This is a genomic window from Humidesulfovibrio sp., from assembly GCF_030689645.1.
Classification (GTDB): domain Bacteria; phylum Desulfobacterota; class Desulfovibrionia; order Desulfovibrionales; family Desulfovibrionaceae; genus Humidesulfovibrio.
In genome coordinates, this window is record NZ_JAUYFU010000063.1 from 1 (window position 1) to 55669 (window position 55669).

At 64.7% G+C, this 55669-nt stretch carries 51 protein-coding genes and 2 tRNA genes; 23 read left to right on the plus strand and 30 right to left on the minus strand.

Annotated features, from left to right (window positions below; translation table 11 throughout):
* Positions 1 to 533 precede the first annotated feature (533 nt).
* The 3 genes from Q8O35_RS09360 to Q8O35_RS09370 are packed head-to-tail and all read right to left on the minus strand — an operon-like array spanning position 534 to position 3351.
* Positions 534 to 1205, minus strand: coding sequence for a lactate utilization protein (locus tag Q8O35_RS09360; protein ID WP_305572559.1), 672 nt, complete (start codon positions 1203 to 1205; stop codon positions 534 to 536).
* Positions 1202 to 2602, minus strand: coding sequence for a lactate utilization protein B (locus Q8O35_RS09365; protein ID WP_305572561.1), 1401 nt, complete (start codon positions 2600 to 2602; stop codon positions 1202 to 1204). The genes Q8O35_RS09360 and Q8O35_RS09365 overlap by 4 nt, the downstream gene beginning before the upstream one ends.
* Positions 2599 to 3351 carry a (Fe-S)-binding protein gene (locus tag Q8O35_RS09370; protein WP_305572563.1) on the minus strand — a complete coding sequence of 251 codons (753 nt, stop codon included), beginning with the start codon at positions 3349 to 3351 and terminating at the stop codon, positions 2599 to 2601. Before Q8O35_RS09370 ends, Q8O35_RS09365 begins: the two co-directional genes overlap by 4 nt.
* Before the next feature lie 180 nt (positions 3352 to 3531).
* Here Q8O35_RS09370 and Q8O35_RS09375 point away from each other — a divergent pair, with 180 nt between their 5' ends.
* The 11 genes from Q8O35_RS09375 to Q8O35_RS09425 all read left to right on the plus strand — a co-directional run bounded on the left by Q8O35_RS09375 (position 3532) and on the right by Q8O35_RS09425 (position 17665).
* Positions 3532 to 4935, plus strand: a complete 1404-nt coding sequence (locus tag Q8O35_RS09375; RefSeq protein WP_305572565.1) for a lipid II flippase MurJ — start codon at positions 3532 to 3534, stop codon at positions 4933 to 4935.
* Complete coding sequence (locus Q8O35_RS09380; protein WP_305572567.1) at positions 4932 to 5768, plus strand: bifunctional 2-polyprenyl-6-hydroxyphenol methylase/3-demethylubiquinol 3-O-methyltransferase UbiG; 837 nt, start codon at positions 4932 to 4934, stop codon at positions 5766 to 5768. The genes Q8O35_RS09375 and Q8O35_RS09380 overlap by 4 nt, the downstream gene beginning before the upstream one ends.
* Before the next feature lie 21 nt (positions 5769 to 5789).
* Positions 5790 to 7721: an asparagine synthase (glutamine-hydrolyzing) gene (gene asnB, locus Q8O35_RS09385; RefSeq protein WP_305572569.1), complete on the plus strand. Its 1932-nt coding sequence runs from the start codon at positions 5790 to 5792 to the stop codon at positions 7719 to 7721.
* Positions 7709 to 8830, plus strand: a complete 1122-nt coding sequence (locus Q8O35_RS09390; RefSeq protein WP_305572571.1) for a glycosyltransferase — start codon at positions 7709 to 7711, stop codon at positions 8828 to 8830. Before asnB ends, Q8O35_RS09390 begins: the two co-directional genes overlap by 13 nt.
* Before the next feature lie 271 nt (positions 8831 to 9101).
* The gene (locus Q8O35_RS09395) at positions 9102 to 10532 is read left to right on the plus strand and encodes a sigma-54 dependent transcriptional regulator (RefSeq protein ID WP_305572573.1); all 1431 of its coding nucleotides are present in this window, start codon (positions 9102 to 9104) and stop codon (positions 10530 to 10532) included.
* Between the two features lie 162 nt (positions 10533 to 10694).
* Positions 10695 to 11060, plus strand: a complete 366-nt coding sequence (locus tag Q8O35_RS09400) for a response regulator (RefSeq protein WP_305572575.1) — start codon at positions 10695 to 10697, stop codon at positions 11058 to 11060.
* 23 nt (positions 11061 to 11083) lie between these two features.
* A complete protein-coding gene (locus Q8O35_RS09405) occupies positions 11084 to 14497 on the plus strand; it encodes a PAS domain S-box protein (protein WP_305572577.1) in 3414 nt (1137 codons plus the stop codon).
* Entirely contained in the window at positions 14494 to 14895 is a 402-nt protein-coding gene (locus Q8O35_RS09410) for a response regulator (protein ID WP_305572579.1), read from the plus strand. The genes Q8O35_RS09405 and Q8O35_RS09410 overlap by 4 nt, the downstream gene beginning before the upstream one ends.
* 6 nt (positions 14896 to 14901) lie before the next feature.
* The gene (locus Q8O35_RS09415) at positions 14902 to 15381 is read left to right on the plus strand and encodes a rubredoxin-like domain-containing protein (RefSeq protein WP_305572581.1); all 480 of its coding nucleotides are present in this window, start codon (positions 14902 to 14904) and stop codon (positions 15379 to 15381) included.
* A 33-nt stretch (positions 15382 to 15414) separates the two neighbouring features.
* Positions 15415 to 16230 (plus strand): hypothetical protein, encoded by an 816-nt coding sequence (locus tag Q8O35_RS09420; protein ID WP_305572583.1) that lies wholly within the window; start codon positions 15415 to 15417, stop codon positions 16228 to 16230.
* A gap of 1 nt (position 16231) precedes the next feature.
* Positions 16232 to 17665 (plus strand): sensor histidine kinase KdpD, encoded by a 1434-nt coding sequence (locus Q8O35_RS09425; protein ID WP_305572585.1) that lies wholly within the window; start codon positions 16232 to 16234, stop codon positions 17663 to 17665.
* A gap of 181 nt (positions 17666 to 17846) precedes the next feature.
* On the opposite strand, the gene Q8O35_RS09430 is transcribed toward Q8O35_RS09425, so the two are convergent.
* From Q8O35_RS09430 to Q8O35_RS09445, 4 genes are all read right to left on the minus strand, one after another.
* The gene (locus tag Q8O35_RS09430) at positions 17847 to 18371 is read right to left on the minus strand and encodes a C40 family peptidase (RefSeq protein WP_305572587.1); all 525 of its coding nucleotides are present in this window, start codon (positions 18369 to 18371) and stop codon (positions 17847 to 17849) included.
* A 5-nt stretch (positions 18372 to 18376) separates the two neighbouring features.
* Positions 18377 to 18928: a BON domain-containing protein gene (locus tag Q8O35_RS09435; protein WP_305572589.1), complete on the minus strand. Its 552-nt coding sequence runs from the start codon at positions 18926 to 18928 to the stop codon at positions 18377 to 18379.
* A gap of 83 nt (positions 18929 to 19011) precedes the next feature.
* On the minus strand, positions 19012 to 20109 hold the full coding sequence (locus Q8O35_RS09440; protein ID WP_305572591.1) for an RluA family pseudouridine synthase: 1098 nt from the start codon (positions 20107 to 20109) through the stop codon (positions 19012 to 19014).
* Between the two features lie 72 nt (positions 20110 to 20181).
* Positions 20182 to 21864: a hypothetical protein gene (locus tag Q8O35_RS09445; RefSeq protein ID WP_305572593.1), complete on the minus strand. Its 1683-nt coding sequence runs from the start codon at positions 21862 to 21864 to the stop codon at positions 20182 to 20184.
* A 202-nt stretch (positions 21865 to 22066) separates the two neighbouring features.
* On the opposite strand from Q8O35_RS09445, the gene Q8O35_RS09450 reads away from it, so the two are divergent.
* The 3 genes from Q8O35_RS09450 (at position 22067) to Q8O35_RS09460 (ending at position 23756) form a co-directional block, all read left to right on the plus strand.
* A complete protein-coding gene (locus Q8O35_RS09450; protein WP_305572595.1) occupies positions 22067 to 23431 on the plus strand; it encodes an RsmB/NOP family class I SAM-dependent RNA methyltransferase in 1365 nt (454 codons plus the stop codon).
* Between the two features lie 158 nt (positions 23432 to 23589).
* Positions 23590 to 23665, plus strand: a tRNA-Val gene (locus tag Q8O35_RS09455).
* A 14-nt stretch (positions 23666 to 23679) separates the two neighbouring features.
* Positions 23680 to 23756, plus strand: a tRNA-Asp gene (locus Q8O35_RS09460).
* 135 nt (positions 23757 to 23891) lie between these two features.
* Here the strand turns inward: Q8O35_RS09460 and Q8O35_RS09465 are convergent.
* The 6 genes from Q8O35_RS09465 to hisS all read right to left on the minus strand — a co-directional run bounded on the left by Q8O35_RS09465 (position 23892) and on the right by hisS (position 31182).
* Positions 23892 to 25628, minus strand: coding sequence for a rhomboid family intramembrane serine protease (locus Q8O35_RS09465; RefSeq protein ID WP_305572597.1), 1737 nt, complete (start codon positions 25626 to 25628; stop codon positions 23892 to 23894).
* A 62-nt stretch (positions 25629 to 25690) separates the two neighbouring features.
* Positions 25691 to 26455, minus strand: a complete 765-nt coding sequence (locus Q8O35_RS09470; RefSeq protein ID WP_305572599.1) for a DUF116 domain-containing protein — start codon at positions 26453 to 26455, stop codon at positions 25691 to 25693.
* A 32-nt stretch (positions 26456 to 26487) separates the two neighbouring features.
* On the minus strand, positions 26488 to 27513 hold the full coding sequence (gene fmt / locus Q8O35_RS09475) for a methionyl-tRNA formyltransferase (RefSeq protein WP_305572602.1): 1026 nt from the start codon (positions 27511 to 27513) through the stop codon (positions 26488 to 26490).
* Positions 27498 to 28001 carry a peptide deformylase gene (gene def / locus Q8O35_RS09480; RefSeq protein WP_305572604.1) on the minus strand — a complete coding sequence of 168 codons (504 nt, stop codon included), beginning with the start codon at positions 27999 to 28001 and terminating at the stop codon, positions 27498 to 27500. Before def ends, fmt begins: the two co-directional genes overlap by 16 nt.
* On the minus strand, positions 28002 to 29876 hold the full coding sequence (gene aspS / locus Q8O35_RS09485; protein WP_305572606.1) for an aspartate--tRNA ligase: 1875 nt from the start codon (positions 29874 to 29876) through the stop codon (positions 28002 to 28004).
* Between the two features lie 76 nt (positions 29877 to 29952).
* Positions 29953 to 31182, minus strand: a complete 1230-nt coding sequence (hisS, locus tag Q8O35_RS09490) for a histidine--tRNA ligase (RefSeq protein ID WP_305572609.1) — start codon at positions 31180 to 31182, stop codon at positions 29953 to 29955.
* 100 nt (positions 31183 to 31282) lie between these two features.
* Here hisS and Q8O35_RS09495 point away from each other — a divergent pair, with 100 nt between their 5' ends.
* Complete coding sequence (locus Q8O35_RS09495) at positions 31283 to 31486, plus strand: 4-oxalocrotonate tautomerase family protein (protein ID WP_305572611.1); 204 nt, start codon at positions 31283 to 31285, stop codon at positions 31484 to 31486.
* 18 nt (positions 31487 to 31504) lie between these two features.
* On the opposite strand, the gene Q8O35_RS09500 is transcribed toward Q8O35_RS09495, so the two are convergent.
* The 10 genes from Q8O35_RS09500 to Q8O35_RS09545 all read right to left on the minus strand — a co-directional run bounded on the left by Q8O35_RS09500 (position 31505) and on the right by Q8O35_RS09545 (position 40165).
* Positions 31505 to 32386 carry an NAD(P)H-hydrate dehydratase gene (locus tag Q8O35_RS09500; protein ID WP_305572614.1) on the minus strand — a complete coding sequence of 294 codons (882 nt, stop codon included), beginning with the start codon at positions 32384 to 32386 and terminating at the stop codon, positions 31505 to 31507.
* Positions 32383 to 32961, minus strand: coding sequence for a DUF3343 domain-containing protein (locus Q8O35_RS09505; RefSeq protein ID WP_305572616.1), 579 nt, complete (start codon positions 32959 to 32961; stop codon positions 32383 to 32385). The genes Q8O35_RS09500 and Q8O35_RS09505 overlap by 4 nt, the downstream gene beginning before the upstream one ends.
* On the minus strand, positions 32961 to 33182 hold the full coding sequence (locus tag Q8O35_RS09510; RefSeq protein ID WP_305572618.1) for a sulfurtransferase TusA family protein: 222 nt from the start codon (positions 33180 to 33182) through the stop codon (positions 32961 to 32963). Before Q8O35_RS09510 ends, Q8O35_RS09505 begins: the two co-directional genes overlap by 1 nt.
* Positions 33183 to 33193: 11 nt before the next feature.
* Positions 33194 to 34276, minus strand: a complete 1083-nt coding sequence (gene yedE / locus Q8O35_RS09515; RefSeq protein WP_305572620.1) for a YedE family putative selenium transporter — start codon at positions 34274 to 34276, stop codon at positions 33194 to 33196.
* A 219-nt stretch (positions 34277 to 34495) separates the two neighbouring features.
* Entirely contained in the window at positions 34496 to 35680 is a 1185-nt protein-coding gene (gene dsrP / locus Q8O35_RS09520; RefSeq protein ID WP_305572622.1) for a sulfate reduction electron transfer complex DsrMKJOP subunit DsrP, read from the minus strand.
* 9 nt (positions 35681 to 35689) lie between these two features.
* On the minus strand, positions 35690 to 36463 hold the full coding sequence (gene dsrO / locus Q8O35_RS09525; protein ID WP_305572624.1) for a sulfate reduction electron transfer complex DsrMKJOP subunit DsrO: 774 nt from the start codon (positions 36461 to 36463) through the stop codon (positions 35690 to 35692).
* Positions 36460 to 36843 (minus strand): sulfate reduction electron transfer complex DsrMKJOP subunit DsrJ, encoded by a 384-nt coding sequence (dsrJ, locus tag Q8O35_RS09530; protein ID WP_305572662.1) that lies wholly within the window; start codon positions 36841 to 36843, stop codon positions 36460 to 36462. Before dsrJ ends, dsrO begins: the two co-directional genes overlap by 4 nt.
* 7 nt (positions 36844 to 36850) lie before the next feature.
* Positions 36851 to 38485 (minus strand): sulfate reduction electron transfer complex DsrMKJOP subunit DsrK, encoded by a 1635-nt coding sequence (dsrK, locus tag Q8O35_RS09535; RefSeq protein WP_305572626.1) that lies wholly within the window; start codon positions 38483 to 38485, stop codon positions 36851 to 36853.
* Positions 38486 to 38545: 60 nt separating this feature from the next.
* Positions 38546 to 39568, minus strand: a complete 1023-nt coding sequence (dsrM, locus tag Q8O35_RS09540) for a sulfate reduction electron transfer complex DsrMKJOP subunit DsrM (RefSeq protein ID WP_305572628.1) — start codon at positions 39566 to 39568, stop codon at positions 38546 to 38548.
* 69 nt (positions 39569 to 39637) lie between these two features.
* Positions 39638 to 40165 carry an RsbRD N-terminal domain-containing protein gene (locus Q8O35_RS09545; protein WP_305572630.1) on the minus strand — a complete coding sequence of 176 codons (528 nt, stop codon included), beginning with the start codon at positions 40163 to 40165 and terminating at the stop codon, positions 39638 to 39640.
* Positions 40166 to 40605: 440 nt separating this feature from the next.
* Here Q8O35_RS09545 and Q8O35_RS09550 point away from each other — a divergent pair, with 440 nt between their 5' ends.
* From Q8O35_RS09550 to Q8O35_RS09565, 4 genes are all read left to right on the plus strand, one after another.
* Positions 40606 to 41124: a DUF2318 domain-containing protein gene (locus Q8O35_RS09550; RefSeq protein ID WP_305572632.1), complete on the plus strand. Its 519-nt coding sequence runs from the start codon at positions 40606 to 40608 to the stop codon at positions 41122 to 41124.
* A gap of 239 nt (positions 41125 to 41363) precedes the next feature.
* Positions 41364 to 42662, plus strand: coding sequence for an ABC transporter permease (locus Q8O35_RS09555; RefSeq protein ID WP_305572634.1), 1299 nt, complete (start codon positions 41364 to 41366; stop codon positions 42660 to 42662).
* 9 nt (positions 42663 to 42671) lie between these two features.
* The gene (locus Q8O35_RS09560; RefSeq protein ID WP_305572636.1) at positions 42672 to 43364 is read left to right on the plus strand and encodes an ABC transporter ATP-binding protein; all 693 of its coding nucleotides are present in this window, start codon (positions 42672 to 42674) and stop codon (positions 43362 to 43364) included.
* Positions 43365 to 43443: 79 nt separating this feature from the next.
* Complete coding sequence (locus Q8O35_RS09565; protein WP_305572638.1) at positions 43444 to 44016, plus strand: flavin reductase family protein; 573 nt, start codon at positions 43444 to 43446, stop codon at positions 44014 to 44016.
* 167 nt (positions 44017 to 44183) lie between these two features.
* On the opposite strand, the gene yedF is transcribed toward Q8O35_RS09565, so the two are convergent.
* From yedF to Q8O35_RS09590, 5 genes are all read right to left on the minus strand, one after another.
* Positions 44184 to 44780 (minus strand): sulfurtransferase-like selenium metabolism protein YedF, encoded by a 597-nt coding sequence (gene yedF / locus Q8O35_RS09570; protein ID WP_305572640.1) that lies wholly within the window; start codon positions 44778 to 44780, stop codon positions 44184 to 44186.
* A 188-nt stretch (positions 44781 to 44968) separates the two neighbouring features.
* Positions 44969 to 45964 (minus strand): electron transfer flavoprotein subunit alpha/FixB family protein, encoded by a 996-nt coding sequence (locus Q8O35_RS09575; RefSeq protein WP_305572642.1) that lies wholly within the window; start codon positions 45962 to 45964, stop codon positions 44969 to 44971.
* A 25-nt stretch (positions 45965 to 45989) separates the two neighbouring features.
* Complete coding sequence (locus tag Q8O35_RS09580; protein WP_305572644.1) at positions 45990 to 46793, minus strand: electron transfer flavoprotein subunit beta; 804 nt, start codon at positions 46791 to 46793, stop codon at positions 45990 to 45992.
* A gap of 58 nt (positions 46794 to 46851) precedes the next feature.
* Complete coding sequence (locus tag Q8O35_RS09585; protein WP_305572646.1) at positions 46852 to 47172, minus strand: DsrE family protein; 321 nt, start codon at positions 47170 to 47172, stop codon at positions 46852 to 46854.
* A gap of 4 nt (positions 47173 to 47176) precedes the next feature.
* The gene (locus Q8O35_RS09590) at positions 47177 to 49063 is read right to left on the minus strand and encodes a 4Fe-4S ferredoxin (protein ID WP_305572648.1); all 1887 of its coding nucleotides are present in this window, start codon (positions 49061 to 49063) and stop codon (positions 47177 to 47179) included.
* Between the two features lie 505 nt (positions 49064 to 49568).
* Here Q8O35_RS09590 and Q8O35_RS09595 point away from each other — a divergent pair.
* The 4 genes from Q8O35_RS09595 to Q8O35_RS09610 all read left to right on the plus strand — a co-directional run bounded on the left by Q8O35_RS09595 (position 49569) and on the right by Q8O35_RS09610 (position 54111).
* Complete coding sequence (locus Q8O35_RS09595; RefSeq protein ID WP_305572650.1) at positions 49569 to 50273, plus strand: hypothetical protein; 705 nt, start codon at positions 49569 to 49571, stop codon at positions 50271 to 50273.
* A gap of 218 nt (positions 50274 to 50491) precedes the next feature.
* Entirely contained in the window at positions 50492 to 52204 is a 1713-nt protein-coding gene (locus Q8O35_RS09600; RefSeq protein ID WP_305572652.1) for a hydantoinase/oxoprolinase family protein, read from the plus strand.
* A 3-nt stretch (positions 52205 to 52207) separates the two neighbouring features.
* Complete coding sequence (locus Q8O35_RS09605; RefSeq protein WP_305572654.1) at positions 52208 to 53536, plus strand: histone deacetylase; 1329 nt, start codon at positions 52208 to 52210, stop codon at positions 53534 to 53536.
* Positions 53537 to 53622: 86 nt separating this feature from the next.
* The gene (locus tag Q8O35_RS09610; protein ID WP_305572656.1) at positions 53623 to 54111 is read left to right on the plus strand and encodes a hypothetical protein; all 489 of its coding nucleotides are present in this window, start codon (positions 53623 to 53625) and stop codon (positions 54109 to 54111) included.
* Positions 54112 to 54177: 66 nt separating this feature from the next.
* On the opposite strand, the gene Q8O35_RS09615 is transcribed toward Q8O35_RS09610, so the two are convergent.
* Both Q8O35_RS09615 and thiE read right to left on the minus strand, forming a co-directional pair.
* Positions 54178 to 55029: a GNAT family N-acetyltransferase gene (locus tag Q8O35_RS09615; RefSeq protein WP_305572658.1), complete on the minus strand. Its 852-nt coding sequence runs from the start codon at positions 55027 to 55029 to the stop codon at positions 54178 to 54180.
* A 20-nt stretch (positions 55030 to 55049) separates the two neighbouring features.
* Complete coding sequence (gene thiE, locus Q8O35_RS09620) at positions 55050 to 55667, minus strand: thiamine phosphate synthase (RefSeq protein WP_305572660.1); 618 nt, start codon at positions 55665 to 55667, stop codon at positions 55050 to 55052.
* Between the last annotated feature and the right edge of the window lie 2 nt (positions 55668 to 55669).

The following is a 55669-nucleotide window of genomic DNA, read 5'->3' on the forward strand; positions in this document are numbered from 1 at the left end:
CCCTGGCTGGCGCCCGCCTCGCCCGCGACCGCGCAGGCGAAGCCATCACCGGGGTCATGATCCCCGAAGCGCTGGATTACCCGCTGTAAGAACAACGAGAAAAATATGCTTCGCAGACCGGGGGGAATGATTCCCCCCGGACCCCCTCAGGGCAAGTGAAAGGGCCGGTTCCGAGCAGACGCTCGGAACCGGCCCGTTAACTTGCGGAGGTGTCGGGGAGGGGGGCGTTTCCCGCAGCATCACCACCGCAATTCGTGAAACGTGGCAAAGAGCCTCTTCTCCCGCCCCTCTCCAACACTCACAAAACGGGCTTTTCCCCTCAATCAGCCCGGCGCGGCTTTGCGGCGCGCAGCGCCGCGAAGCCGCGCCGGAGATTGACGGGGAGTGCGCAAAGCCTCCCACGCCAGCCCTATCCGCGCCCATCGGCAACGCCCTCGACGGGCGTCCCGCCCGGCGAGCCTGCGGAGTCCAGAGGGCGCATGCCCTCTGGCGGGGGTCTAGGGGCAGCGCCCCCAGCCAAATATCTCCTGCCGCTACACGTCCCAGTCCAGGCCGATGACGTCCAGCGTTCCCGGCCCATGCACGCCGCGCACGAGCACCAGCTCGATATCTGCAGTGCTGCTGGGCCCGGTGATGAGGTTCAGACAGGCGGGCAGCGCGCCAGCGGGCAAGCGGTGCCGGTTCAGGAGCGCTGGCAGGTGCGAGACATCGGGCAAGAGCGCGTTTCTGGGCACCAGCACCACCGAGGCCGGGGGCAGCAGGGACGCGCTGCGATGCTGTCCAGGCGCGGCCACCACGGCCAGGCTCCCGGATTCCAGCAGTGCGGCATGGGCCAGGACGAAGCCCAGGTCCGCACGGGCGAGATTCTGGCAGCAGCCCGGCTCCAGGCGCTCCAGGGAGCTTAAGGCCGCGTCGAATCCGCCGGGCAGGTTCAGGGCGTTAAGGGCGGCATCCCAGCGGGTGTAGGTCGCGGCCTGACGCTCGCGGGCGATGTCGGCCACGTGGACTGCGGCTTCGGCAGGGGTGCGAGCCAGACGCAGGCGCACTTCCAGGGGCCCGAGGACCCCAGCCAGAAGCTCCCAGGCGTCGGGGCCGACGGAGATGGACGCGGGACGCGCGGGCGGTGCATCCGCAAAAAACGGCGCTGCAGCCAAGCCCTTGCGAAGGGTGTCGAGGATGGCGGCGCGGGACTGCGTGGCGCTCATTGCTTCTGCTCCCTCTTCGTCTTGCGGCGACGTGCCGCGAAGGGCTTTTTGAGTTCCGGCGGGCGACGCGAATCAACAAACTCCGAGAGACCGGGCATTCCGGGCAGGCGCGGCAGCAGGTGCAGGTTCGGGTCCAGTGTGCGGGCGACCCCAACGGCCAGACGATATGCCAGAGGGTGCCGGGCAAGCAGGGAGTGCGCGCTCGACACGGGGTTGGCGCGGCCATTGGCCACGCGCTGGCGCAAGGCCAGCATAAGCTTGGGGTGGTTGATGCCCAGCGGGCAGGTGCGGGCGCAGGCCCCGCACAGGGTGCAGCCGAAAGGCAGGTCGCGGGTCAGGTCCTGCGGCAAAAGAAGCGACGACAACAGCGTGCCGATGGGGCCGGAGTAGACCGAGCCGTAGGCGTGGCCGCCGATGGTCTGGTACACCGGGCAGGAGTTGAGGCAGGCCCCGCAACGGAAGCAGGCCAAGGCCTCGCGCAGCACCGGGTCGGCCAGCACCTCGGAGCGTCCGTTGTCCAGGATCACCAGGTGCATTTCGCGCGCGCCGTCGGTCTCGCCCTCTTTGCGCGGCCCGGTAAGGACCGACACGTAGGAAGACATCTTCTGGCCTGTGGCGCTTCTGGGCAGCACGCGCAGGATGTCCGCCGCGTCCTGCATGGTGGCGGCCACCTTTTCCAGGCTCATGAGGGCCACATGCACGGGCGGGCAGGTGGTGGACATGCGGATGTTGCCCTCGTTCTCCACCAGGATGACGCTGCCGGTCTCGGCCACAGCCATGTTGGCCCCGGTGATGCCCATGTCGGCGCAGAGAAATTTCTCGCGCAGGGCCTCGCGGGCCAGGAGCGTCAGCTCCGGGATGCTCTGGCCGTGCAGGTTCAGCTTTTCGGCGAAGAGCTCGGCCACCTCTGCGCGGGACTTGTGGATTGCGGGCGCGATGATGTGTGAGGGCGGCTCTCCGGCCAGCTGCACGATGAACTCGCCCAGGTCAGTCTCCCAGACATCGGCCCCGGCGGCCTCCAGGGCGGGATTGAGTTCGATCTCTTCCGTGACCATGCTCTTGCCCTTGACGATGACACGCACGTTTGCGGCCTTGGCGATGCCTGTGATGATGGCTCGCGCCTCGGCGGCGTCTGCGGCCCAGTGGACCTTGACGCCTGCGGCTGTGGCGTTGCGCTCCAGCTCCTCCAGCAGGTCCGGCAGACGCGAAAGGGCGTTCAGGCGCGCGCTCCTGGCGCGGGCGAAATGTTCGTCACGGCCCGCAAAGGCCTCCAGGGCCGCGCCGCGCTTGCCCATGAAGTAGCGCGTGGCGTGGTCCAGAACGGCGCGCAGGTTGCTGTCGCGGCAGGCGCTGGCGCTCTGCTGGCGAAAGTGGCGCGTGGTCAGTTCCATCATCATTTCCTTCTCCAGGCCGGGGTCTCTTTCTTGAGGCTGGCCGCCAGCACCTGGGCCACGTGCAGGGCCGGAATTCCTTTGCCCAGGCGGGCCAGGTGCCCGCTGATGTTCATGAGGCAGCTGGGCTCGGCGCTGACCAGGATCTCCGGCTCCAGCACCATGATCTCCCGGCATTTGTCTTCCACCAGGGCCTGGGACACCGCAGAGAACTGGAGGCTGAAGATGCCGCCAAAACCGCAGCAGCGGTCATCGCGGTCGGCCTCAAGAAGCGTCAGACCGCGCACGGAGGAGAGCAGCCTGCGCGGGGCGTCGACCCCGCCTGACTGTCCCGGCGGCATCTGGCACGAACCATGGTAGCAGGCCCGCACCTGGAGCTGGGCGTTCAGCGTGTCCGCGCCGGGAAGCCCAGCCACGAACTCACAGAATTCAAAGGTGCGCGCGGCCAGGTCCACGGCTCTTTGGTGGTCAGGCGTGCCCGGCGCGAAAAGCTCCGGGTAGGTGCGCACCATTTTCACGCAGGAACCGGACGGGCAGACCACCGGGCCGGGCGCGGCGAAAATTTCAAGATAGCGCAAGGCAAGCAGGCGGGCGTTTTTCGCGTCGCCGGTTTTGTAGGCGAGCTGTCCGCAGCAGGTCTGGCCCGCAGGATGCCGGGCCTCGACTCCAAGGCTCTCCAGCACCTCCACCACGGCTTCGGCGGCTTCGGGCTGGCAGTCCTCCACAAGGCAGGGGATGAACAGGTGTGCGTGCATCGGCAGGGCTTACTCCCACAGTCCCCGGCTGGCAAGAGCCCGGCTTTCGGAAGCCAGCAGTGCCCCCTTTCGTTGAACTCTGGCCGGAATTCCCGTACGCATGCCCATGGCCTTCCGGAGACTCACCCCCAATACGCGCGGCGGGCAGAACGCCCGGCGCAACCTTGCGGCCAGCGCATCATGAACGGCGAACAGCTTTCCATGCTGATGCGCAAGCTGCGCGAGGAATGCTCCTCCCGCCTGGCCCGCGACTCCTTCCTGGTGCTGCTGTTCAACGGCCTGGCCCGTGGCATCGGCATGGGCAAGGAGATGCTGATCGCCGCGCTCTTTGGCCTGGGCGGGCAGCTCGACGCCTACGTGCTGGCCCTGCTGGCGCCTGCGTTCCTGGCCAACCTGCTTGGCGCAAATTTTTCCTCGGCCCTCATCCCGGCCCTTGGCAGGGTGTCGGCTAGAAACACCTCCGGCGCGCTTGCCGCATCTAACGCCGCCGGGAGCTTCCTGGTGCGCGCCCTGACGGCCCAGGCTCTGCTGGTCGCCCTGGCCGCCCTGGCCCTGGCCCTGCTCCCGGCCAGCGCCATGGTCGTGCTATCGCCCGACGCAACGCCGGAACGCTTGGTCCTGACGAAAGCACTGCTGACCGGGCTTTTGCCTCTGTTTATCCTCAGCAGCCTGAACCACGTGCTGGGCTCCCTGGTGAACTACCGCGGCGACTTCAAGGGCCCGGCCCTGGCCGCGACCACAGGGGCTTTGACGATCCTCTTGGGCATCTTCCTGCTGCACGGTGGACTGGGCATCCATGCCCTGGTGGCGGGCTTGAACCTGGGAGCAGCCGTTGAATTCGGCCTCCTGATCCGGCTCATGGGCCGGGCCTGGGGCGGCGTTTTTGACGGCTGGCTGAACGCGTTGCGCGACTGGCGCAGCAAGCCTTCATCAGAAGAAAACCCCCTGCCCGCCCTGCTTCGCGGCTGGGGCCTGCTGGCTCTGGGCGCAAGCCTGTTCGGCCTGACGCCTTTCATCAACAACGCCATCGCCTCCACCCTTGGCGAGGGCTCTGTGGCTGCCCTGAGCTATGCAGCCAAGCTGCCCGCAGGCTTCTCGGCCCTGCTTGGCCTCACACTATCCACGGTGCTTTTGCCGCATTTTACGGACATGGCTCACAACGCCCCGCGCGAGGCGCTGCTGGCGTCCTGCCAGGGCATGGTCAAGCGGCTGGCGCTGGTGTCCGCGCCCTTGGCCTTGGCCGGAATTCTGGCCTCGCCGCTTCTAGTGGAGCTATTGTTCCAGCGCGGGCGCTTCGACGCCCAGGCAGCCCAGACCGTGAGCGCTGGCCAGGTCTGGTTCTTCGCGCAGCTCCCGTTCTTTCTGTTGAGCATAGGGGCTGCCCGCATGCTTCAGGCCCTGTCGCAGTTCCGCTTCCTGCTGCTGCTTCAGGCCGTGCTGCTGGCGGCCAGCGGCCTCATGAGCTTTGGTCTGAGCCGCGTCATGGGCGTGACGGGCATTGCAGCATCATCGGCGCTGATGCACGCGCTCTTTGCCGGCGCGGCGCTTTGGGCCGTGTGGCGGCATTGCCGGAGGCCCGCATGACCGGCCCCATGAACCGCAAACCCGGCGACAAGGCTGGGACCGACTACTGGCAGTCCGTGTGGCTGCGCGAGGCCCCGGACCCGGTGGACCTGGACGATACGCGCCTGATGAATCACATGAACCTGCTGCTGGGCGCGTTTTTCGAACGGCACCTGCCCATGGCCGGGCCGGAACAGGTGCTGCTTGAAGCGGGCTGCGGCGGCTCGGCCTGGCTGCCAGTCTTTGCCGCGCGCTTCGGCTACCGGGTGCGCGGGCTGGACTACTCCGAGATGGGCTGCGCCCTTGCCCAGGCCGTGTTGCGCAAGGCCGGCGCGGTGGGAGAGATCATGCAGGCCGACCTGTTCGACCTGCCCAAACCCCTGGAAGGTGCTGCGGACGTGGTGTTCAGCCAGGGCCTGGCGGAGCATTTCAACCCCACGCGCGGCGTAATTGAGCGGCTGGCCTGGCTGGCCCGGCCCGGCGGGCTGGTGATCACTCTGGTTCCGAACATGCGCGGCCTCACGGGCCTGGCCCAGCGGCTGCTGGACAGGCGCATTTACGCGCTGCACACGCCCCTTTGGCCCAAGGATCTGGCCCAGGCGCACCGCGACAGCGGCCTGCTCCCCCAGGCCTGGGGGCATCTGGGCGCATTGAATCTGGGAGTGGTGAACCCCGCGCGCTGGGAGAGGCGTCCGCTGGCGCGCAAATTCCTGGGCGCGGCACTGGCGATTCCGTCCATGGCCGCGTGGATCCTGGAGCGCCTGCTGGGAGAAGAGCGGCGCGCCCGGCTGGCCAACGACCTCACCTCCCCCATCGTGTACTGCGTTGCCCGAAAGCCCGGGCGCGGCCAATAACCATCAGGGGGCAGACCAAAAGTGTGCGGCATCTGCGGAATTTACACGCCGGGCAATCCGGCGGCCCTTGCGCCCCTTGCGGCCATGAACGCAACCCTGATCCATCGCGGCCCGGATGACGCGGGCCTGTGGACCGATGCGGACGCTGGCGTGGGCCTGGGCCACCGCCGCCTGTCCATTCTGGACCTCTCGCCCCTGGGACGTCAGCCCATGTGCTCGGCCTCCGGGCGCTATATGCTGTGCTTCAACGGCGAGGTGTACAACTTCGCGCGGCTGCGCGAGGAGCTGGCGCCCCTGGGCCACGGCTTCCGGGGCGGGTCAGACACCGAAGTCATGCTGGCGGCCATAGAGCAGTGGGGTCTGCCGGATGCGGTGCGGCGCTTCAACGGCATGTTCGCCTTCGCCCTGTGGGATTGCCGGGAGCGCAGCCTCAGCCTTGTGCGCGACCGCCTGGGCGTAAAGCCCCTGTACTTGGGCCGCATTCCGGGCGGCATCGTGTTCGGTTCGGAGCTGAAGGCCCTGCGCGAGCACCCAGGCTTTGACGCCTCGCTCCACCGCGACGCCCTGGCGCTGTATTTCCGGCACAACTACATTCCGGCTCCGCACAGCATCTACGCCCAGGCGCAAAAGATCCTGCCCGGCGAAATCGTGACCATCGGCCCCGGGGGCGAGGCGCGCACCCGCTACTGGGATGCGGAGCAGATCTGGCGGCAGGGTTTTCTCGACCCCTTCGCCGGGACCGAGGACGAGGCGGCTGACGAGCTTGAGCGTCTGCTCACCGACGCGGTCTCCCTGCGAATGCTGGCGGACGTGCCCCTGGGCGCATTCCTGTCCGGCGGCCTCGACTCCAGCCTGGTGACAGCGCTGATGCAGCGGCAGAGCGCACGACCCGTGCGCAGCTTCTCCATCGGGTTCGAGGAGGCGGCCTTCAACGAGGCTCCCCATGCCCGCGAAGTGGCCCGGCACCTGGGCTGCGAGCACACGGAGCTCACGGTCACCGCCCGCGACCTCCTGTACCATGTGCCTGAAATCCCGCGCATTTGGGACGAGCCCTTTGCCGATTCCTCGCAGATTCCCACGGCGCTGCTGTGCCGCCTGACGCGCGGGCATGTCACAGTGGCCCTTTCCGGCGACGGCGGCGACGAGCTGTTCTCCGGCTATGAGCGCTATCCCTGGACCCTGCGGGCGCATGGACTGCTGTCCGCCATTCCCGGTCCGCTGCGCCGGGCGGCTCTTGGCGCGGCGCGGATGCTGCCGTCCGGCTTCTGGAACCTGCTGGGACCGCGCGGCCACAAGTTCCGCTGGCGGCTCGACGCCTTGGGCGTCAGCGGCTTCGAAGCCCTGTACCGGCATTTCGTCTCGCACCTCAAGGACCCTGCGCAGCTGGTGCTGGGCGCACAGGAGCCGGACTACCCGGGCCGTTCGCCCCTGGCTCTGGGCGACACCCCGGAGGCACGTCGCGCCTGGATGAGCTTGACGGACCTGCTGGGCTACCTGCCCGATGACATCCTGACCAAGGTTGACCGGGCCAGCATGGCCGTGGCCCTGGAAGCCCGCACGCCGCTTTTGGACTACCGCGTGGCCGAGCTCGCGGCGCGCCTGCCCATGCGCTTCAAGGCGACGGGCCGCATGGACCGCGGGCAAGGCAAGCATCTGCTGCGCCGTGTGCTCTACCGGCACGTGCCGCAGACCTTGGTGGACCGCCCCAAGATGGGCTTCGGCGTGCCCCTGGCCGCCTGGCTGCGCGGGCCGCTGCGGGCCTGGGCCGGAGATCTGCTTTCGCCCGCGCTCCTGCGCCGCCAGGGCTGGCTGGACCCAGTGCTCGCGGAGCGCATCTGGCGCGAGTTTCTGGCCGGGGAGGACAACCGGAGCCACAGCCTTTGGGACATGCTCATGTTCCAGGCCTGGCTGGCGGCCAACGGCCCAGGCGGCGGCGGCTCATGCGCATCCTGATGTCCATCCCCAGCCTGGAGCCTGGCGGGGCCGAACGCCAGTTCGCGGCCCTGGCCTGCGGCCTGGCGCAACGCGGGCACGAGGTGCTGGCCGTGGCTCTCGGCCAGGGCGGGCCGCTGGCGGCGGAGCTTGGCCAGGCGCGGCTCATCACCCTGGGCAAGCACTCACGCCTGGACAACCTGCGCGTGTTGCTGGCCCTGGCTGGAATACTCCGGCGCGAGGCTCCGCAGGTCCACTACTCCTTCCTGCCCACCTGCTGCGTGCTGGGCTCGCTGCTTCGGCCTTTTTATCCACAGACGCGCTTGGTCATGGGCATCCGCGCGGCGGACGCCTCGGGCCAGGGACGCGCCGGGCGGCTGCTTCTGGGCCTGGAGGCCAGGCTTTCACGCCAGGCGGACTTGGTCATCGCCAATTCCGAAGCTGGTCGGCGGCTGTGCCTTGAGCGCGGCTTTCCTGCGGGGCTGCTGCGCGTGGTGGACAACGGCACCGACACCGCGCGCTTTCACCCGGACCGAAGCCTTGGAGCGGTCCTGCGCTCGGAATGGGGCGTGGGAAAAGACGAGCAACTCATCGGGCTTGTCGCCCGGCTGGACCCGCTCAAGGATCACCCAACATTCCTGGCGGCGGCGGCCCTGCTTGCGGCACGAAGCCCTAGCGTCCGTTTCGTCTGCGTCGGCGGCGGACCGGCGAGCTACGCACAGAGCCTGCGGGAAAGGGCTGCGGCTTTGGGGCTGGGCTCGCGGCTCATCTGGGCCGGGGAGAGGACAGACATGCCGGGCGTATACAACGCCCTGGATATTCTCTGCCTGTCGTCGTCAAACGAGGGCTTTCCCAACGTGCTTGGGGAGGCCATGAGCTGCGGCGTGCCCTGCGTGGCCACCGATGCGGGCGACGCGGGACGCGTGCTGGGCGGCACGGGGCTTGTGGTTGCTCCCGGCCATGCGGCGGCCTTGGCCGCGGGAATGGAGACGCTTCTGGCGCGGTTGACGCAGGAAGGCGCGCGCCTGGGCGCGTTGTGCCGGGGCCGTGTGGAAGCGGAGTTTTCTCTGCCGCGTCTGATGGCGGCAACAGAGGATATTCTTGCAGGAGAAATAGTGAAGGGACTGTAGCCCTCTCATCAGGCAAAAAAAGAGCCGGGCAGGCCCCCCACCTGCCCGGCAGACACGTCGGTCCAACCGACGCGGCCACCGGGAACGTTGCCGCCCGGCGCACGGCGTCTCTTAAACAATATCCATGCCACACCATTCACTACATTTAATTCCAAACAGTTACCGCAGGTTATCACATTCCCCCTCGCAAGCTCTGGTAAAAAATACGGCTTCGTAGTATGGGTTTCCCAGAATTGTTCCGCTATTTCCAGAAATCGACAAAGGGGAAGGCATGGCCAAGATCCTTGTGGTGGATGACGACGAGCTGTTTCGTGAGCTTCTCTGCACCTCTGTGGAGCGGCACGGACATACGGCTCTTGCCGCTGGAACCCTGGCCCAGGCTCGCCGAACCCTGGCACGCCAGAACGTTGACGTAATCTACCTGGACGTGCGCCTGCCCGACGGCTCGGGAGCCCAAGCCCTTGAGGAACTGCGCGCCGTTAAGGATCCGCCCGAGGTGATCATCATCACCGGCCAGGGCGACCCGGACGGCGCGGAGCTGGCCCTGCGCTGCGGGGCCTGGGATTACATAGAGAAGCCGACCTCCGTTGACCGCATGACCCTGCCCATGCTGCGCGCCTTATCCTATCGCGCGGAGAAGCGGCGGCAACGCATACCCGCCCTGCCGGAGTCCTCCGGCATCGTGGGCAAGAGCCCGCGACTCGCCGCCACCCTGGCTCAGGCCGGCATGGCGGCGGCCAGCGGCGTGGACGTGTTCATCACCGGCGAAACGGGCACGGGCAAGGAGATCTTCGCCCGGGCCATCCACGCCAGCGGCAGCCGCGCCCAGGGGCCTTTCGTCGTGGTGGACTGCACCACGCTGCCCGGCACCCTCGCTGAATCCGTGCTCTTCGGCCACGAGCGCGGCTCCTTTACCGGGGCCGACCGCAAACAGTCCGGACTCATCGAGCAGGCCGACGGAGGCACCCTGTTTCTGGACGAGGTGGGCGAGCTGCCGCTGCCCATCCAGGCCAAGTTCCTGCGCGTGCTGCAAGAGCGCAGCTACCGCCCCGTGGGCGGAGGGCAGGTCCGCACCAGCGACTTCCGACTCGTGGCCGCCACCAACCGTGATCTGGGGGCAATGTCCATTCGCGGGGAATTCCGCCAAGACCTGCTGTACCGCCTTGGTGCCTTTTGCCTGGATCTGCCCCCCCTGCGCGAGCGCGACGGCGACATCCAAACCCTTCTTGAGTGGCGCCTGACGCTGAACGCCACGCAAGCGGGCCGCCCCGGCCCAACCCCCAGCCCGGAGTATCTGGAACTGCTCTTGTCGCACGACTGGCCCGGAAATGTACGCGAGTTTCTGCAAACCGTGGACATGAGCCTGGTTTCCGCCCGGGGCGAGGCGATGCTGCTGCCACAGCATCTGCCTCTGGAACTCCGGGTGCGGCTCATGCGCGGCCGGGTGTCCTCTCGCAGTTTTGCGCAGGCGCATCCCGTCCCTGAGAGTCGACTCGCTGTGCTGGGTCCTTGGCGAGAGCATCGAACGCGCCTGCTGGACAAGGCCGAGTTCGAGTACTTCTCGTCGCTATTAGCCAGCACAGGCGGCGATGTGGGCCTTGCCGCAGAGCTGTCTGGACTCAAAACGGCGCGTCTGTATGAGCTGCTTGGCAAGCATGGCCTGATAAAGACGCGGCGCCCGATGGCTGGGATTCCGGAATAACTGGAACAGAGGCCTTCAATGCTTGGCACCAGGTGGCGGCCATAGGCCACAGGCGCGGGCCTGGGCGGCTTGGCAGGAGTTGGAACGGATCTTGATTATCAATACGCGCTGCGTAGCGATAGGCATTTGGCAATGCCTGTTCGCCAGCGGGAGGGTAAATGCATGGCCAAGATCCTGATAGCTGAAGACGACCCCATCTCTCAGCGCTTTGTCGCCACCATCGTAGAGCGCATGGGCCACTGCGCCCTGGTAAGCCCCAATGGCCGCCACGCCTGGGAAGCCATGTGCGCCGAAAACCGTTTCGACCTCCTCATCACCGACATCATGATGCCTGGGATGGACGGCACAACGCTCATCCGCACCCTGCGCGCCGATCCCCGCTTTCAAACCCTGCCCATTGTGGTTATGTCCGCGTTCATCGGCGTCAGCGAGATTTCCGGGTTGCTCGGCATCGGGGCCAGCTGGTTCATGCCCAAGCCGGTGGAGCGCAGCGTGCTTGAAGATTACGTGAAGCGGGCCCTGGGCTAGCGCAGGCGCGAGTGGAGCGGCGCATGCCACGGCTTTCGAGCACACCATCGGGCCAGTTCCGCCCCCCGTCGTTATCCCGACTTTTGGCGTGCGGCATTCTCTGCGCGTCTCTGCTGGCTGCGGCTCTGGCGGCCTCTGGCTCCGCCCTGGCAGGGCAGCCCTTGCCGAACCAGCCGACCAAGGCCGAAGCCAGTCAGCCGGGAGCAGAACTACCGGAACTGCTGGCCGCCGTGCCTACAAATCTGCCTCCGCTTTATTTCATCGGCCCGGATGGGGCGGCAACGGGGTTCGCGCCGGAAGCCTTGCGCCAGGTGGCGGCCAAAGCGGGCTACCGCGTGCGCTTCATCCTCACCGAAACGCTGGACGAAGCCATGACCATGGTGGAGCAGGGAGAGGCCCATCTTTTGCCAGGCCTCAGCATCAGCCCCACTCGCTCCGATCGTTTCGCCTTCAGCCGCACCCTTGAAACCCAGCCTGTTCATATTTTTTTCAGGACGAACAGTCCCCGGCGCGAGGATATGGCCTCACTGAGCGGCTTACGGGTCGCCGTACTTAGCGAAAGCACCACCTTGGAGCACCTGAGTACGGAGACGAACCTTCTGCCCCAACCCTACCCTTCCCTTCCGCAAGCACTGTTCGGCCTCATTTCCGGGGATGCCGACGCCTTGGTGTGCCTGACTCCGCTGGTTGAACATGCGGCGCAATCAGCCGGGCTGGAAAACCGCATTGGCCGCAGCAAGAACCCTGTCTTCGAGGTGCGCCGAGCCCTGGCCGTGAACCTCCAGCAGCCCGACATTCTGGAACGGCTGAACAAGGCCCTGGATGAGTTTCACGGCAGCGGGGACTACCACACCTTGTATCATAAATGGCGCGCCGAACCAGATCCGCCCCTGCTTCCAGCGCGCGCGCGGTGGATTGTGGCCGGGCTGCTGCTGACCGTGGGCGGCGGGATGCTCATCTGGCGATACGCCTCGCTTTGGCGCATGAATCAGAAGCTTCTTTCCGCACTCTCCGAACGCGACCAGGCTCTGGCCGCCCTGCGCCTTACCCAGGACCGCATGGAAACGCTCTTCACCCTGACCCACATGGGCGGCCAGGACACCAGCGGTCTGGTGGCATTCGCCCTGGATGAGGGCGTGCGCCTGACCGGCAGCGAGATGGGCTTTCTGTTTTTCGTGGAGGGCGAGAACGTGGACCTGGACAAGATCCAGTGGTCCGTGAGCGCCAAGCCAATGCCCGGGGTCTGGAAGAATCGCGTTTACCCCCTCTCCCAGGCAGGGCTCTGGAGTGAATGCATCCACACCAAGACGCCCACGCTGGTCAACGACTATGAAGGCAGCCATGCCAGACAAGGCCTGCCAGAGGGCCATGCGCCCATCCGGCGCTTCATGGCCGTGCCACTGGTTGAGGGCGAAGACGTGGTGGCGGTCTTCGGCGTTGCGAACAAGGCTACGCTCTATGATGAAAACGACACTCTCCAGTTGCAGCTCTTTTTGGTGGGATTGTGGCGAGTGCTCCAGGCCCGCCGCGATGCGGAATCCATACGCAATGCCCGCGACTATGCCGAGAGCCTCATTGAGGGCGCCAACGCCATGCTTGTCGGGCTCGACACGGCAGGACGCGTTACCCTGTTCAACGCCGCAGCCGAAGGCATAACCGGCTTCACGCGGGCCGAGGTGCTTGGGCGAGAGTGGAACGCCGTCATGTTGCCGCGCCACCTGGCCGAGGCCAATACCGCCCAGTACCGGGATTTCATGGCCGGGCGCACCTCCCTGCCGCGCCAGCACAACAGCGTATTGCGCACCAAGGATGGTCGCCTGCGCCACGTTTCCTGGCAAAACAGCCTGCTGAAAGCAGGCGACACTGTCACTGGCATCATCGCCTTTGGCATTGACACCACGGACCAGAAAGAAACAGAGGCGGAGCTGCGGCGACTGCACCGTGCCATCGAGCAGGCCGCCGAGGGCGTGCTCATCGCAGACGAGTCCGGCACCATCCTCTACGCCAACCCGGCCTTTGAGCGCATGACCGGCCTGGAATCGGCTGTTGCGCCCCTCAAAGGCAAAAGCGTTTTCGCCCTCGACGTTTCCGTGCTGGATCATCACAGCTCTGCGCTTCAAAGTACCGGAGGCGAGGGGACCTGGCGCGGCACCTGCACCTTTGCCCGGTCCGGCGGAAACGCGGCGGAAGTGGAGTTCGCCGTGTCATCCATCCGCAGCCAGGCTGATCGGCTGGTGAGCTACGTGGCCGTTTGCCGCGACGTCACCGAGAAACGCCTGCTTGAACACCAGCTATGGCAGGCCCAAAAAATGGAAGCCCTTGGCACCCTTGCCGGCGGCGTAGCCCATGACTTCAACAACCTGCTGGCGTCCATCATGGGCTTCACGGAGCTTGCCCTGGACGACCTGCCGACGGAATCGCGCTCCCGCGCCTGCCTGGACAGGGTTCTGGGAGCCAGCATGCGCGCCCGGGAGCTGGTGCGCCAGATCTTGTCCTTCAGCCGCCGCAGCGAGCACAAGCTGCGCCATTTGCGCGCCGACGCCGCTGTGGGCGAGGCCCTGCAACTGCTAGAGGCCTCCCTGTCCAAAAGCATCGAAATCAAGGCGGTGCTCGGCTCGCAGGCCACCATCCTGGCCGATCCCTCGCAAATTCATCAAATAGTCATGAACCTGTGCACCAATGCAGCCCAGGCCATGCAGGACACAGGCGGAAGGCTCATGGTGACGTCCAGCGCCGGGCCGTTGCCTGCGGAAGTTGCCGCCAGACGCCGCCTCACTTCGGGCGAGTATCTGACGCTTCAGGTGGAGGACCAGGGGCCAGGCATCGCGCCAGATGTGCTGGGCCGCATTTTTGATCCGTTCTTCACCACCAAGGGCCCGGGCGAGGGCACGGGCCTTGGGTTGGCGGTGGTCCATGGCATAGTGACCAGCATGGGCGGGGCCGTGTGGGCCGAGAGCGAACCAGGCCAGGGAGCACGCTTCCTGGTGGTGCTGCCCACCCAGGCCAGCGGCGAAGAGACACCACGCGAAGCAAGACCCGGCAACCTGCGCGGCATGGAGCGCATCATGGTGGTGGACGATGAACCCGATCTCTTGGAGTTCTACAGCAAGGCGCTGACCACCCTTGGCTACCAGGTGACCACGCAAAGCGACTCTCAGGCCGCCTTGAATGATTTGCTCCGCATTCCCCACGCCTTCGATCTGCTGGTCACCGACCTGAACATGCCCCGAATCACCGGAATGCAGCTGGCCGAGGGCCTGCGCCCGGTGCGCCCAGACTTGCCCATTGTACTCATCACAGGCTTCAGCAGATTCGTCCCCCCGGACCGCCTTGAATCCCTTGGTGCGGTTCGGCTTCTGCCAAAGCCCTTTTCCACTGGCGAACTGGCCCAGGCCGTGCGACAGGCCCTGGCCAATATCGCAGGGGGGGAACAATGACCCAACGCATTCTAGTGGTTGACGACGACGGCGACGTGCGCGAATTGGTATGCCGCATGCTTGAGCAGGACGGCTACGAGGCCGTGCCCGCCGACGGGGGCAGGCAGGCCTTGGAGCGGCTCAACCTTTTGGCTCCGGATCTGGTCATCACCGACGTGGTGATGCCGGACATGGACGGGTTTGAAGTGCTGCTTAAGCTGCGTTTGCTTGCGCCGGAAACAGAGGCGCTGGTCATGTCCGGCGGCGGGCGCGTGGCCCCCGAGATATATCTCGAAACCGCGCGTCGCCTGGGCGCACGCGCCGTTCTGCGCAAGCCGTTCACCAGGGCGGAGATGCTCGAAGCCGTGCATCAGATCCTTGGGCCCCGCGCGATAATCCACCCCCCCATGCAGGAGTAACACATCATGCCCCCCGAAACAGAACCGCTGGCCCAGGCCTTCGTGCTCCAGTCGCTGGCCGCCGCAAAGAACCGCGTGCGCGCGCAAAAAGCCGCGCTGGACAACACCCCAGGGCAGTCCTTGTTCCTGGCCCTGGCCCAGGCCCAGGAGGTGCAGGCCAAAAAGGCTCTGCTGCTTCTGCGCGGGCGCATAGGAACCACGGCAGAAAATCTGGCCGAAGCCTTACAGGAAACGCGTGAGATAGCAGTGGAAACCCTGCAGTGGACAGTGCAGGCCCAGGCCGAGGGCGACCGCGCTGCCGGAGCCCTGCTGGTACAGATGGCCCGGGCCCTGAACAGCCACCTTTCCCTGCGCGAGACCAATGACGCGGGCGAAGGAGCGTACCAAGTCTGCACCATTTGCGGCTACATCCATACAGACGAGACCGCCGGCCGCTGTCCCGTGTGCCAGGCCTTGCCGGAAAAGTTCACCAAAGTGCGGGCCTAGCCCGGAAACAGCAGCGGAAAAGGCGAAGACCGGATGCTGGCAGAAGCCCTGCTCTACGCGCGAGCCCGCATTGGCGGGCAACAGAATCCCCACGGGCACCTCACGGAACTCGTGGGAATCTGGGCGCGGCACCGGCGTCAGCGCCGCGCCTGGGCCGAGCACCTGACACGCGCGCGGGTGCTCTGCCTCAAAGCCGCAGAGGCCTGCAACTCCCGGCGCACCGCCCTGGTGCTGGGCGCTGGCCTGTTGCTCGATGTGCCCCTGGAGCAGCTTTCGGCCCTGTTCCGGCAAGTGGTTCTGGCGGACCTGGCCTTTCTTCCCGCCACGGTGCGTTTGGCACGGGCATTGGGCAACGTTGAGCTGGTTCACACAGACCTCTCCGGCTGCCTGGACGCCCTGCCGAACGCCGATGCCCTTGCCGCCGCTCAGGCCCCCGGGCCAGACCTCACCCTGGGTCTGCCCGCGCTGGATTACGTTTACTCAGCCAACCTGCTTTCGCAGTTGCCGCTATATGTCCTGACCGCCCTGCGCAATGTCATCCCAGATCAACAGAATGGCAACACGCACAAGGCTTTTGCAGCGTCGCTGGTGCGCGCACATCTGGCTTCGCTGGCGGCGCTGCCCTGCCCGGCTTGCCTGGTGGCCGACACGCTAGAGCGCGGCTACCGGGCCGGCCAGCTTGAGTACGAGGCCGACCTGCTCTACGGCGTGCGCCTGGATTTGCCTGCGGAGACCTGGGCCTGGCGTCTGGCGCCTCGGGGCGAGATCCACCCCGACATGGATGTGGAACGGCTGGTGATTGGTGCGCCAGATGTCCGCGCAATGCTTAGTCCGCTCCCCGGAGGCTGAAATGTCTGACGAATCGCAGAATCAGCAGACTGTGCCGACAGAACGTGTCGCCCACAAACCCTCCGCTTCAGAGGTTTCCCGCGCGCCCTTGCCGCCAGACCCGTCCCTATGCCTGGAAAGCGATTCTTTGCGGCGCAGGGCCTTGGAAAGCCGCGTGCTGCACAAGATCGAGGAGGCTGAGGGCTACGGCTTCAATCTGGACGAGCAGCGCATGCTCACCACCTTCTTCGACATGGCCCAGGAATACGACTCCCGCCGCGACCTGCTGACCATCTGCGTTCTCTTGCCCATGATGTTCTTTGAGCAGGACGTGCGCGTATACCTGCGAGTATCGGCGAACAGCTGGCGGCTGGCCAGGTGCCTGCACATCCCCGCGCAACTTCCGGCGTCTGAGCCTCCGTCCAAGCCCACCATGGTCGGCTCAAGCTTTTTCGTCCCCATCAAGGGCCGCAAGGACACCAGCGAACTCTTGGGCTTTCCCTTGGAGCACGGCGTTCTGGGCTGGATTGAGGTGGTCGGGGGGGCGGAGCTCTCTGGGACTCGCCGATTATTCTTTGAGAAGTACGCTGGACGCATCGGCTACCAGATGCACAACCGTCTGGCTCGGGCCAAAAACCGCGAGCATCTGACCTTCATCCAGAACCTCGTGGCCGACATCGGGCACAACGTCATCGTGCCAAATATGACTTTCAAGCTGTTCTTCAACCGCTTGCGCGGGTCCATCACCGAGCTTGAGCGGCTGCTTCTGGCGGCCCCGATGGATACGCCGCGCGAGTTTCTGGGCGAACTTGATGTGGTGCAAACCCGGCTGCGCGCACAGTACGAAGAGATCAACAGGCATTACGAGCAGACCAGCATGTTTCTGGAGACCCTGCTGCGGCGCAGGCACTTCGAAGAAGGCCGGTATGTGCTTGAAAAACGCATGGTGAACCTGCTTAAACAGGTGGTGGAGCCTCAGGTGGAGCGCTTCCGCTCCCGCCTGTCCGACCGGGGCATCGCCATCGACCTGTCCATGGGCGGCATTCCTGATAAGCCCGTGCTGCTGATGGCCGACCTTGGCCTCATCGCGCAGGTTTACGCCAACCTGTTCTCAAACGCCGTGAAGTACACCCGCGCCGTGTCCACGCCGGAAGGCCTGTCCAGAAAGTTCATGGCCTATGGCTGGGGCATCCTCTCTGATGCCTTCGGGCCGGGCAAACCAGGCGTTAAGCTCAATGTTTTCACCACCGGACCAACGGTGCCGGAGGCGGAGCGCTCCGGCCTGTTCCAGCCCGGTTTTCGCGCCAGCACCACAGGAAACGAACACGGCACCGGCCACGGGCTGGCCTTCGTGCGACAGGTGGTCGATCTGCACGGCGGACTGACAGGCTACGAAGCCGCGCCGCTGGGCAACAACTTCTTCATCGTGTTGCCGGTGGAGCCTGCCTGCGAGTAGCTGCAAGCGGCAGCAACCCTGCTAAGCCTTGGCAACGACGCAGGATACGCCCCACCCACACTCCCGCAAGCGAAAGAGCCTGGTCCGAGTAATCTCTCGGTCCAAGCTCTTTCGCTTGCCCTGAAGGGGTCAGGGGAATCGCTCCACCGAGAATACTCTCTGCCGCTCCCCATGCTCCACGCTAACCGTCGGTCCGCACGACGCGCCGCGCGCCGATGTAGCGCTCGCGCCAATAGGGCAAGTCCATGGGATCTTCGCGCACTTTACCGCCTTCGCGCGGGCTGTGAATGAACGTGCCGCGTTCGGTGGCGATGCCCACGTGCATGTTCTTGGGATTGCCGGGCAGGCGGAAAAACACCAAATCGCCGGGACGGATGTCTCGCCGTCCCACGGCTTGGCCGACCTCGTACTGCTCGTACGACACGCGGGGGAGCTGCACGCCAAGCTGGCGATAGGTCCACCAGGTAAGGCCTGAACAGTCGAAGCCCGTCTGCGGCGACTCGCCGCCCCACTTGTAGCGCACTCCGGTGAGGGAACGCGCGGCGGCCACGGCGGAGTTTTTGCCAGCGGAAGGCAGGGCTGGCGCCGGGTCGAGCGGTATATGTGCAGGCGCGCAGCCGCCCAGCCCCCAGGAAAATATTCCCAGAAGGAGCAGCAGGGCCGCCCGTGCGGCGTGTCGTGGCGCGATGCTCCTGATGGCGTTCATGGCGGTTATTTGACGATGCGCACGTAGTTCTGCACGGTCCGCACGCCGTCAACCCTGTTGATGTGGCGGATGATGGCGTCGGCGTCGCGCTGGCTGGCCACAAGGCCAAGCACAACGGCGTTGCACTGCACGGTCTTCACGTCCACCTGGGTGGACCAGATGTCGCCGTCCTCCACCAGCCGGGACTTGATCTTGGCGTAGAGCGCCAGATCATCCGTGGCTCCGCAGGCGGGATCCTCGCGCTTCTGGAAGGGCACGATGGTGACCTTGCGCACGCCTTCCACCTGCCGCGCCAGCTTCACGGCGCGCATCTTCTGCCGGTCGGACTCGAACTCGCCCACCACGTAGACCGTGCCCAGGTAGGAGTTCACAGAGATGTCGCGCAGCTTCACCACGTCATCATTGACATACGAGGCGCGCACCGAGGATTCGATGCGCCCGTCGTCCACAAAGGTGCCCACGTCGCGCTGGTCGACGGCGGCTTTATAGGCGGTTGCGCAGCCCGTAAGCACGGGCAGCAGGCAAAGGCAGGCAATGGTCAGAAGAATACGGCGCATGGTCGAGACTCCTTCACGCGTGGCTGGGGTTGCCGGAAATTGGGAGAACACGCAAAGGCACAAGCAAAATCGGGGCCAAAGAATCACGCCGTGGGCGGCGTCTGCTCCAGCGCGGCCTCGGCCAGGCTGGCGCGCAGCTTGTCCACCAGGGCCTGGGGCAGACCAAAGGGGCCGGTCCAGGGCGGCGGCGCGAAGAGAGCGCGCTCCGGCAGGCGCAAACACAGGGCATGCAGCAGCATGGGCACCCCGCGCACCTTGCGGCCATAAACCGAGTCGCTGATGACCGGATGGCCGCGCAAGGAAAGCTGCACACGGATCTGGTGGGTGCGGCCGGTGAAGAGGCGCACCAGCAGCAGCGTAGCCTGGCGCTTGCGCACCAGCGGGCGCACCTCGGCCCGGGCGCTCTTGCCCTCGCCCTCCTGGGCCTCAAGCACCTTCTTGCGGCCCAGCACCTGGCCTTCGGCCAGCTCCAGGCGGTCCAGGCGGTCCTCCATAAGCTCCGGCCCCTTGCCAGGCCAAGCTCCATCCACCCAGGCCAGATAGGTCTTGGCCACCCCACCGGTGGCGAAAAGGTCGTTGAGGCGGCGCAGTTCTGTGTAGCTCTTTGCCGCCAGCAGAATGCCAGAAGTGTCCTTGTCCAGCCGGTGGGTGAGCACGGGCACAAAGGGCGCGCCAGCGTACAGGACCTTCAGCCGGTCGGCCACAGAGTCCTTGTGCCGGGTGCCCGCATGGGCGCACAGCCCCGCAGGCTTGCGCACGGCCACATAGCCTTGTTCCTCGTGCAGGATGTCCAAGGTGAGGGGCGATGACATGCCTACGGATTCAGCAGGGACGGCGGGCGTCGGTTTTCCGTCGCCTTTTACGCCGGTCAGGGGCGGCACCCGCACCTCCTGCCCAATGGCCAAGCGGAAGAAGGGCTTCTTGCGGCCCCCATCCACCCGCACCTCACCCGTGCGGATGATGCGCAGGATGGCCGAGCCGGGCACCTCGCGCCCCAAGCGGCGCTGCAGGAACTGCAGGAGCTTCTGGCCCGCCTCCTCCGGCGTCACCACCAGGGGCGCACGGGCAGGAGCGGCGCTCTGGCCGGGCGCCTCGGCAACGGCTTCGGCGTGGCTCTCCTCGGCATGGGCCGACAAACCGCGCACGTTGCTTACCTTGGGATCGATGCTGGAAGGGGTCATGGGGCCGCCTTGGGGGCGAAGGAGGTGAGCGCCGGGCCGGAAGACGCGCTTCCGGCCCGGCGCGAGAGAGGCTTACTGGTCGGTATTCAGGTCGTAGGTCACGATGACGGTCTTTTCGCTGCTTGCGCCGATGGCGCCGGTGTAGCTGTTGATGCAGACCACGAGCTGCTTCTTGCCCTCGTTCTTCAGGTCTTCCAGGGCCAGATCGACAACGGTGCCCTTGATGCGCCGCGTCTTCCAGGCCAGGCTCATGCCCACGCCGTCCCAGAACAGGGAGTGCACCTCGCCCAGGGAGAAGCGACGGAACTTCTTGAAGATCTGCGAGGCCACGGAAATGTCCTTATTGGCCAGCAGTTCATACTTCCCGCGCGAGTCGAAGGACACCGGGATCATGCGGATGGGCACGTAGTAGAAGTCTTCCACGCCGGTGTCGCGGGTGCCCATGTCCATGCCGGGCAGGCGCTCGTCCACGATGACGTAATTGTTGGAGCTGTTGTAGCCGTCCTCCTGGGAGTACTGCGACTCAAGGTCCGCCGTGAAAACCTTCATATAGTTGTATTCGTTCAACACGACGATCTTGAACGTGTTGCCCTCTGGCACGTAGGAGAAGTTGTACAGGTTGGCGATGCTGGGCAGGTTCAGCTTGCGCACAGGCTGCAGGCTGCCGTCCTGGTAGAGCATCTCGCTCACGCCGGTCTCGTCAAAGGGGCCGTGGGAGCCCTTGGCCTGGCCCAGCAAGGTGGGCTGATTGGTGGGCGGGGTGCGCACGACGGAAAGGTGCATCTTCTGCGGGGGCATGAAGTTGTCGAACTTGCCGCTGTTGAAGCTCAGGATAAAGGAACGCGGCGTGGCGTTTCCGTCCGGGTCGTCCAGGCCGGAGGCGATGATCTCGGCTTTGCCATCGCGGTTAAGGTCCAGCAGGCTCACACGCAGGAGTTTGATGCGCATGCCGAGCTTATACTCGCCCAGGGGCTTCAGCGTGTTCTGGAAGAACTCATAGGCATAGATAACGTTGGTACCAGCGATTATGACGCGGTTTTTCTTGTCGCCCACGTAGTCGCCCACCACCATGTTCACGGAGGCGAAGCGCAGGCTCTGGCTCTGCCAGCGGCCCGGGGTCTCGGCGCCGCCCTCGTAACGGAACTGCGGGTTCATCACCGGCCCGCCGGTATTGCCCACAGGAGCCTCGCCGGTGTCTCCGGCCACGAAGTCGGCGTTTCTCGGCACGGGCACCCTGGACTGCACGGCCTGGCGCACTTCCTTGCGCTCGGCGGCTTTGGCGTCCTCGCCGGGGCGCTTGAAGACTTCGCTGCGCACGTCGTTGCTCAGGCGCTCCAGCGCGGGCAGCAGGCCCTCCAGCGGGACCTTGGAGCTTTTGCTCCAGCTCTGCCCCTTGCGGTCATAAACGTTGAGCGTGATGTTGATCTGCTTGTCGTTGTCCTGAAAGTCCAGGTTGCCAGCCACCAGATAGTCCGAGCCGATGGCTCCCATGAGGGACTGCGCTTCCGTCACGTTGGCCGGAAAGCGGCTGCCGGCGCGGGCAACCTTGTCGGCGTCCACGGGCTCAAAGTACCCCATCCAGGTGAGGCGGTTGGACACCGGGGACTGCGCCCCCTTGCCAAGGTACTGGAATTTTTCGCTATTGACCTTGAAGGGCAGCACGGCATAGGTGCGCGCGCCCTGGGCCAGCGCCAACGCGGGGACGGCCAGCGCAAGGCAAAGCAGGATCAGGGCGGAAAGTCGCTTCAAAGACATACGGGCACTCCTCCTCAAAGGGGGGCGATGGGTTGGCTCTTCTGCTGCAAGTCAAGCGACAGGGTTTCCTGCCGCCTGCTGGGCAAATAACACCAACGGATGCGGCATGCAAAAGAAACCTTGGAGCCCCTCCCCCCCCACCACCATGAAAAGCTGCATGCTGTGCGTTGCCAAGCCAGCCCGGGCGCGGTATTCCCCACTTATGCAGACTCGCACCTTCCGCATCACCACGTCCCCGCAGGAGCGCCCCCAGGTGGAGGCCCTGCTTGAAGCCCAAGGCTTCGCCTTCACCCCGGAGCCTTATTACCCGGCTGCGCGCAGGCTTGAATGCGAGCCGTTTCCCCTAGGCTCGTCCCTGGCCGCAGGCTTCGGCCTTATTTATATTCAGGACCGCTCGTCCATGCTGCCCCCGGCCCTGCTTGGCGCGGCGGAAGGCGACGTGTGCCTGGACATGTGCGCCAGCCCCGGCGGCAAGACAGGCATCCTGGCGGGAGAGGTGGGCCGGACAGGTTTTGTGCTGGCGGCTGAGGCCTCCCGCGACCGTCTGGCCACCCTGCGCCAGAACCTTCGGCGCGTGGGCGCGCTCACCGCCGCCACCATCGGTGTAGAGAGCCAGCACCTGGACCTCGCGCCCGGGTGCTTCGACGCCATCCTCCTCGACCCGCCCTGCAGCGGCTGGGGCACGGTGGACAAGAATCCCAAGGTGCTGGATCTCTGGACCCCGGAAAAGGCCGAAATCCTCGTGCGGCTGCAGCAGGAGCTTTTCGCGCGCGCCGCGGAACTCCTAAGGCCCGGCGGTCGGCTCATGTTCTCCACCTGCACCACCAATGTGCGCGAAAACGAAGAACAGGCCGCCTGGGCTCTGGCTACTCTCCCCCTGGAACTAGACCCCCTGCCGGACCCCAAGGGCTTTGCCCGCGTGCCCCTGGCCCTGCCGGGCCTTGACGGCGTGCTGCGTGTGGGTGGCCAGGACAAGGGCGACGATACAGCCGATGCTGGCGGCCAGGGTTTCTTCCTGGCCCGGTTCCGCAAACGGGTGGACAGCAATACGACAACTGCGCCCACGGGCGAAACCTACCCTCCCCTGGGCGGGCGTGAACTTGGCGCCAAGGACTTCGCTCAGGCCCGCGATGCTGGAGTAGACTTCAGTCGCCTGCCCCCGGGCGAGGTGCGCGAATTCGGCGGCAAGGCGTACTTCCTGCACCAGGCGGCCCTCGACCTCTGCGCCAGATCCGGCCTGGGGTCCGGCGGTCAGCGCTGGCAAGGCTTCCTGCTTGGGCAGGTTCAGGGGGGGCGCTTCGTGCCCGCCGCGCGCACCCGGGCGCTCATGCCTCCGGTGCAAGACTTGCCCGCTTCATGCAAACTTGATGTGGACGAGCCTGCGATTATTTTAGACCTCTTGGCCGGACGCAGCCTTGAAGCCCCTGGCGGCCCCATCGCCAAGGCCGCTGGCGGCAAAGGCCGGGCCGCACAGGACACTGTCGGCATGGTTGGCCTGTATTTCCGGGGTCTTGCCCTTGGCTGGCTCACCAGGAAAGGCCGTCGCCTGCTCTGGTCGGACAGATAAAAAAATGAAGTCGAGGTCACAAAAATCAGGTTTTTTGCAAAAAACCTTTGACAGGCCAGGCTGAAGATGACAAACGGTTTCTCCGTGGCGGGCAGCCAAAAAGAAGCAGGGCGGTGACAGCCCACAAAATGCTTCTGAACAGAGCGCTCGATGACTCTGGGCGGATAGCTCAGCTGGAAGAGCATCGGCCTTACAAGCCGAGGGTCGCAGGTTCGAGCCCTGTTCCGCCTACCACGATCATTCAGTGCGGAGCGGTAGTTAAGTTGGTTATAACGCCGGCCTGTCACGTCGGAGGGCGCGAGTTCAAGTCTCGTCCGCTCCGCCAGCACTGCCAAGGGCTGAACTCGAAAGGGTTCAGCCCTTTTTGATTTACAATGTCAGAGGCCGAACTCGAAAGGGTTCGGCCTCTTTTTTTAATCTTCTAAACGCTTCGTAACGCCAGCAGAACGGCCCCGTTGCGCTATGGCCTCCCGCCCCCCTCCGCTTTCCGGCGCAGAGCCATCCAGAGCAGCACACAGGCGTAGCCGAGCCCCAGAGTCAGCAAGTGGTGCAAGGCCAGCCAGCTGTTGCGCGCCAGGCAGATGAACACCCCGTAGATGGCGAAAGGCAGCAGCACCGAACGCCACTGCCGCAAAAGCGCAGCCAGGGCCCCGGCCATGGCGAAAACCGCGTTGCTGGAGCCGTAGTCCACCTCGCCCAGGGTGGCGGCCCAAGCCCCAGGCGACAGCTTCGCGAGCAGCGCCCAGCATACTGCCTGCGTCAGGGGATTCGACAGCCAAAGCCCGCCCGCCAGAAGCAACAGGTATGGTCCGCGTCCAAGCAGCACCTCGATGACTGCGCCAAAAAGCAAAAATGAAAGCTGGTCCCCCAGAAGATGGAACCAGTGATTGTGAAACAGCGGGCCAAGGAACAGCCCCTGCCAGGTGACGTCTCCCGGCACGTACCCGGAGCGCCTGAATAGTTCGTCGAGGGCTGGCCAGTACAGACGCCCCAGGTGCAGGCCCACAAAGAGCAGCACGAGGGAACAGGTGACCCAGGTGCGGCGCAACAGTTCACCCAGGGTGGGCGGGGCCAGCTCGCCCAACGGCGCGGCCAGCACGGGCGCGGCCTCAGGCCGCAGATCAAGCCCGCCGCTGGCGGCGACAAGATGGAGCAAAGGCCGCAGCAGGCCGTCAGGGAAATGCGCGCGCAGGGCGTCGGCCAAGGCAGTGGACAGGCGTGGGCAGGTGGAGGCCAGGTAAAGCGGCTCCCAGGCCGTGGGCGCAAACTTGTCCTTGAACTCCGCCAGGGAGCGGAAGTTGTACCCCCAGCGCCAACGCCGGAAGAGCAGTCCAAGCACCCCGGCGCCCGCACCTTCGGGCTCGATATGCGCAAGAGGAGCCATGCCCAGGCGGGCCTCGGCCACTCCCTCGGCGTGGAGCAGGCGCATGGCCTCCAGAATCAGCAGTTCGCTCACTCCGGCCCGAGCCCCAGGCAGGCGCGGCATGTCCTGGAAATAGTAGCCCAGAACGCGGCCCTGGCTGCAAAAGGGCGCAGCGGCGAGGAAAGCCTGCAACTGCCCACGCACGCGCAGGGTGAAATAGCGCTTGGACGCTTCCTGGGCAAAGGGCTCCACCTGGGCCAGAAAGCCCAGGGGCAGGCAGTCCTTATCCTCCAGCCAACGATCGGCCACCTCGCGCATTTCCACGCGCAGGGCGTCGGCCTCGTGCCCAGACATCGCGGCAAAGTCTTCAGCGCGCACCTCGGCCCCCCGGCGCGTCAAAGCGCGCGCCACTGGATGGCGGCCCAGCGGGTCCTGACCATGGGAAAAATACTCGGCAAGGCGGAACACCGGCTCTGAGCCGATCTGCCACGCGAAGAAGCCGCGCTGCTGGAGTTCGGCGGCCAATGCCCGGCTTACGGGCATGGCCAGACAACGCCTGGCATCCGGCTGTTTCTGGGCCTCTTCCGCCAGGGCAGCCAGGGCGTCGGCGCGCAGTATCGACGGAGCCAAAGGCTCACTGGCAGCGATACGCGCGCGGGGAGTCTCCAGCACGCGCAAGGCGACGGAACCAGCGGACACGTCGCCAGGCATAGCAGCCGGAAAACAGGTGACGAACTGCCCGCCCAGAGTGGCAAGGGAGCTGGTGCGATCCCCGTGCAGGCGGAAGAGGTCCTGAAGCTGCTCGTTCTCGGTGTGGGCGGGGCTTTGGCGCATGGCGCACAACTACCCGCAATGAGGAGTGAGCGCAACGGGGAGAGTGAGGAGAGAGAAGGAGTCTACGGCTGCAGAAAACGCCTCAGGGCGGCCTCAAGGCTGTCCACGGGCACTGTGGTGTCCAGGCAGGGGCCGTTAGGACGCTCGTTCAGCACGCCGAACACCGGCAGCGGGTAGGTGTCCTGAATGCCGGAGGACAGGTCGCGGTAGCAGGCCACGGCGATGATGATGGCGGGCCGCTTCTGCACCACGATGCGCCGGGCTATGGTGCCGCCAGTGGCGATGGCCAGATGCACGCCGTAGCGGTCGCGCAGCTCCAGAAGGCCCGCTATGGGGCATAGGCCGCAGCGGCGGCAGTTGTCGATGTCGTAGGTCAACCGCATGTCGCAACGGCTGTTCTGCAGGCAGTGGGGCATCAGCAGGAGTATCTTGGACGGCGGGAAGCGGCCCAGCTCACGCAGCACTAGCTCGTTGTTGACCTTGATGAAGGAGGTGTGGATGTCCTCCTTCGAGAAGCCCAACGCCCGGCCAAGCAGGCTCATGAGGGGCAGAAGCAGCTTCACCGTAACCCCGCGCACGCGCCCGGCCAGCGGCAGCGGCCTGTGGATGACGATGCTCAAAAGCAGGCCCAGGCAGGCCCAGAGCACCAGCAGGAGCAGCACGCCAAGAACCGCGCCCAAAATCCAAGGGGCGTAGGGGTGCAGGTTCCTGAGGCCCACGTACGGCACCACCCAGAGCAGCACCAAAACCGAGCACATCAGCGCACAGGTGCCACCGATGAGCCCGATGAACAGCCGCTTGCGCGAAGTGCTGCCCGTGCCGTCCATCTGTTCCCCTTTGGTCAGCCCGCGCACAGGGCTCAGCCCTGGCAGGCCTTGAGATAGCCGCAGGCGAAGGCCGCGGCGTCCTGGGGCTTCTTGCCCCGCGGGGTGAGGCGCTGCACCAGGTACAGCCTGTCCGCCGTGGCGATGGCCAGGCGCGGACCATGCTCCGTGGGCAGCTGCCCGAGGATGGTTCCCGGCGCCACGCCCGCAGGCGCATCGCCTCCAATGGCCCCCGGCTCAATGGTGAGCCGCAGAACCTTGCCCGGAGCCTGCTCCCAGTCGAAATACGCGCCCGGCCAGGGGTGCATGGCCCGGATGTGGTTGTGCAGAGCCTCGGCCTCGCGGTTCCAGTCTATGAGCCCCTCTTCCTTGCTCAGCTTGGCGGCGTGGGTCACCCGGGCCTCGTCCTGAGCCAAACTCATCAGACGCCCCTGGGGCAGACGGGTGAGGGCGTCCAGCAGGGCGTCGGCGCCCATTTCAGCCAGTTCGTCGTGCAGGGTGCCCGCGTGGTCGTTCTCGGCGATTCGCAAGGCGCGCTGCAGAAGGATCGGCCCGGAATCCAGGCCCAGCTCCATCTTCATGATGGTGATGCCCGTCACCAGGTCGCCCGCCTGGATGCAGCGCTGGATGGGCGCGGCCCCTCGCCAGCGCGGCAAGAGCGAGGCATGGACGTTCACCGGCATGCGTTTGGGCGCGTCGAGGACGCTCTGGGGCAGAATGAGCCCGTAGGCCGCAACCACAAGCACGTCGAAGTCCAGCGCGCGCAGGGCGGCGACGTCGGCATCGTCCTTGAAGTTCAGCGGCTGGCGGACCTCAAGGCCATGCTCCAGGGCCAGGCGCTTCACCGGCGAAGGCGTGCACTCCTGCCCGCGCCCGCAGGGGCGGTCGGGCTGGGTGTAGACGCAAAGGACCTCTGCCCCGGGCCACTCTATAAGCGCCTTGAGGCTCTTGGCCGCAAAATCCGGGGTGCCCATGAACACCACGCGCAAGGCAGGACTTGGCGGAGCGTTCAGGCGCAGGTCCTTGATGCTTAAACCTTCGATATCTAGTCCTTCCGCCATTTTTTGACCTTGCTGTCATACATGGTGCGCTTGAGGCGGCTGGCGTGGTCCACCAGGGTCTTGCCCTCAAGGTGGTCGATCTCGTGCTGAAGGATGATGGCCAGCAGCCCTTCGGCCTGGATCTCCACGGCCTCGCCCTTCTCGTTCATGCCCCGCACGGTCACGGTCTCGTACCGCTTCACCTTGCAGAAAAAGGTGGGCAGGGACAGGCAGGATTCCTCGGACTCCTTCACGCCGGTCTGCTCCACGAACTCCGGGTTCAGCAGCACCATGGGGCTCTTACGCTCCTTGGGGCCGGTCTCGTCGAGCGTGATGAGCCGGATGCTGTGGCCCACCTGAGGCGCGGCCAAGCCGACTCCGTCACTCTCGTACATGGTCTGTATCATGTCCTCAATAAGCTTGGCGATCTCTGGGGTGATCTCGGCCACGGGCTGGGCCTTCTGCGCCAGCACCGGCTCCGGGTAGGTGAAGATGGGAAGCTTGGTCATTTATTTCTCGTCCTTCTTTGCCTCGGTCTTGGCTTCAGGAGCCGCTTCCACGGCCTTCTCGCGCAGCTGGATGCCCAGTTCGCGCAGTTGCTTTTTGGCGACAATGTTCGGGGCCTCGGTCATAAGGCAAGTCGCCTTCTGGGTCTTGGGGAAGGCGATGACGTCGCGGATGGACTTCGAGCCCGTCAGGATCATGATAATGCGGTCCAGGCCGAAGGCAATGCCGCCATGGGGAGGCGCGCCGAACTTGAGCGCCTCGATGAGGAAGCCGAACTTCTCCTCGGCCTCTTCGTCGCTGATGCCAAGGGCGCTGAACATGGACTTCTGCGCAGCCGGGGTGTGGATGCGGATGCTGCCGCCGCCGATCTCGCTGCCGTTCAGCACCAGATCATAGGCGCGGGCCAGGGCTCCGCCGGGATCGCTGGCGATGGTGTCCATCTGACCGGGCTGGGGCGAGGTGAAGGGGTGGTGCTTGGCCACCCAGCGCTTGTCCTCGGCGTCGTACTCAAGCAGGGGGAAGCTGGTGACCCAGAGCGGCGCAAAGGCCTTCTCATCGATGAGCCCGAAGCGCTCGCCCAGCTTGAGACGCAAGTTGCCCAAGGCTGCGTGGGCCACATCCACCGGCGCGGCCTGGAAGAACACGATGTCACCGGGAACCATGCCCAGGCGCTCAGCCAGGCCCTTCTTCTCGTCCTCGGAGAAGAACTTGACGATGGGGGACTGCCATTCGCCGTCCTCCTTCACCTTGATCCAGGCCAGACCCTGTGCGCCGTAGATCTTCACGAACTCGGTGTAGTCGTCGATCTCCTTGCGCGAAAGCTCCAGGCCGCCGGGAACGCGGATGGCCTTCAGGCAGGGCGCGGCGGCAAAGACCTTGAACCCGCCGCCAGCAAAGATGTCCTTCACGTCCTGCAGCTTGAGCTCGAAGCGCACGTCCGGCTTGTCCGAGCCGTACTCCTCCATGGCGGTCTTGTAGGTCATGCGCGGGAAAGACTCGGGCAGCGCAGCGCCGATGGTCTCCTTGAAGAGGGTGCGCACGAGCCCTTCGGCCATGTCCATGATCTGCTCCTCGTCAGGGAAGCTCATCTCGATATCGATCTGGGTGAACTCGGGCTGGCGGTCAGCGCGCAGGTCCTCGTCGCGGAAGCATTTGACGATCTGGAAATAGCGATCCAGGCCGGCCACCATGAGCAGCTGCTTGAATATCTGCGGGCTCTGCGGCAGGGCGTAGAACATGCCCTGGCTCATGCGGCTGGGCACCAGGAAGTCGCGCGCGCCCTCGGGGGTGCTCTTGGTCAGCACAGGCGTCTCGATCTCCAGGAAACCCAGGGCGTCCAGGTAGCGGCGCACGCTCTGGGCGGCCTTGTTGCGCAGGATGAAGTTCCTGGCCAGGCGCGGACGGCGCAGGTCCAGGTAACGGTATTTCAGGCGCAGCATTTCGGCCGCGTCCACACGGTCCTCAATGGGGAACGGCGGAGTGTCGGAAGTGTTCAAGAGCTTCCACTCGTTCACGTAGACTTCGATCTCGCCGGTGCGCATGTTGGCGTTGGCCATTCCTTCCGGGCGCAAACGAACAATGCCGCGCAGGGCCACCACGTATTCGATGCGGATGGCGTGGGCGCGCTCGTGAGCCTCCGGAATGTCCGGGCTGAACACGGTCTGGGTCAGTCCTTCGCGGTCGCGCACGTCGATGAAGATGAGGCCGCCGTGGTCGCGGCGGAACTGCACCCAGCCCATGAGGGTGACCTCTTTGTCCAGATCGGCCGCGGTGAGCTCGTTGCAGGTGTGGGTGCGCTTCCAGCCGCCCAAATCCTGGATGACCCGGTATTCGTCGTAGTCGCGTTCTTCGCCTTGGGTGGTGGTCTGCTCAGTCATTGCTGTTCCTTTTGGAGAAAATGTAGCCGCCAGAAGTGGCGACGGAGTGTCCTTTCTGCATCGTCCGCTGCGGATTCTAATCGAAGGCGGCCAGGTCGAACCGGGTCTGCTCGCCGTCGTCCATGTCCTTCACGGTCACCTGTCCAGCGTCGAACTCCTCGGCCCCGATGATGTAGCATTTCTTGGCCTTGATGCGCCCGGCGTGGCGCAGGCGGCTCTTCATGCTGCCGCTCGTGTAGTCGCACTCGCCTGTCAGGCCGCGCTTGCGCAGCTTGTGGGCCAGCAGGATGGCGGAATCAACGGCCCGTGGGTCGGTGACGGCCAGGAAGAAGTCCGGCTGCGGGGCTTCCGGCTTCTCCATGAGCATGGCCAGGCGCTCCATGCCGCAGGCAAAGCCCACGCCTGGGGCGTCCGGCCCGCCGAGCAACTGCACCAGGCCGTCGTAGCGGCCTCCGCCAGCCACGGCGGTCTGGGAGCCGATGGCCCCGGAGGTCACCTCAAAGGTGGTGCGCTGATAATAATCCAGCCCGCGCACCAGGCGAGGGTTGAGGGCGTATTTCAGCCCGGCCTTGTCCACCAGGGCCAGCACCGCGCTGAAGTGATCACGGCAGCCGGTGCACAGGTGGTCGCCGATGGCCGGGGCGTCGGCCACCAGCGCCTTGCACGCGGGCACCTTGCAGTCCAGCACGCGCAGGGGATTGGTGTGCATGCGACGGCGGCAGTCCTCGCAGAGCTTCTCGTGGTCCAGGGCCTCAAAATAAGCGGTGAGGGCGGCGCGATAGTCCGGGCGGCACTCGCGGCAGCCCAGCGAGTTCAGCTCAAAGGCCAGGTCCGCGATGCCAAGGGACGACAGGAAGTCCTCCAGCATGAGGATCACTTCCACGTCGGCCTGGGGCTCCGGGCTGCCCAGCAGTTCGGCGTTGATCTGGTGGAACTGGCGCATGCGGCCCTTCTGCGGCCGTTCGTAGCGGAACATGGGGCCGAAGGTGTACAGGCGCGTGGCGCGGCCTGCCTCGATGACTCCGGCCTCTATGGCGGCGCGAAGCACCCCGGCGGTGGCCTCCGGGCGCAGGGTCAGGGAGCGGTCGCCGCGGTCGGTGAAGGTGTACATTTCCTTCCCCACCACGTCCGTCTCCTCGCCGATGCCCTTGGCGAAAAGCTCCGTGCGCTCAAGCACCGGGGTGCGCAGCTCGCCAAAGCCGAAGCGGCTGAAGACGTCTCGGGCCTGGGCTTCCATGTGGGTGAAGCTGCGGGCGTCTTCGGGAAAGAGATCGGCGAAGCCTTTGATTTTTTGGATGGCGCTCATGGATTCCGTTTTGGTGTTGAGGTTCGGAAAGGCGGGGAATATACCTTCCTGCAAGAGCCTTGTCAAAACAGCAACACACCCGAAATTCCAGGAGGATGCCGTGCCCTATGTGAATATCAAGATCACCCGCGAAGGCGCCACCGCCGAACAAAAGGCAAAACTCATCCAGGGCGTGACCGAACTCTTGCGCGATACCCTGGGCAAGAATCCGGCAACCACCGTGGTGGTCATCGACGAGGTGGATACGGACAACTGGGGCATCGGCGGGGAGAGTGTGACGGTGCGCAGGAAGGCGGGGAAGTAGACTCCCTCCCCCGCTGGGCTAGCTGCGTTGTGCCAGCCGCAGAGCCTCGGCGATGTGGGGGATGAGTCCGGCCACAGGCGTGGCGGGCGTGGGCTGGGCCAGCTGTCCGAGCAGCCGGTTGGCCATGGCTGCTATCCGGCAGGCCTCCGGCACCTCGCGCCCGCTCATGAGCAGCGCCGTGGCCATGCCGGTGAGGGTGTCGCCGGTGCCGCCGATGGCCTCCATGGCCGGTGTCCGGGGGCCATGGATCTCGGCAAGGATTTCGCCCTTGCGCACCACATAGTCTGAACTCCCTTTCACCAGCAGGTGCTTGGCCGCATCGCCTGCCTCCCAGGCCCGGCGGATGAGCTTCCGGGTGTCCGCCTGCGGACCCAGCAGAAAGCCGCGCGTGTAGAAGGGGTGCGGGGCCAGTTCGTCGGCCAGGAAGGCCAGCTCGCCCGCGTCCGGCGTGAACAGGTCATACTCCCGCGCCTGTCCGCTCATTTTGGCCGCGTACATGAAGCCCGCGTCTGCCACCAACACCGGCCGTTCGGCCAGTTCCAGCGCCGTCAACAGCACCATGTCGTGCCCGGCCATGTCCGGAAATAGATAGTGGAAGGTGAGACCGCGCGGGCGCAGGTCCGGCAGGTTTTCCTTCAGCCGAAGGTAGGCCGCGGCGCTGCCGTGGCCGCGCCCGGCATCGCCTGCCAGCAGGGTCAGGGGCGCTGGGATGTCCATTGCCGCGCAAGCTGCGCAGGCTGCTGCTATGAGCGCCGGGGTGCCGCGCCGCACAGGCACCGCGATGCCATCCACCACCAGCCGGTCTTCCAGCGGCTTGCCCGCGTCCCAAACGCACGCGCCCTGCACCAAGCCAAAGCCATCATCCGGCACTGTGCCGACAATGAGCCAGGGCGCGCTCATGAAGGGCTCCCTTCATGCGGCAACTGGCGCTGAGCCTCGCGGAAGGCCAGTTCCAAGGCGTAGGAGCAAAGGGTCTGGCCTCGATCGAGCGGGGCCGGAGCTTCATCCAGAGTGCAACCCACCATGAGTTCCGCCAGGGCAGGCACATCCGGGCAGCCCCCGCCGGAGATGTTCACAATGACCCGCGTTTTTTTGTCCACAGTGACCTTCATATTGGCCGCGCGCACCATGAGCCACTGGCCGAAGTCCACGCTCTGGAACAGGGACACCGGTTCGAGCATGCCTGCGCGTACAGGCGCCACGGCCAACGGCGCAAGGCTCACAGCCGACAAGGCGCGTCGTGCGGCTGGTTCGCGCATGAGCTCGAACTCCACCACCATGTCGCAGCCGGTGCGCATATCCGGCGGGGGGCCCATGACGCGCACCATGAAGCCAGCCGCCTTGAGGACCGACTCGGCGCGGATGACCTCGGACGTATGGGAAAAGGCCATGACGCCACGGCATTCTGCCGCGTCATGGCCCTTGTGTTTCGCCGGGCCCGGCTTCTTTTCGCCCAAACCGAAAGGAAGCTTCACTATTTCTCCAGCACCAGGCGCACGATTCCGTTCTCCTCATTGCTGGACACAAGCCGCCAGCCTTTGGCCTTGGCCGCACGACCCACGTTTTCCGGGCTTGCGCCACAGTCGGTAAGCACCTCGATGCGGCCTGAGCCCAGGGCGTCCATCTCGTCGGAAGCGACGAGCACAGGTTGCGGGCAGGAAAGCCCGCGCGCGTCAACGATTTTTGTATCAGCCATGCTGCGCCTCCCTAGGCCTTTTTGAGGTTCATGACGCCGACCAGCAGGCAGAAGCCCAGAGCGACGAAGGTAGCGGCCATGCCGTTGGGGCCAAGGCCTGCTGGCGAACTGGCCCAGCCGAAGTTGTGGGCAAGGCCAGCGGCAACCAGCATGCCCATTACGAACACGGCTGAATCACCGTCCCCTTCGCCAGCCAGGATGAGCTGCCGGCCCGGGCAACCACCAGCCAGGGCGAAAGCCAAACCCGCAACGGCCATGCCCATGAAGTTCCACAGCCCATCTGTGTGCGCGATGGGTTGTCCTTCAAAGCCAAGCTTGAACTGTCCCAGCGCCAGGTTGGCAACAAAGGCCACCAGCACAAAAGCCAGGACGCCAGAGAATAGGTGCATCTGGCGAAACAAGAACAGATCCCGCAGGGCGCCCATGGTGCAAAAGCGGCTGCGCTGAGCCAGCACACCGATGATGAGCCCACCGGCGATGGAGATGAACAATGATGCGCGGGCGGCGCCCGGCCCTTTCACCGAGGCCCAGAGCCAATTCAAGGTGCCGGCAACGGGATCAGGCTGGAGGAAGAAGCGGACAACCAGAAGCCCCACAGCCACAAGGGCGATCATGGCCCCTGCGGACCAGGGCTGTGCCTGGGAGCGGCTCAAGGTAAACCCGGCCTTGAAGAATCGCGTGCCCACGAAGACTCCAGCGGCCAGACCCAGTATTCCCAGGATGGCGTTGCCGTCGCCTCCGGCCAGGCGCAGCAGAGCCCGCCAAGGGCAGCCCAGGAACACCAGGGCTCCAGCCATGGCACACATGCCCAGAAAAAAGCGCGTTGCGGGAGCCGAACCCGCCCGGGCCCGAAACTCGCCCGTCATGAGGGCGGCCGCGAAGGAGCCCAACACAAAGGCCGGAATTTCCGGCCGCAGGTACTGCACCACAACAGCCTGGTGCAAGCCCAGGCTGCCAGCGATGTCTCGCACGAAACAGGCCACGCAGATCCCCATGTTTGCGGGATTCCCTGCGAACTGCAACAACGCCGCAGCAAGACCGATGGCCCCGCCTGCTGCCAGGATGCCGGTACGCCCGGCGAAAACATTGGCCATTCCCCACCCCCCTATGGTTTGTCATAGCAGACTAAATGCAACAAGAAACTGCTGAACTTCAGACTGCTACACAAGTTATTGCAGAGGCGCAACCTATTTGAGAAATCACAAGCGTTGATACATCGCGCCTCACCGCTGCTTTTTTGAGGCCCGCTCGGGAAACAAAAAAAGCGCCCCCTTGCGGAGGCGCTTTCGTTTGCGATGCGATGAGGCGGAGGCTTATTCGGCCACAGGAGCGGGCTTCTGGGAAGCGCCGGTCTCCTGCTTCACCTCGGTGGCGATCTTGAACAGGATGGTCACCACCAGGGCGCCGGTTCCGTAGATCATGAGCGAGATGAGCAGTTCCTTGCCGGTGGGCCAGTAAGGAGCGATGGTCTCGAACGGCGTGGGATTGAAGCCTCCGATCAAGAGGCCAAGGCCCTTGTCGATCCAGGTGGCGATGACCAGGATGGCCAGCGACCAAGGCAGCAGCTTCACGTTGTTGCGCAGCTTGGGCGGGATGAGCAGCGCCAAGCTGATGATGGCGAAGGCCGCAGCAGTCCACATGAAGGGCACCAGCTCACTGTGACCGTCGTACCCCGCAAACAGGTAAACGATGGAGTGGGTGTGGCCCGGGATGGAGGAGTAGAAAGCCGTGAACACTTCCAGAAGGAAGAAGAACACGTTGATGCACATGGCGTAAGTGATGATCTTGGCCAGGGTGGCGATGCCCTCGGCTTCGGCCTTGAAGGTGGTCACCTTCTCGGTGAGCATGATCACCAAAAGCAGGATGGCCGGGCCGGAGCAGAACGCGCTCGCCAGGAAGCGGGCGGCCAGGATGGCGGTAAGCCAGTAGTGGCGGCCGGGAAGGCCCTGGTACAGGAACGCCGTGACGGTGTGGATGGAGAAGGCCCAGATGATGGACACATAGGCCAGGATCTTGCTCCACTTGGGGTGGGGCAGGTTCTGGCGGTCGCATTCAAGGCATGTCCAGCCCACCAGCAGGTTCAGCATGAGGTAGCCGTTCAGCACCAGCATGTCCCAGAACAGAATGGAGTTGGGCGTGGGGAACAGCACCACGTTCAGCATGCGCTGGGGCTGGCCGATGTCGACCACGATGAAGCCAAGGCACATGACGACAGCGGCGATGGCCATGAACTCGCCGAAAATGACGAGATCCTTGAATTTTTTATAGTTGTGAAAGTAGTACGGCAACACGATCATGACGCCGGAGGCGGCCAGACCGACCAGGTACGTGAACTGGGCGATGTAGAAGCCCCAGGAGACGTCGCGGCTCATGCCAGTGATGGTCAGACCTTCCATGAGCTGCATTACATAAGCGCCGGAGGTGCCTGCAATGACCAGGAGCAGGAACCCGACCCACAGGTAGTACTTGGGACTTCCTTTAAGTGCTTTTTCGAGCATGACCGCCCCCTAGATGATGTAGTAGACGCCCGGTTCGGTGCCGAGCGCCGGCTTGCGCCGGATGGTGTAGTGCTCGCGCAACAGCTTGCGCACCTCGGAGTTGGCGTCGGTGAGGTCCCCGAAGACCACGGCGCCGTTGGAGGCCTCTGCACAGGCGGGCTGCTTGCCATAAGCCAGCCGCTCCACGCAGAAGTTGCACTTCTCAACCACGCCGCGCATGCGGGTGGGGAATTCCTTGTTCAGCGTGGTCAAATCCAGGTGCTTGCGCGGCTCCATGAAGTTGAAGCTGCGAGCGCCGAAGGGACAGCCGGCCATGCAGTAGCGGCAGCCGATGCAACGGTGATAGTCCATGGCCACAATGCCGTCCGGGCGCTTGTATGTGGCCTGGGTGGGACACACACGCACGCAGGGGGCGTTGGTGCAATGGTTGCACAAAAGCGCGAACTGACGCTTCTCAACGCTCTCGTCCATGTAGTTGTTGGGCTGATCAAAGGCCTGCTCGTAGCCTGCGGCCCAGATCCACATCACGTTCTGATTGCCCGGGATGTTCGGCACGTTGTGCACCGAGTGGCAGGCTTTGGCCAGCACGTCGATGGCTTCCTTGGTGCCGCACTTCTTGGTGTCGATGACCATGCCCCAGCGCTTGGCGTTCACAGCGGTTGCGCTGTCCTTGATGCTGGAGCCAGCGCCGGAAACGGCCAGCGCGCTGCCTGCGGAGGCCGCGCAAAGCCCTGCGGCGGCGACCCCCATAAACTTCAGGAAGTTTCTTCTGGTGTGGTTCATTTCTTCAACCCCTCCGGCTGGATGTGGCAATCCCAACAGTAGGGGGTCACAGCTGCGTCATTGTGGCACTTGTCGCAGAACTCCGCCTTGTTGGTATGGCACTTCATGCAGGTCTTCTGCAGGCTCATCTCGAACTCTTTGCCCTTGCTGTTGACATAGACCCACTTTCCGTCGCGCAGGGACCAGTCGCGCCAGTCGTTCAGGAGCTGCATGTGCTTGGTGCGCATGAACTCCTTGCTCTCGATGCACTCTTTCTCGTTTTCCGGCATCTTGAGCTTGGGCTGCGAGTAAGCCGCCTTGCCCATGTTGTAGGCGAAGGGGGCCAGGAAGACGCCCAGGAAGATCACCAGTCCGGTGATGATTTTGCCGCCATTATACAGTTTCATCTTACTCCTCCTCCATGCCGGGCAGGGGCTCCTGGCGAAGGTTCATGGTGCGCTCTTCCTCACCGTCCAGGATGATGGCGTTGCCCACCAGCTCGTGCAGACCGGTGATTTTGACGCCCGGGGCCCAGTAGTCGGCCAGGGGAATCAAGGTGGCGCGGTCGATGGCGCACACGCAGGCCATGGTGTTCACGCCGTGCTTGTCGACGACGTGCTTCAGGGCGTTGCCGCGTGGCAGGCCGCCGCGCATGCGGATCTCCATGATCTCGTCGGTGTTGAGGCCGGAGCCGCCAGCGCAGCAGAAGGTCTGCTCGCGGATGGTGCTTTCGGGCATTTCATGGAAGTTGTCCACGACGCTGTTCAACACGTAGCGGGGCTCGTCGAACATGCCCATGGCGCGCGCGGTGTTACAGGAGTCGTGCCAGGTGGCGATGATGTCGGAGTTGCGGCTCTTGTCGAGGTTCAGCTTGCCGTGCTTGATGAGGTCGGCGGTGAACTCGGCGATGTGGACCATCTTGGTCTGCGCGGCGTTCTTGAACACCGTGCCGGTGATGGGGTTCACCGGGGTCTGCATCTGCGGTCCCTGAAGGTTGCCGTTCATGGTGTCCATGTACTGGTTCACCACGCGCCACATGTGGCCGCACTCGCCGCCAAGGATCCACTTGGCGCCCAGGCGGTTGGCCTCGGAGTACATTTTGCCGTTGATGGCCTTCATCATGTCCGAGTGGGTGAACAGGCCGAAGTTGCCGCCCTCGGAAGCGTATGTGCTGAGCGTGTAGTCGAGGCCGATGGCGTCGAACATGATCAGGTAGCCCATGAAGGTGTAGATGCCCGGATCGGCGAACACGTCGCCGGACGGGGTGATGAACAGCACTTCGTGGCCCTTCTCGTTCAGGGGAACGTTCAGGCGTTTGCCGGTGATGGTCTCGATGTCGTCGACCATGAACTCGACGATGTCCTTGAAGGCGTGCGGCTGGATGCCCAAGTGGTTGCCGGTGCGGGTGCAGTTGGCCACCGGCTCCAGGATCCAGTTGATGTTGACGCCCACAAGGTGCAGCAGTTCGCGCGCCATCATCGTCACTTCAGCGGTGTCGATGCCGTAGGGGCAGAAGAGCGAGCAGCGGCGGCACTCGGTGCACTGGTAGAAGTAGAGGAACCATTCCTTGAGGACGTCCTCTTCCATGACGCGGGCGCCGGTGAGCTTGCCCAGGATCTTGCCGGCCAGGGTGAACTCGCCGCGGTAGATGGAGCGCATGAGCTCCGCGCGGAGCACCGGCATGTTCTTGGGATCGCCGGAGCCGATGAAGTAGTGACACTTGTCGGCGCAGGCGCCGCAGCGCACGCAGATGTCCATGAACAGCTTGAGCGAACGGTATTTGTCCAGACGTTCGCGGAAGCCGTTGACGACGATTTCCTTCCAGTTGGAAGGCAACTGCCAGTCGGGGTCGGCCGGGTTCCAGGTGCGCGGGTTGCCGAACACGCCGGGAACCTCGTGCATCAGGTACTCGACCTTCTCCAGCTTGGCCGGGTAGGCCCAGCGGCCCGGAGAAAGGTCGTTGGGAAGGTCCATCCAGTCGGTGGCTGGCGGCGCATAGTTGATGCTCTTGAGCATCTCATCTGGTTTGATGATTTTTGCCATGTCTTCTCCTCGCGGAAAAAGTTTAGTGCTCGCAGGTCCGGGGGGCTTTATGAGCCGCGGTTAGGCGGCGTCCTCCGGGCTCTTATCCAGGGGCAGGCCAGCCTCAAACATGGGCTCGCGGAAGTCGTCCTCGTAAGCCTCGTAGCTGTGGGGCTTGATGGCCGGATTGTTCCAGACGTTCTCGTAATGCACCATGCGGGTGTCGTTGGGCATGTTGCGCGTGGGCGAAAGGAACACGCCGCCCATGTGCATGAGCTTGGAGAAGGGGAAATACACCAGAAGCGTGCTTACCAGGAAGATGTGAACAAAGAAGCTCACATCGACGCCGGCGGGAACCTTGAAGTTGAAGGTCGCCAGACCCATGGCCACGTCCTTGATGGACATGACGTCAACCTTGACGATGTAGCGCATGTACACGCCGGAAAGGGCGATGGCGAGAATGAGGAACAGCGGGAAGTAGTCGTTCACCAGGGAGATGTAGCGCACCTTGGCGTCGATGAACCTGCGCGCCAGCAGCATGGTCAGGCCGGTCAGGAGCAGCAGGTCGGAAATATAGATGGCAGGCGTCAGGATCTGCAGGACGCTGTCGCTCCAATCAAGAAAGGCCAAAGGCGCAGGCACCGGCTGCAGGAACAGGCGCAGGTGGCGGACGGCGACGATGAGGAAGCCATAATGGAACAGGATGGCGAAAAGCCACAGCCACTTGGCGGAAACATACGCCACAATCGGATTTTTGCCGTCGTCGTGCTTGAGCACGACCTTGGTGTTGCGGAACAGGGAGCGGAAGGTCAAGACCTCAAGCACCATGCGCATAAAGGTCTGCGGGCCGGTGGAGGGGTTGTCCCACTTGTTCTGGGGGATCCAGTCGAGCGACTGCTGCTGGCCGCCAGTGGTGGGAATGCGGAAGGGCACCGGGCTTTTGGCCCAGGAGATGATCTTGCACACGAACCCGACCAGAAAAATAACAAATGCCGTGCCTGGGATGCAGTACGCGAAGATGGTTTGCATCTTTGCCGCGCCCGCCCCGACTGTGGCGATCACCACCAGGGCCAGGACCATAAGGAGTGAAAAGATCGCTTTCATCTGCCGTCACCTCGCTTGTAGTTTGGCCGCCCCGCCACACGCGCCGGGAACGCCCTGCCGTCAAGAAACTCAATCGGCCTTGTGGGCCGCAACGTCCGCTTTCATGAGGTTGGCCCGGCGCACGATGTTCGTGTGCGCCCGCTTGACCTCTTCCACACGCATCCGCGCAATCTGATCGCGCGAAGCCACGTAGAGGTCAAAAGCGATAACGGCCAGATTGTCCACCCGGGTCTCAAAGCGCATCAACTCCTCCAGCTCGCCTTTGGACGAAAGCTGCGCCACGAATTCCTGGCGCAGCAACTTCTTGAGCACAAAGACGAACGAGAGCGCCTGGCTGGGCGAAAAGTCCTGCACCGCGCGGATTTTCACCAGCTTGTCCAGCGCCTTGGCCACGGCCTCGGCGTCGTTCCAGGACAGAAGAAGGGGGATGAGCTCGGAGGTGGCCGTCAGGATGCTGTGGCCCACGGGGTTGCTGAATTGGTCGCGGTTGTTCCGCCAGACCGCCTGGGTCTCGACAGGATACGTGCCCAGAATGAGGTCAGCCCATTTCTGGGCCAGCTCTTCCGAGCGCGCCGCCATCTCCTCAATCAACCCCATCTACCCCTCCCGAACAAACCGTAACAGAAGACGACCGCCCGGCTCCCCCTACCTGCGGAAAGCTGGCCTGACGCCGAAAAAACCATTGTGAATTAGGGAACAATACCTCCCGCTGTCTATTCCAGACTCCCCCCGAAACGTCAAGCCGTTTTGGCCAGAAAACCAGGGCCTCTTCACAGTTCCCAGACATTCATAAGCGCACGAGGCATGTGCAACAAGCCTTGCGCATATGTGCATACACTTGCGCAAAACAGAAGCAACGCCCAGCCCCGTCACACGTGCAACACACCAAAATTTAACACTTAACAGCTTTGGCACAAAGATTGCCTTTCTTCGGCTCGTGTGCAGAGAGGGTTTGCACAGTCGGGGACGGGGGTTCCGCTCTTCCACCTCCGTCCCCGCTTCATAACCCCCGGCAGCAAGCAAGGAGGCATCAAACCATGGCCCACCGACCAAATCGACAGCGAGCAATCGCCATCGCCGCCCCCGTCCCCTATGCGGGACCCGGACACCTCGTCATCATCGCTGCCCTTGTCGTCCTTGCGCTGCTGATCTTTGGCAACTTCACCATGGCCAACGCGGGTCTCTTCGGCGGCCCCGCCGAGGTCAAGGCCCGGGCCGGAACAGTCAAGATCCCTGTGGCCGACGTCTCTGACGGCAAGGCCCACTTCTATCGCTTCAAAACAGGCGGCAAGGAAGTCAAGTTCTTTGTGCTCAAGAGCAAGGACGGCGTCATCCGCACCGCCCTCGACGCCTGCGACGTGTGCTACCGCGCCAAAAAAGGCTACACTCAGGAGGGCGACGTCATGAACTGCAACAACTGCGGCATGAAGTTCCACTCCGCCCGGATCATGGAGGTCAAGGGCGGCTGCAATCCTTCACCGCTGGCCCGCACCCTCGATGCCAAGACCATCACCATACGCGAGGCAGACCTCGCGGCTGGCGCAAAGTACTTTTAAGAGATAACGCTCCGCAGGCCGGGGGGCTGCCCCCTCCGGCCCACCTCCTTTTCTAGCCAAGGCCCGCGGCGCATGTCGCGGCAGACCCCTTGGCCAAAATGGAGCCGTACGATTCGCCCCCAAGTACGCCCGCCGAGCTTCCCGGAGCATAGGAAGTGCAGAGGGTGAAAGCCCTTTGGCGGGGTGCAGGGGCTGCGCCCCCTAACAGCCTTCTCTTCGCAACAAAAGGATCCCCCCGCATGAACATCCTGACCATCGCCCTGCGCAACGCCCGCAAAAAATGGGTGCGCACGCTTTTGCTGTTGCTCGTGTTCAGCCTGGGCGTGGTCTCCATTGTGGCGCTCAGCTTCGTTTCACGCGTGGTGGGCGATGGGCTTGAGAAGAAACTCGTCAGCTATGGCGCGAACATCCTCGTCTCGCCCAAGAGCGAGAAGCTTACCGTGAGTTACGGCGGCTTCGCCCTGGGCGACATGCTCTTTGACGTGTCCTACCTGGACGAGGCGGACACTGTGAAGCGCATCGAGGGCATCGAGCTGCGCAAGAACGTCAGCGTCATCGCGCCCAAGCTGGTTGTCATGGACCACGTGCAGGGCGCAGCGGTGGCCATCGTGGGAGTGCGCTTCGAACAGGAGAAGCTGCTCAAGGGCTTCTGGATGGTCGAACAAGGCACATTCCCCGGCGAGACGCCGGAACAGGCCGCTGCGCGACAAGCCATGGCCGCACCCATGCACGACGCTCCCGCCCATGCCCCGGCTCCGAAAGACGCCGATCCCAAAGACGCCAAGCCCACTGCGGCAGTGCATGTTCCTGCCGGGGCTGACGCCCTGCTGGCCGGCAGCGCCGCAGCGGAGAAGCTAGGGCTCAAGCTGGGCTCTGTGGTGCCGCTGGACCGCCACAAGTTCGTGGTGACAGGCATCCTGGCCCCCACCGGCAGCGAGGACGACAACGTGCTTCTGGCCGACATGGACGCCTTGCAGCGCGCCTCCGGCCATCCGGGCAAGGTGAATTTCGTGGAGGTTGCGGCCCTGTGCTCCGGCTGCCCCATCGACGACATCGTGAACCAGATTTCAGCAGCGCTTCCGGGCGTAGAAATCAAGACCCTGCGCGGCATCGTGGAACAGCGCATGGTCAGCGTTCATTTCGTGAAAAAGCTCATCCTGTCCGTCAGCCTGGTGATCCTGCTCACAGGCTGCTCCATGGTCGGCATCTCCATGCTCTCCGCCGTGAACGAGCGAAAGAAGGAAATCGGCATCCTGCGGTCCCTCGGCTTCTCGCGCCGGGCCGTGTTCTCCATCTTCTGCGCCGAGGCCGCTGCGGTGGGCCTGCTGGCCGGATTCGTCGGCTATCTGGCCGGTTACTTCGTGAGCTTCCGCATCCTGGCTGTGCTGGAAATCGAAGGTGCGGGCTCCCTGCCCTTCGAGCCTCTGCACCTCGCCGCCACGGCGCTGGTGCTGGCGATTCTAACCTCCCTGGCTTCGCTGTTCCCGGCCTGGAAGGCCGCAGGCATCGAGCCCAGCGAAGCCCTTGTCACCCTGTAGGAGGCCGCCATGCATGAACCCCAGATTATCGACGCCCCCCTGCTTGAGGCCATTGGCATCACCAAGTCCTTCACCCAGGATGGCATGGCCTCGCAAGCCCTGAAGGGCGTCTCCCTGAGCGTGGCCCAGGGCGAATTCGTGTCCATCGTGGGGCGTTCCGGCTCCGGCAAGAGCACCTTTGTCAGCGTGCTGTCCACCTTGCTCATGCCCGATGCGGGCCAAGTGAACTACAACGGCAAGGACCTCGTCCGGGCCACAGAGGCCGAGATCAACGCCATTCGCCACGGCGACTTCGCCGTGATCTTCCAGTTCCACTATCTGCTGCCCTACCTGACAGCGCTGGAAAACACGCTCCTGCCCTTCATGCGGAGCCTCAAGCCCGTCACCCGCGCCCAGAAGACCCGCGCCATGGAGTGCCTGGCCCGCGTGGGTCTGGCGGACAAGGCGCACCGGCTGCCCGGCCAGCTCTCCGGCGGCGAGCAGCAGCGCGTAGCCATCGCCCGCGCCCTGGTGAAGGAGGCGCGCGTGCTCTTTGCCGACGAGCCGACAGGCAGTCTTGATTCCGCCACCGGCGCCACGGTCATGGAGCTGCTAGGGCAGATCAACACCGAGGGCCTGGCCGTTGTCATGGTGACCCACAACGAGGAATACGCCCGCCTGGCCCACCGTCTGGTCAGGATGGAAGACGGACTGGTGGTGTAGGTTGAAACTATTTGCTAGGGTGGACTTCAGGGAAGCCCGCGCCATGGCTTTCTGATCCCCCCAACCCGAAGGAGCAGCCATGAAAAAGTCGCTCGGCCCAAACACGCTGGGCCAGCCCACGCCCGTCTGGGTGGTGGGCAGCTATGACGCCAACGGCAAGGCCAACATGATGACCATAGCCTGGGGCGGCATCTGCTGCTCCCGGCCCCCCTGCGTCACCATCTCCCTGCGCAAAGAGCGCCACACTTACGCTTCCATCATGGAGCGCAAGGCCTTCACTGTGAACATTCCCTCGCAACTGCACGTCCAAGAGGCGGACTACGTGGGCATGGTCTCCGGCGCACAGGCCGACAAGTTCGCAACCACCGGCTTCACGGCCATCAAAAGCGACCTGGTCGACGCGCCCTACGTGCAGGAGTTTCCTGTCGTGCTGGAATGCCGCCTGCTGCAGACAATCGACCTGGGCGCGCACACCCAGTTCATCGGCGAAATTCTGGACGTGAAGGCCGAAGATTCCGTCCTCGGCCCGGACGGGCACATCGACACCGCCAAGCTGAAACCCATGGTCTACGCCCCTGGCTCCGGCCAATACTACGCCGTGGGCGAGCTCCTGGGCAAGGCATACAGCCTGGGCAAAGCCATCACGGGTTAGGCAGCCTGAAGCAGGGAGAGCCCACCTGTTCCCAGCGCGGCCCGGCCAGACTGGCTGATGCCTCAGCTGATCCCAGAAACAACACGACTCGCCTGAATGAAAAACGCCGATGCAGGGAATTCCTTGCACCGGCGTTTTCGTTTCGCTCAGAATAACAGCTTGGCGGGCTAAATTTGGATGACCTTGCCTGCCGCGCTCAGGCTGGTGACCACATCGAGCATATTGGTGGTGTCGCCCACCCTCCTCTTTTCCGTGAGGCCGAAGAATCCCAGACAGGTGCCGCAAACCAGGATGTCCACGCTCGAGGCGGCCAGGGCTTCCAGCTTCTCCAGGCAGGGGTGCCCCTCTGTGGACAGCTTGACCCCGCCGTTGACCAGCACCACGCGCCACAGGCTTTGCCCCAGCTCCGGCAGCGTCGCCAGAAAGTTCAGCATAAGCTTGCCGCCCAGTTCCTCGCTGCCTGCGCCGATGGACTCTGCGGTGATGAACACCACGGTCTTGCCCTGAGGCGCTTGCGTCGGGGTAGGCGCTGCTGCTGGCATGGCCGCATCACGGCTGGCGCAGATGGTCCATTCGCCCATGTTCTGGGTCCTTGAGACCGCAAAACCTTTGCCAGCAAGCAGACGCGCCACGTTCTCCAGCGCGCCAGGGTCATCCACAATGACCTTCACGGCCAGAGGCGCTTCCTTCTCAATGCACTCCAGGCAACGCAGCACTGGGCCAGGGCAGGCCAGCCCGCGACAGTCCAGGGTGGTGGTGCTCATATATTCGACTCCAGCATTTCTGCAATCAGGTTGTTGGATACAATTCCCCTCGCGCTGCGAGGCGTTTCAAGGACTAGCGGGCACAGGCCTGGCTGTCAACGCCGGAGCCCTGCATGGCGCAGGACGCAAAAAAGCCGGGATGGAGCAAACCCCATCCCGGCGGATGAACGGAATCTCTGGCGTCGGCGCTACTTCAAAAGCTCGGCCAGCTTCTTGGCCACGGCAAAGGCGTCGGCCACGTAGAGCACATCGGCCTTGCCCTGGGCCCAGCCGCAGCCCGCGTCCAGGTTGATGGCGCGGCGTTCGCCGATGAAGCGCCAGCCCACAACGTGGGGCTCCTCGCCGTGGCAGCAGGTGGCCAGTCCCTTCTGGTGGCGCGGGGTGGAGCCGGTCTGCCCCACCTGATGCATGTGGGTGAGGAACGGCAGGGCCGCGCCCTCGCCGCTCTGGTCCACCAGGGACTTGGAGCTGCCCAGGGAACACTGGGTGGCGGCAAGCAGGCTCAGGATGAGCGAGCTGGCGTCGTCCAGGTGCTTCTGTCCGTCGGGCTGGGTCTTGCCCCAGCCTGCGCCCGCCACTAGCAGCAGCTTGGCGTCCGGACGGATGGTCTGGGCGTCGGCAGCCGGAGCGATGACGCCAGTGACTGTGGTGCGGGTGGCCGGGGCCACGTTGAGCATCTCCACAGCGGCGGAGCCGGCAGCCTCGCAGGCCGCGAAGCAGCCGGAATCAACAGTCACCAGCCAGGGCCGGGCGTCGCGCTCGATTTTGCCAAGCATGCGCTGGCGGTAGAACCAGCGGGTGGCGACGATCTTACCGTCAGCAGCCTCAAGGCCGGTGAGGCGGGTATCGACCGCCGCGCCCAAGCGCTGGGCCACGCCTGCGGCCACGCGGCTGGCGCGGGAAGTCGAAGGCATGACGATCATATCGGCGCCAGCGGCTTTGGCCATGGCCTCGCAGGCCGAGGCGTCGGAGCCGTAGCGGGCGGTGGCGAACTCGCCCCCGGCCACGCCGTAGAATTTCGCAGCGCCGCAACCGGCGATCTGGTCAGCGGCCTTCTGGACCTCGGCCCCGTAGAGGCCGACCATAAGCTCGCCGCCAAGGCCCTTGGCTGCGGTCAGGGCCTCGCAGGCGGCCTTGCCCAGGCTGCCGTCGGCTTCACTATGCGCAAGGAAAAGCACTTTCATAGCTGTCGCTCCTTCTCGCCCGGGCCTAAGCCCGGATCCAGTCCGCGAGCTCGCGGGCGATGTCGTCCACCGGGGCGTCCTTGACGATGCGCGTGTCGCGGCGCTGGCTGGGCACCTCGACGCTGGCGTACCGCAGGCCCTCGCCCTTGAGCGGCGAAGGCGTGGCCTTGGCCAGGGCGGGCATGATGAGCCGCATGTTCTGCATGCCCACCTGGGGATTGTTCGGCGGCTCGGGCAGGTTGCCAGTGGCCCAGCCCAGCAGCGCCGGTGCGCCCTGGCAGGCGGACTTCTGGTAGCAGCCGCCCTCGATGCGCTCAAGCACGGTAAAGCTGCCGTCCTCGGCCAGGACGAGCTCGTCCACGCCCTGGAACTGGTCGGTGATTCCAAGCATCTCGCCCACCATCTGGAGCACTGCGCCCGTGCCGCGCGAGGCCGACTGCCAGCCGCCGAACACGAGGAGCTTGGACTTGTCCAGACCGGGGATCTTCTCCACCGCGCCCGCAAGGGCCTTGGCCGTCTCGGTCGCGTCGGCGAATCCGCCCGCGGGGCCGTCCAGCACCACTATCTCAAAGGGCACCTTCTGGGCCACGTTCATCATCACCTGCTGCAGCTTGGCCTTGGGCCCAAGGGCCACGAGGTACACCTTGCCCTCGACCTTCTTGGCCAGGCTGGCGGCCTCGTAAAGGGCGTGGCCCGCCCAGGGGTCAAGCACCGCTGGCAGCATAAGCTCGTTCTTGAGCGCCGGACCGGTGGGCCCGGCGATGGGCTCCAGAGTCTGCAACGGGTCGGGCACGATGGACCCGAGCACCACGATCTGCAATCCTTTCATGCGATCTCCTTGCGGAAAGTGTTGGTTCGCGGAAAGAGCCGGGACCCGCCCGGCTCCGTCAGTAGTTCAGGATCCTGTCCGCCGCCTTGACCAGGGCGGAAAGGGTCTTCATGTTCGCGCGGCTGATGTGCTCGTCCGCCTCCACGCCGTGGAGGTCCATGCACTTGCCTCAAGCCGCAAGAACCCCCTCGCTCAGGGCGAACAGCTTGGCCTGCTGGCGAATGGGGAACACTTCGCTGTCCCCGCCATACAGGGCCACTGCCGGTCCGTTCAAAAAAACAGTGACCTCTTCGCCCTCCTCAAGCAGAACATTGCCGAAACGTACAGCGTTCCACTTGATTTCAGGGCTGTCGGTCGAAACGACGAGAAGTATCTGCATGCGGCTAGTTCTCTGCCGAGTGCAGGCCGCCAGCGCCTGCCTGAAAGTCCACGTTGGCGGACTCGCCGCCGTTTGGCGCAGGCTTGCTGCAGTTCCAGATGCAGGCGCCGCAGTGCACGCACTTTTCGCGGTCGAACAGCGGTGCGCCGCCCTCCGGGTTGGTGGCGATGGCCTGGCCGGAGCAGGCCTCGATGCAGACCTTCTCGTCGCAGGTGCGGCACACATTCTGGTTCTTGAAGGTCACGTGGTCGCGGTAGCCCGGAGGGGCCTGCACCTTGCCGCCCATGAGCAGCGCGTCCTGGTGCGACACGAGGAGCTGGCCGTCGAAGTTGATGGCTGGCCAGCCCGCGCGGTCCATGAGCGCCCCGTGCAGAGGCAAGCCCTTGGCCGTGCATTCGCGGCGGATGGCGGCGATTTCGTCCGCAGTGATGCGGCCCTGGAAAAAGGATTCGATGCTGGGGATGCGCTCGTGCGGTTTCTTCGACGCGCCGGGCCAGAACAGCTTGCCTTCGGACAGGCCGGTGAGAGCCATGCCGATGAGGCCCGGCACCACGCCCACCTGGAAGCCGTCGCGGGCTTTCTCAGCGGCCTTGGCCTCGCGCTCCAGCCAGGAGTCGCGGCGGCGGCGAACGTAGCTCTGCTCCAGGTTCTCGCGGGTGAAGGGCTTGTCGGCCTTCATGAGTTCAAGGACGCTAACGCCCAGGAGCACGCCCGAGGTCCAAGCCTCGTCGAAGCCCGATCCGGTGAGCACGTTGGTTGTGCCGGAGCCTTCGCCGATGCGCGCAAAGCCGTCGCCCACCAGGTGCGGCTCGCCCTTGCGGCCAGATTCCTGGAGGCTCTTGGCGCCCCAGGAGCGCATGCGCCCGCCCTTGATGTGCTTCCAGATGGCCGGATGCTGCATCCAGTGCTGCAAATAGCGGTACCCGGTGCGCACGGGGCTGTCGTACCAGCTGGGCACAAAAATACCGAGAGACGCCACATTGCCGGGATAGACGTAGAGAAAGCCGAAAATCTCGGGTTCGGGGAAGCCCAGGGTGTGCAGCACCGTGCCTTCCTTGAGCTGGCAGCCCTCGGGCAGGTCCACCACCATCTTCATGCCCACGGCCCACTCGCGCGCGTGGTTGCCCAGCGGCAGGCCCAGCTTCTCGTCCAGCTTGCGGCCCACGTTGCCCACCGGGCCATCGCCCACCACGGTGAGCTGGCAGCGGATGTCCATGCCGGGCATGAATCCGGCCTCTGGGTTTCCGCGCTTGTCCACGCCCTGGTCCTGCAGGCGCACGCCCGCCACCACCTGGTCGAACATGATGGGCTCGGCAACGGGAGTGCCCGGCCAAATCTGCGCCACTCCCTGCCCCATGATCTGCCCGCCGGCCCACTGGTTGAACTGGCCCATGGAGAGCAGGATGCCGGGCTCTTTACGCAGGAAATTCGGCGTGTAAGGCAGCGCGTACGCGTGGTCCTTGGTCAGCCCCAGGGCCTTGAGGGCTTTGTCGGCCAGGCGCAGGGCAAGGGGCTTGCGGCTCGCGCCGATGGGGTCAAGAAGGTAAAGCACCTCTTCATGGGCCACTTCGGTGGCCAGGGGAATCTGCATGAGGTCCAGGTCCGGAAAGCTGGCGCGGATGCCGCGGCCCTTGGTGACCACGCCGGACACGCCAAAACCTATGTCGTCGGCGCGCTCGTAGCAGATGACCTGGGGCGGCATGCCGGGCATGGCCTTGCTTTCGACGACCGGTGTGCCGTCTTCGTTCATGAGCCCCTTGGACAGGGTGTGCAGAAAGCCGCCCATGGCCGGGCCGAAGCCCACGCAGGCGATATCCACGTCCATGCGCTGGCGTTCGAATCCTTCAGGCAGGGCGCCTTCAGGCTGGGGGCTGGTGTTTTCGTCGGTCATGCTGGTTCCTCGCGCAAGGGCAGATGGGCCGCCGGAACAAAAGAGCAACGCAGCGGGCGCTTGCCCGCGACGCTGGCACGACGGCTTGCACCTCTTTACTCGCGGGGGGGAGGCGCGTCAACCAGGACAGGATTGGTGGGAATTGGCCCTGGCGCACGGCGCAAGAGTCTCTTCTTCCCGAAGCCCTGTTCGCAGCGCAGGAGATGAAGGAGAGCTGCTGACGCGCATGCGCCTGGGGGATCATGTCTTCACCAGGCGAACGAGGCCCAGTGCATGGAGTGGGACCGCCGCCCAGGCAAGCCTCCCGGTGTGGAATCGACCTCCACCGCACTACGCACCAAAGAATACCCGTAGTCTCAAGTCATTGACCCCCTCGGCGGGGGGAGGGATACACCCACCCACGATGTGGTCAACCCTGTAAATTTGCGCAGGCATGAACTCGGCTTTCTCTATATTCTTCAAGCTCTGCCGATAAATACAAGCAACAATAGTCCTCGGAGGAGAGATGAGATTTCGTTCCGCAACGATTGCGCTACTCACTTTTTGTTTTGTCGCCATGCTTGCACCGAGTATTACTTATGCAGAGGAAGGCAAAATTAAGATTGGCGTTTTATATGACTACGAAGACTTCCGGAATAACGATGTTGGTTTATCTTTTTTCAGCAGCTATGGCGGCTTGGTGCTTGGGTATGAAAAAGCACAAGACGATTTCTGGTGGGCGGTAAATGGTAAATATAAATATGGCCGACTTGCCAGTGAAAAGGTCAAGGTTGACATTGCGACCGCAGAAGGCCAAGGCGTTATAGGCAAATCGTTTGACATAAGCGGAGTGCTGGTCAAGCCTTTTGTCGGACTGGGCCTCAGCTGGGAAGCGCAGGACGGGGTCGGATCCAACGACTTTTACGCTACGGAATACCTGCTGCCAGTGGGTGTGCGCGTTGAGCGGAACACGGGCATTGGCCTGCTTGGCTTGGACTTGCAGTTTACCTACGTGCTTGGCCGTGAAATATACGGAACGGACGAGGGCCATTACTGGGGAAGAAGGTTTTTCGATGGCTCGTACAATGTAGAAGCGGGCGTCTATTACGAGGCCCCAGGTGTCCCTGTCGGCTTCAGGCCATACTTCAAATATGAGAAGTGGCAGCCGACGAAGTATTGGTCTCAGGTTGAACGCAAGCACATTGGCTTCGAGGCATATTTAAAATTCTAATGCTTGTTTCATCTTGAAATTGAAACGGGGGGCGGCTGACCGCCTTCCGTTTTTTTTGGCCTCTGGAATTCTTCATGCTGCTCCCAACCCCGCCACCCACCGACCCCAGCCGACCGCCCGCCGATGGCTTTGGGGCGCACCTCTTTACGCTGCCGCGTTTCCGGTGCTATGCGCTGGAAAGAATTGCCGAAGCTTTCAACAGCCAAGGGGGCCTGCCCATGTATCTCGGCATTGACGTAGGCGGCACGCACACGGACGCCGTGGCGCTCGACGAAGCGGGCATCGCCGCCCAGGTGAAGGTCAAGACGAACCACCACGACTTGCTGGCCTCGGTGAACGCCGCGCTTGCGGGCATCCTGGCTACAGTTGATCCCCGTGACGTGCGCCAGCTGAACCTGTCCACCACGCTCTCCACCAACGCCATCGTGCAGGGCACCACCGAGGACGTGGGCATGCTGGTGGTCTCGGGCACGGGCATCCACGCGGGCGACTTCATGCTCTGCCGCGACTATCACGCCCTTTCGGGCTCCATCGACCACCGAGGCAGCGAGATCGAGCGCCTGGACGAGGCCGAGGTCAAGGCGGCCATCGCCTCCTGCCGCAAGGCCGGGGTGCGGGTGTTCGGCTGCGTGGGCAAATTCAGCACGCGCAACCCCCTGCACGAAAACACCATCCGCCAGATGATCGGGCCAGCCGAGGGAGAAGGCGCAGACGCCGTCACCCTGGGCCACGAGCTGGGCGGAAGGCTCAATTTCCCGCGCCGACTGGCCACAGCCTACTTCAACTGCGCCGTGTGGCGCGTGTTCAACACCTTTGCCGACGCGGTGGAGAAAAGCCTGGAGCGCTTGGGCCTTGGCCACGTGCGCGTGAACACCCTCAAGGCCGACGGCGGCACCTTTCCCCTCTCCCAGGCGCGCAAGATGCCGGTGCAGAGCATCTTCTCCGGCCCGGCGGCCAGCGTCATGGGCATCATCGCCCTGTGCGACATCACCCACGACTCGGTGATCCTGGACATTGGCGGCACCACCACGGACATCGCGGTGTTCGTGGATGGCCAGCCCCTGGTGGAGCACGACGGCATCCACATCGGCAGCCACCCGACCCTGGTGCGCGCCCTCAAGGTCCACTCCATCGGCATCGGCGGCGACTCGGCCATCAGCGTGCTGGGCGAGGCCGTGCGCGTGGGGCCCAACCGCCTTGGCCCGTCCCAGGCGGACTGCGTGGCCGAAGGCTGCGCCTGCGCGGAAAACGCCCGACCCACGCTCATCGACGCCCTGAACTGCACCGGAGCCTGCGCTCACGGCAACGTGGCGGCCTCGCGTCAGGCCATGGAGGCCTTTGCCCGCTGCCACTCCATCTCGCCGGACGTTCTGGCCCGGCAAGCAGTGGAGGCAGCTGCCGAAGCCATCTACAAATCCGCGCGCGAGCTCATCGGCGAGATCAACGACAAGCCTGTGTACACCATCCATGAACTGCTGGAGGGCCGCCGCGTGGCGCCCCGGCGCGTGTACATCATGGGAGGCCCGGCGGAGGCCATGAAGGAAGCCGTGCGCCAGCGCTTCGAGCTGTTCACCGTGGTGCCGAAGCACTCCGGGGTGGCCAACGCCATCGGCGCGGCGCTGACGCGCAACACCGCCAGCCTGGAGCTTTTCGCGGACACGGAAAAGGGCGTGATGTTCATCCCGGCCCTGCGCCACAGGGAGAACGTGCCCCGCAGCTACAACCTGCGCGACGCCGAGCGCGACGCCCTCAACCACATGCTTGCGCACCTTTCGGAAATGGGCGTGTTCGCCGACCGGGACAACGCCCAGGTGAACCACGCCACAAGCTTCAACATGGTTTCCGACGGCGCCACAACGGGCCGCAACATCCGCGTGAAATGCCAGATCAAGCCCGGCGTGGCCTTCCCCCTTGCCGGAACCGGGAGGTAGACCATGCACGAGGCCAAGCACAGCCTGGGGGTCATCCTCTTCCCGGCCTTCGACTGGAGCATTTCGCCCACCCACCCGGAGCGCGAGGAGCGCCTGCTGTACACCCAGGACCAGCTGAAGGAGGAGGGGCTCTTCGACATCGAAGGCGTTGACGAATACAAGCCCGGCGTTGCCAGCCGCGAGGACGTGGAGCGCACGCACTTCTGCTTCCCGGAGCTGGAGGCAGTGGCCACCCGCTCGCACATGGTGGCGGCCGGCGGGTGCATCACTGCGGCGGATCTGGTGATGCAGGGCCGCGCCAAAAAAGCTTTCGCCCTTGTGCGGCCGCCGGGGCACCACGCCATGAAGGTGGTGCAGGGCTCGCGCGGGTTCTGCAACATCAACATCGAAGCCGTGATGATCGAGCACCTGCGCGAAAACCACGGCAAGCGCCGCATCGCGGTGGTCGACACCGACTGCCACCACGGCGACGGCACCCAGGACATTTACTGGCACGACCCGGACGTGCTGTTCATATCCCTGCACCAGGATGGCCGGACACTGTACCCTGGCACCGGCTTTCCCACGGACTGCGGCGGGCCGAAGGCCCTGGGCCGCACCATCAACATCCCCCTGCCTCCGGGCACCTCGGACGAGGGCTACATGATGGCCATGGAGCGCGTGGTCATGCCCATTCTCAAGGATTTCCAGCCCGAGGTGGTCATCAACTCCGCGGGCCAAGACAATCACTTCACCGACCCCATCACCAACATGAACCTCACGGCACAGGGCTATGCCAAGCTGACGGAGCTCCTGCAGGCCGACCTGGCCGTGCTTGAGGGCGGCTATTCCATCCAGGGCGCGCTGCCCTACGTGAACCTGGGCATCTGCCTGTCCATGGCGGGCCTCGACTACTCCGGCGTGCGCGAGCCGGGCTTCGACGCCGTGCGCCACAGCCAGCGTCCGCAGATCGCGGAGTATCTGGCCAAAATGTGCGACACCCTGCCCGAATTGTACTTCAACCCGCCAGCCTTGAGCGAGGCCATGCAGGGCGGCGTCATCGAGGACGGCTGGTTCGTGCGCCACAAGGACATCTATTACGACACCGACGGCATTTCCGAGGCCCAGACCGAGTCGCTCCTCATGTGCGATTCCTGCCGGGGACTTCTGAAGGTCGTCAGCCGGTCCACCAAAAACCCGGACTGCCTCGGCGTGGAGATCCCCGTGGACGCCTGCCCGCGCTGCCGCGAAATGGGCCTGGCGCACTACGACGAGGCCCAGGCCAAGGACGGCTACCGTTACACCCAGCTCATCAACCGGGTGGACCGCCAGTATCTGCGACACGGGTTCTGACTGAAGAAGCGGCCCGACCGAGAGCGATCGGGCTAAGGAGTCGCCGGGAACGACCAAACCAAACGGCAAACCGCAGGAGGACTCACATGAATCACATGAAGCGCATGGCCCAGGTCGCAGCCAGCACGGGTCTCTTGCTGCTGCTTGCTGCAGGTGCAGCCCAGGCTGGCAGCCCCCCCAGCATCGACGACCACCTGAGCCGCATCGAACGCATTCTTGATGATGTGGACAGGACCAAGGAAATCCTCACCGGCAAGCCGGGCTCCTCGGACGTGGCGAAAGCTCAGGAGCGCCTGCACGCCCGCGAGAAGGACCTGGAACACGCCCGCGTGGACGCCATGGCCTCGGCTGCGGGCGTCTCCCGCGACAAAGTCATCTCCCTGCGCGCCCAGGGCCAAAGTTGGGGAGCCATCGCCAACAAGCTGGGCGTGAATCCGCGCGTGGTGGGCGTGGACGGCGGACGTCACCACGACGATGACCAGGGCGGCAAGTATTGGGACAACAAGGGGAAGCACAAGGGCTGGAAGAACGGCATGCCGCCGGGCCAGGCCAAGAAGCGGGGCTACGACGACTAGCCGCTGGCAATATTGTCTTGATTTCTGGCCGGAGCTCCACAGGGGGTTCCGGCTTTTTTGCGGCTTCTAGCCCAGCTCAAAGCTGGTGACGCCGAACTCGCGCCCCAAATCATACTCTGGAGCCGACCCGCGGTACATGCGGCCGGTCTCGAACATCACGCGCATCGAGTGCGACTCCGCCAAGCGCACGGCCCCGGGGTTGGTCAAGGGCACATCAAGGAACACCGGCCCCTGTGGGGCAGCCGCGCAAAGGCCATGAAACAGGCTATGGGCCGCAGCGTCGTCATCAGCGAAAAGCGGACCGATTTTTGAGCCCACGCCGCAAGGCCGCACCACGCCAAATCCGGCCAAACTCCCGCCGCGCATGAACCCCAGAGGCACATGACCGGGCGTCGTCAACCAAACGCGCAGAAACGTCTCGCGCCAAGCCGGAAAGCAGCGCCGGTCGTAGGCCAGCACTTCCTCGAAAGGCGCCTCGGAGAGTGGGGTCAAGCCCTGGGGCATCTCGCCCCCGGCCTGACCTTCATAACGGCAGCTGCGCCGGGCCAGCACGAAGCCTTCCTTTTCGTAGGCCGTCACCTGGGCCAACACGGCGTCCAAACCCAGGGCGGGGGCGTCCATACTCGCGAGGGCTTCGCTCCACAGGCGCAAGCCATACCCGCGACCTCGGAACTCCCGCGCCACGATGTACAGGCCGATGAAGCCGAGGTCCGGCCCCTGCTCATCAGCCCGATAGCGCACGGCGGAAATGGAGGCCACAGTCTGCCCTTCCAACTGGCCCAGAAAATGTCCGGCCGGGTCCGCCGCCCAAAAGGCCTCGGCATCGCGCAACCCAGGGTTCCAGCCCTCGGCTGCGGCCTGCTTCAGGGCGAAGTCCAGCTCGGTCCGCTCCATGCGGCGAATGACGTATCCCTCCATGCCTTGCCTCCCATGCTTGGTTAGACGGAGCCGCGCCCTCTCTCGCGCCGCAGCGTCTCCGCCAGCTCGCGGCTGGCGGTTTCCGGGTCCGGGGCGGAGCAGATGGCCGAGACCACAGCCAGGCCCTGGGCTCCGCAACGCAGCACGCTTGCGGCATTGCCCGGCCCGATGCCGCCAATGGCCACCAGCGGGCGTTGCGTGCCCGCGTCCACCTCTGCCCGCGCCTGGGCCAGGCCGACCAAGCCCCAGCCCGGCCCGGCATCGGTCTTGGTGGAGGTCAGGAAGATGGGGGAAAGGCCGTAGTAGTCCACCATTCCCGGCGGCAGGGCTTCTCCCTCACGCAGTTGGTCCAGGGTCTCCACCGAAAGCCCGAGAAGCGCGTCCGGCCCCAGCAGGCGGCGCGCCTCGGCCACGGGCATGTCGCCCTGGCCCAGGTGCGCGCCCTGTGCGCCGATGGCCAGGGCCACATCGATCCGGTCGTTTATGATGAGCGGCACGCCGGACGGGGCCAGCAGAGCAAGAAGCGCCCGGCCCAGTTCGACGAACTCGCGGGTGCCCGCGTGTTTCTCGCGCAGCTGCACCACGCTCACGCCACCGGCAACGGCCCGGGCCACCACTTCGGCCAAGGGTCTGCCCAGAC

Excerpts from the sequence above, each read along its gene's own strand:
- Q8O35_RS09360 (WP_305572559.1), bottom strand. The coding sequence starts at position 1,205 with ATGAGCGCCACGCAGTCCCGCGCCGCCATCCTCGACACCCTTCGCAAG.
- Q8O35_RS09365 (WP_305572561.1), bottom strand. The coding sequence starts at position 2,602 with ATGATGATGGAACTGACCACGCGCCACTTTCGCCAGCAGAGCGCCAGC.
- Q8O35_RS09370 (WP_305572563.1), bottom strand. The coding sequence starts at position 3,351 with ATGCACGCACACCTGTTCATCCCCTGCCTTGTGGAGGACTGCCAGCCC.
- Q8O35_RS09375 (WP_305572565.1), top strand. The coding sequence starts at position 3,532 with ATGAACGGCGAACAGCTTTCCATGCTGATGCGCAAGCTGCGCGAGGAA.
- Q8O35_RS09380 (WP_305572567.1), top strand. The coding sequence starts at position 4,932 with ATGACCGGCCCCATGAACCGCAAACCCGGCGACAAGGCTGGGACCGAC.
- Q8O35_RS09390 (WP_305572571.1), top strand. The coding sequence starts at position 7,709 with ATGCGCATCCTGATGTCCATCCCCAGCCTGGAGCCTGGCGGGGCCGAA.
- Q8O35_RS09395 (WP_305572573.1), top strand. The coding sequence starts at position 9,102 with ATGGCCAAGATCCTTGTGGTGGATGACGACGAGCTGTTTCGTGAGCTT.
- Q8O35_RS09400 (WP_305572575.1), top strand. The coding sequence starts at position 10,695 with ATGGCCAAGATCCTGATAGCTGAAGACGACCCCATCTCTCAGCGCTTT.
- Q8O35_RS09405 (WP_305572577.1), top strand. The coding sequence starts at position 11,084 with ATGCCACGGCTTTCGAGCACACCATCGGGCCAGTTCCGCCCCCCGTCG.
- Q8O35_RS09410 (WP_305572579.1), top strand. The coding sequence starts at position 14,494 with ATGACCCAACGCATTCTAGTGGTTGACGACGACGGCGACGTGCGCGAA.
- Q8O35_RS09415 (WP_305572581.1), top strand. The coding sequence starts at position 14,902 with ATGCCCCCCGAAACAGAACCGCTGGCCCAGGCCTTCGTGCTCCAGTCG.
- Q8O35_RS09420 (WP_305572583.1), top strand. The coding sequence starts at position 15,415 with ATGCTGGCAGAAGCCCTGCTCTACGCGCGAGCCCGCATTGGCGGGCAA.
- Q8O35_RS09425 (WP_305572585.1), top strand. The coding sequence starts at position 16,232 with ATGTCTGACGAATCGCAGAATCAGCAGACTGTGCCGACAGAACGTGTC.
- Q8O35_RS09430 (WP_305572587.1), bottom strand. The coding sequence starts at position 18,371 with ATGAACGCCATCAGGAGCATCGCGCCACGACACGCCGCACGGGCGGCC.
- Q8O35_RS09435 (WP_305572589.1), bottom strand. The coding sequence starts at position 18,928 with ATGCGCCGTATTCTTCTGACCATTGCCTGCCTTTGCCTGCTGCCCGTG.
- Q8O35_RS09440 (WP_305572591.1), bottom strand. The coding sequence starts at position 20,109 with ATGACCCCTTCCAGCATCGATCCCAAGGTAAGCAACGTGCGCGGTTTG.
- Q8O35_RS09445 (WP_305572593.1), bottom strand. The coding sequence starts at position 21,864 with ATGTCTTTGAAGCGACTTTCCGCCCTGATCCTGCTTTGCCTTGCGCTG.
- Q8O35_RS09450 (WP_305572595.1), top strand. The coding sequence starts at position 22,067 with ATGCAGACTCGCACCTTCCGCATCACCACGTCCCCGCAGGAGCGCCCC.
- Q8O35_RS09465 (WP_305572597.1), bottom strand. The coding sequence starts at position 25,628 with ATGCGCCAAAGCCCCGCCCACACCGAGAACGAGCAGCTTCAGGACCTC.
- Q8O35_RS09470 (WP_305572599.1), bottom strand. The coding sequence starts at position 26,455 with ATGGACGGCACGGGCAGCACTTCGCGCAAGCGGCTGTTCATCGGGCTC.
- fmt (WP_305572602.1), bottom strand. The coding sequence starts at position 27,513 with ATGGCGGAAGGACTAGATATCGAAGGTTTAAGCATCAAGGACCTGCGC.
- def (WP_305572604.1), bottom strand. The coding sequence starts at position 28,001 with ATGACCAAGCTTCCCATCTTCACCTACCCGGAGCCGGTGCTGGCGCAG.
- aspS (WP_305572606.1), bottom strand. The coding sequence starts at position 29,876 with ATGACTGAGCAGACCACCACCCAAGGCGAAGAACGCGACTACGACGAA.
- hisS (WP_305572609.1), bottom strand. The coding sequence starts at position 31,182 with ATGAGCGCCATCCAAAAAATCAAAGGCTTCGCCGATCTCTTTCCCGAA.
- Q8O35_RS09500 (WP_305572614.1), bottom strand. The coding sequence starts at position 32,386 with ATGAGCGCGCCCTGGCTCATTGTCGGCACAGTGCCGGATGATGGCTTT.
- Q8O35_RS09510 (WP_305572618.1), bottom strand. The coding sequence starts at position 33,182 with ATGGCTGATACAAAAATCGTTGACGCGCGCGGGCTTTCCTGCCCGCAA.
- yedE (WP_305572620.1), bottom strand. The coding sequence starts at position 34,276 with ATGGCCAATGTTTTCGCCGGGCGTACCGGCATCCTGGCAGCAGGCGGG.
- dsrP (WP_305572622.1), bottom strand. The coding sequence starts at position 35,680 with ATGCTCGAAAAAGCACTTAAAGGAAGTCCCAAGTACTACCTGTGGGTC.
- dsrO (WP_305572624.1), bottom strand. The coding sequence starts at position 36,463 with ATGAACCACACCAGAAGAAACTTCCTGAAGTTTATGGGGGTCGCCGCC.
- dsrK (WP_305572626.1), bottom strand. The coding sequence starts at position 38,485 with ATGGCAAAAATCATCAAACCAGATGAGATGCTCAAGAGCATCAACTAT.
- dsrM (WP_305572628.1), bottom strand. The coding sequence starts at position 39,568 with ATGAAAGCGATCTTTTCACTCCTTATGGTCCTGGCCCTGGTGGTGATC.
- Q8O35_RS09545 (WP_305572630.1), bottom strand. The coding sequence starts at position 40,165 with ATGGGGTTGATTGAGGAGATGGCGGCGCGCTCGGAAGAGCTGGCCCAG.
- Q8O35_RS09550 (WP_305572632.1), top strand. The coding sequence starts at position 40,606 with ATGGCCCACCGACCAAATCGACAGCGAGCAATCGCCATCGCCGCCCCC.
- Q8O35_RS09555 (WP_305572634.1), top strand. The coding sequence starts at position 41,364 with ATGAACATCCTGACCATCGCCCTGCGCAACGCCCGCAAAAAATGGGTG.
- Q8O35_RS09560 (WP_305572636.1), top strand. The coding sequence starts at position 42,672 with ATGCATGAACCCCAGATTATCGACGCCCCCCTGCTTGAGGCCATTGGC.
- Q8O35_RS09565 (WP_305572638.1), top strand. The coding sequence starts at position 43,444 with ATGAAAAAGTCGCTCGGCCCAAACACGCTGGGCCAGCCCACGCCCGTC.
- yedF (WP_305572640.1), bottom strand. The coding sequence starts at position 44,780 with ATGAGCACCACCACCCTGGACTGTCGCGGGCTGGCCTGCCCTGGCCCA.
- Q8O35_RS09575 (WP_305572642.1), bottom strand. The coding sequence starts at position 45,964 with ATGAAAGTGCTTTTCCTTGCGCATAGTGAAGCCGACGGCAGCCTGGGC.
- Q8O35_RS09580 (WP_305572644.1), bottom strand. The coding sequence starts at position 46,793 with ATGAAAGGATTGCAGATCGTGGTGCTCGGGTCCATCGTGCCCGACCCG.
- Q8O35_RS09590 (WP_305572648.1), bottom strand. The coding sequence starts at position 49,063 with ATGACCGACGAAAACACCAGCCCCCAGCCTGAAGGCGCCCTGCCTGAA.
- Q8O35_RS09595 (WP_305572650.1), top strand. The coding sequence starts at position 49,569 with ATGAGATTTCGTTCCGCAACGATTGCGCTACTCACTTTTTGTTTTGTC.
- Q8O35_RS09600 (WP_305572652.1), top strand. The coding sequence starts at position 50,492 with ATGTATCTCGGCATTGACGTAGGCGGCACGCACACGGACGCCGTGGCG.
- Q8O35_RS09605 (WP_305572654.1), top strand. The coding sequence starts at position 52,208 with ATGCACGAGGCCAAGCACAGCCTGGGGGTCATCCTCTTCCCGGCCTTC.
- Q8O35_RS09610 (WP_305572656.1), top strand. The coding sequence starts at position 53,623 with ATGAATCACATGAAGCGCATGGCCCAGGTCGCAGCCAGCACGGGTCTC.
- Q8O35_RS09615 (WP_305572658.1), bottom strand. The coding sequence starts at position 55,029 with ATGGAGGGATACGTCATTCGCCGCATGGAGCGGACCGAGCTGGACTTC.